The sequence below is a fragment of the Nocardioides pyridinolyticus genome, assembly GCF_054653575.1.
This window is the reverse complement of the sequence record NZ_BAAIFY010000015.1, coordinates 53,485-103,398: the sequence shown is the minus strand read 5'-3', so window position 1 is coordinate 103,398 and position 49,914 is coordinate 53,485. Positions and strand designations below refer to the sequence as shown.

The window sequence follows — 49,914 nt, the reverse complement described above, 5'->3', positions numbered from 1 at the left end:
CCGGCACCGCGGCGAGCGCGACGGTCGTGACCGGCGCGAAGCACTCCTGGAGCGGCGACGCCACCTTCGCCGGCACGAACGCGCCGTCGTGGTACGACGCGGAGCGCGGTACGTCGCAGCCGATCGCCACCACCTGGGCGGCCAGCACCTCGTCCGCGCCGACCTCGACCCGGCCGGCCTCCCGCTGCACCTTCCCGGCCAGGACGTCGTCGAACTGGGCGGCGTACTCCTGGACCGCGGCGGCGTCGGGCAGCTCGGTGGCCTCGGTGGCCGCCTCGCCCTCCCCGGCGGTCGCGTGCACGAGCACGGGCTCGGCCGGCGCCGGGTGGAGGACCTCCGGCTGGGGATCCTCCTCGCCGCAGGCGGCGAACGAGAGCAGGAGGGCGAGCGCGCCGAGCAGGTGTCGCATGGTGGTGGGACGGTGCCCGGCGGGCGCGGGTTCCGAACATGGCCGGGCCTCGTTGCAGGATGGGGCCGTGGCCCGCTTCACCCGCGCCGAGCTCGAGTCCTACCGTGACGCCGAGGTGCCCGACCTGCTCGGGCCCGACGTCCGGCTGCTGTTCGTCGGCATCAACCCCGGCCTCTGGACCGCGGCGACCCAGACCCACTTCGCGCACCCGGCGAACCGCTTCTACCCCGCGCTGCTGCTCGCCGGGATCATCACCGAGCCGATCAGCCCCTCGGACGGCATGACCGACGCCGACCGCGACCGGCTGCGGGCGCGCGGCATCGGCATCACCAACCTGGTACGCCGGGCCACGGCCCGCGCCTCGGAGCTCACCGACGAGGAGCTGCGCGCCGGCGGGCAGGAGCTGGTCGCGACGGTCGCCCGCGTGCGGCCGAAGGTCGTGGCCGTCGCCGGCATCACGGCGTACCGCGCCGCGTTCGGGGTGCGCAAGGCCGTGGCCGGCCGGCAGCCCGAGCTGCTGGAAGGGGCGAAGGTGTGGGTGGTGCCGAACCCGAGCGGGCTCAACGCCCACGAGACCGTGACAACCCTCGCGGCGGCGTACTCGCAGGCGGCGCGGGCAGCCGGAGTGGTGTAGCCGGGACCGTGGCGATGCCGGTCTCCAGCAGCGCGCGGAGCCGGCGGTCCGCGTCCACGCCCGGCCGGGCGTGGACGACGACGCCCTCCACCGCGCAGCGCACCATGGTGGGCGCGCAGCGCTCGGCGTAGGTGCGCTCGTCGATCCGGTCCTTCAGAGTGAACCGCTCCACCCAGCTCGCCGCTCCGGGCACCAGCTCGAGCGCGTAGCGAGCCTGCAGCCGGGTCGCGCCGTCGGGGGCCAGCTGCTCCGCGCGGAGCAGCCCCGCCGCGAGCACCCGCTGGGTCGTCTCGGGCACCTGGAGCAGCTGGCTGGTCGCGACGGCGACCGACAGCGTGAAGCAGGTGCCCTCCTCGCCCTGCCGACCGACCACGGACGGGATCAGCGGGGTGAGGGCCCGGCGGCCGTCGTCGGTCGTCAGGTCGTTGACGTGGCGGGCGAGCTGCGCGAGCAGCGGGTGGGTGCAAGCGGGATGGTCGCTCCACCGCTCACCGGCCAGCAGCGAGGCGAGCTCCATGAAGCAGGCGCCCCGCTTCGGCGTCCGGTGCTTGCCGCGGGAGAGGACCGGCATTCCGTCGGGAAGAGTCGAAGTGCGCATCGCGACCTCCTGGTTCGAGGATGCGCCCTCCGGTACCCGAGAATCAATGGGCCTGTCAGCCCGGGAAGAACTGGTCCTTCCCCAGCACGGTCAGGCCGTCCTCGACGACGAAGCCGCGTGCCCGGTCGGCCGCCGCGTCGACGCCGATCTCGGCGCCCGGCGGGATCACGACGTTCTTGTCGAGGATCGCGTTGCGGACGACCGCGCCCGCGCCGACGTGGACGCCGTTCATGAGGACCGCCCCGGTGACCTCCGCGCCGGCGTCGATGCGCACGGCGGGAGCGAGCACGGACCGGCGCACCTTGCCGCCGGTAACGACGACACCGGGCGAGAGCACCGCCTCGTCGACCCGGGCCTTCTCCCCCGCGTGGCCCTTCACGAGCTTGGCCGGCGGCTGCGGGCCGTAGGAGGTGTAGATCGGCCAGTCGAAGTTGTAGAGGTTGAAGACCGGCAGCGGCGACACGACGTCCATGTGGGCGGCGAAGTAGGAGCCGAGGGTCCCGACGTCGCGCCAGTAGTCGCGGTCACGGTCGGTCGAGCCGGCCACGTCGTTGTCCTTGAAGTCGTAGACGCCGGCCTGCTGGCGGCGCACGAACGCCGGCACGATGTCGCCGCCCATGTCGTGCTTGGAGCCGATCTCGGTGGCGTCGCGGGTGACCGCCTCGACCAGCGCGTCGGCGTCGAAGACGTAGTTGCCCATCGACGCGAGCACCTCGCCGGGGCTGTCGGGCAGGCCGACCGGGTCGGTCGGCTTCTCGAGGAACTCCCGGATGCGGCCCGGGTCGTCGGGGTGGACGTCGATGACGCCGAACTGGTCGGCGAGCTCGATCGGCTGCCGGATGGCGGCGACCGTGCACGCGGCGCCGCTCTCGACGTGCTGCCTGACCATCTGGGAGAAGTCCATCCGGTACACGTGGTCCGCACCCACGACGACGACGATGTCGGGCCTCTCGTCGCGGATCAGGTTGAGCGACTGGTAGATCGCGTCGGCGCTGCCGAGGTACCAGTTCTTGCCCAGGCGCTGCTGGGCCGGCACCGGCGTGACGTAGTTGCCGAGCATCGTCGACATCCGCCAGGTCTGGGTGACGTGCCGGTCGAGGCTGTGCGACTTGTACTGCGTCAGCACGACGACCTGGAGATAGCCGCTGTTGACCACGTTCGACAGCGCGAAGTCGATCAGGCGGTAGATGCCCGCGAACGGGACGGCCGGCTTCGCGCGGTCGGCCGTGAGCGGCATCAGGCGCTTGCCCTCGCCGCCCGCGAGGACGATCGCGAGGACCTTCTTCCGGGAGTTCGGCGGCATGTGCTCAACCTAGTGGTCGAGCGGTAGGTTCGGCACTGTGCGAGTCGACGTGCTGTCCCGCGAGTACCCACCCGAGGTGTACGGCGGCGCCGGCGTCCACGTCGCCGAGCTGGTCCGCGCGCTGCGCGCGAGGTCCGACGTCTCGGCCCACGTGCACGCGTTCGGAGCCCCCCGTCACGAGTTGGGCGGCGACGAGGAGCTGACGGCGTCGTACCCGGACCTGGCGGAGCTGGCCGGTGCCAACGCCGCGCTGCGCACCCTGGGCGTCGACCTCACGATCGCGTCGGGCTGCGCCGGGGCGGACCTCGTGCACTCGCACACCTGGTACGCCAACTTCGCCGGCCACCTCGCCTCGCTGCTGTACGGCGTCCCGCACGTCGTGTCCGCGCACTCGCTCGAGCCGCTGCGGCCGTGGAAGGCCGAGCAGCTCGGCGGCGGCTACGCGATCTCGTCGTGGGTGGAGCGGACGTCCTACGAGGCGGCCGCCGCGGTCATCGCGGTCTCGGCCGCGATGCGCGACGACGTGCTGGCGGCGTACCCCGCGATCGACCCCTCGCGCGTGCACGTCGTGCACAACGGGATCGACACCGCCGACTGGGCTCCCCGCGAAGACCCCTCCCGGGTGCGCGAGCTGGGGGTCGATCCGGACCGGCCCTCCGTGGTGTTCGTCGGGCGGATCACCCGGCAGAAGGGGCTGCCGCTGTTCCTGCGCGCCTGCGCCTCGCTGCCGCCGGACGTGCAGATCGTGCTGTGCGCGGGCGCCCCGGACACGCCCGAGATCATGGCCGAGGTGGAGGACCTGGTCGCCGGCCTGCGGTCCTCGCGCTCCGGTGTCGTCTGGATCCCCGAGATGCTGCCGCGCGCCGACGTCGTCGCACTGCTCACCGCCGCGACGGCGTTCGCGTGCCCCTCGATCTACGAGCCGCTCGGCATCGTCAACCTGGAGGCGATGGCCTGCGAGACCGCCGTCGTCGCCACCGCCACCGGCGGCATCCCCGAGGTCGTCGTCGACGGCTCGACCGGCGTGCTCGTGCCGATCTCGCAGGCGACGGACGGGACCGGCACCCCGCTCGATCCCGACCAGTACGTCGCCGACTTCGCCGCCGCCCTCACCTCGGTCGTCTCCGACCCCGCGCGTGCTGCCGCGATGGGCCGGGCGGGCCGCGAGCGCGCGATCGAGTCGTTCTCCTGGGACGCGATCGCCGAGCGGACCGTCGAGGTCTACCGCTCCGTCCTCGGCTGATCGCGTCGTCCTGCGGTCGCGGATGTCGGAGGGCTGCGGGTCCGTCCGGGCTGGCCGCCGTGAAGCAGCAAGGGCGGGTGAGGCGGGCTTCGGGTCGACGTTGCGTCCCGGCTTCCTGGCCGCGGATCGGAGCGCGAGATCTTCTTCTGAGAAAGTTCTCCAAAGCGCCCACATGCCGGTCAAAACAAGGGTTCTGAGCCTCTCGCTGTCGGTGGCTAGTGCTTGAGTGGATCCATGACGGCGATGGCGAACCCCCGGCACCGAGTGTCGGTGGCGGTCGCCCACGCGCGCGCCGAAGTGGGGTCGGTGCGGGACTCCTCGGTGTGGTCGATGGACCGCGAGGAGACCACCGCCACCCTGGTCGAGCTGACCCGGCTGCGCTCGGAGATCGACGAGCTGACGCTGCGGGTGGTCGAGCACGCCGACGACGTCGTCATCGACACCTGGACCCACGCCACGAAGCAGACCCGCGCCGCCGTGCGGGGGGCGGAGAAGCTCGCGTTCGCGCTCACCGAGCGCCACCACGTCCGCACCGCCCTCGCCGCCGGCGACCTCCTCACCGACCAGGCCCGCGTCATCGCCCATGCCCTGGACACGCTGCCGAGCGACCTCGACCCGGCCACCGTGGTCAAGGCCGAGCAGCACCTCGTGACCGCCGCCCGGGAGCACGACGCCAAGACCCTGCGGATCCTGGGCCGCCGGCTCCTGGAGGTCGTGGCCCCCGAGGTCGCCGACGCCCACGAAGCGGCGTTGTTGGTGAAGGAAGAGCGCGACGCGGTGGCCGGCACGAGGCTGACCCTGCGCGACAACGGGAAGGGCCGCTACGTCGGGACCTTCGACATCCCCACCTTCCACGGCGCCGCGCTGCTGAAGCTGCTGCTGGGCGACACCGCCAACCGCCAGCAGCACGGACCCTCACGCTTGGGTCGGGCGTTCTGTGAGCTGATCGAGGGCAAGGTCGAGACCACGCTGGTGGTGACCATGACGTATGAGTCCCTGATCGGGGACCTCGAGCAGGCCGGCCTGCTGGAGACCGGGGACAAGATCAGCCCGGCGATGGCCCGCCGGCTGGCCTGCGAGGCGAAGATCCGGCCCGCCGTCCTCGGCGGCAGGTCCGAGGTCCTCGACCTCGGCCGCTCGCGCCGCCTGCACTCCCAGGCCCAACGCATCGCCATCGGCATCCGCGACCGGCACTGCACCGAGCCCGGCTGCGACTGGCCACCCTCGATGTGCCACGTCCACCACGACCACCCATGGGCCCATGGCGGCAAGACGGACCTCGACAACGGACGGCTCCTCTGCCCGAGGCACCACGCGAGGCTCCACCGACGCCAATAGGCCCTCGCTTTTAACGAACGTACGACCACGACGCGGGTGGTGTTTCGAGACAGGCGCCAGGCGCCGCCGGAAGAACGACGCGACCGACCCTGTGGACAGGCGCGCCCGGACGTCGTGCGGCGGGAAGCGTCAACGCATGACCAGCTTCGAACCGACCCGACCGATCGAGACCCAGGCCGACCTGCACCAGGTATGGCCGTCGGCCTCGACGGCACCTCGTCGACGAGCGCGAATCGGGGCACAGCTTCGCGTTCCTGCGGTCGCGCCCCGGTCGCAGCGTCACCGCCGACGACCTCGCCTGGGCGGCGTTCCTGCACGATGCAGGTCGCGTGGCCGGCGTCGTTGTCGAGGTGGTGCACCTGGCGACGGACGAGGAGATCACCCCTTTGCCGCTCGACGCGATCGGGCTCAGCCGGACGGCCTAGGTCGCGGTCTGCCAGAGTGTCGGGTGTGACCACCGGCAGCACCACCGATGCGACGTCGTCGCGACGCGTCGCCGTGGTCGCGGTCGTCCTGGTGCTCGCCGCGGCCGTGCTCGGCTACCTGCTGGGTCGCCAGGACCCGCGCGAGCACGTCGAGGAGGTCTCCTGCCTGTCCACGGCGTGGGCGATCAGCTGTGAGCTCGAGGACGACTGGACGATCGGGTTCCCGGCCCGGGTGACGTGGACCGACGTCCACGGTGCCTGGCACGAGAACACGCGTCCGGAGTGCCTGCCGCCGACCGGCCGTGGCCTCGAGGGCCCCGTGCGGATCACGTGGGTCCCCGTCGACGTCGACGGGACGAGCTGGCGGCAGGTCGTCGCGGTGGCCTGCCTCGACTGAGCTCGACCGGCGGCTCAGATGAAGATGCCGAGGACCAGCACCACGACCAGGCCGGTCACCGACAGCACCGTCTCCATGAGCGACCAGGTCTTCACGGTCTGGCCCACGGTCATGCCGAAGTACTCCTTGACCAGCCAGAACCCCGCGTCGTTCACGTGCGAGAAGAACACCGAGCCGGCGCCGATGGCGAGCACGACCAGCGAGACCTCGCCCGTGGACATGCCCTCGACGAGCCCGATCATCAGCGAGGACGCGGTGATGGTCGCGACCGTCGCCGAGCCCGTCGCCAGGCGGATCAGCACCGCGAGGACCCAGGCGAGCAGCAGCACGGAGATGTCCGCGTCCTTGGCCCGGTCCGCCAGCAGCGTGCCGATGCCGGTGTCGACGAGCACCTGCTTGAATCCGCCACCGGCGGCGACGATGAGCAGGATGCCGGCGATCGGGCCGAGCGAGCTGCCGACCGTCTCGGAGATCTTCGCCCGGTCCATGCCGGTGCCGACGCCGAAGGTCAGCATCGCCACGAGGACGCTGATCAGCAGCGCGACGAACGGGTTGCCGAGGACGTCGCCGACCTGCTGGACGTCGTTCTTCGGGTCTTCGATGACGATGTCGAGGATCGCCTTGCCGAGCATGAGCACCACCGGCAGCAGCACGGTGGCGATGGTGACGCCGAACGACGGGCGGGTGGACTCGTCGCGGCGGTCCGGGGAGTCCCACGTGGCCGGCGCCTCGACCACCACCCAGCGGCCGGCGATGCTGCCGAACAGCGGGCCGGAGACGATGATCGTGGGGATCGCGACCACCAGGCCGAGGCCCAGCGTGACCCCGAGGTCGGCGCCGAGGTAGTCGATCGCGGTGACCGGACCGGGGTGCGGCGGCACGAAGCCGTGCATCGCGGAGAGGCCGGCGAGCGCCGGGATGCCGACGGTGATCAGCGAGACCCGAGCGCGGCGGGCGACCAGGTAGATGACCGGCATCAGCAGCACGAGCCCGATCTCGAAGAACATCGGCAGGCCGATGATCGCGCCGACCGCGGCCATCGCCCAGGGCAGCATGCGCGGCGACGCCCGGCCGACGATCGTGTCGACGATCTGGTCCGCTCCCCCGGAGTCCGCGAGCAGCTTGGCGAACATCGCGCCGAGCGCGATGAGTGCGCCCACTCCTGCCGTGGTGGTGCCGAACCCGGTCGCGAACGACACGAGCACGTCGTTGACGTTCTCCCCCGCGACGATGCCGACGGTGAGGCCGCCGAGGATCAGCGCGAGGAACGGGTGGAGCTTGACGAGCGTGATCAGCACGACGATCAGCGCGATCGCCGCCAGCGCCGCGACGATCAGCTGCCCGCCGGGGGCCACCGGTTCGACGACGTCCATCAGTCGTTCTCGAGTCGCATGGCGTCCACGTACCCCTGGACGATCGCGTCGACACTCTGGTCGACGTCGAGCACCATCCCGTCCTCGTCGGCGGCGAGCGGCTCGAGCGTCGCGAACTGCGACGCGAGCAGCGACGCCGGCATGAAGTGGCCGGGCCGGGCCGCCTGGCGGGCCGCGATCACCTCGGACGATCCCTCCAGCAGCAGGAATCGGGTGGTCGGGGCGAGCCCGCGGATCTGGTCGCGGTACTTCCGCTTGAGCGCCGAGCAGCCCATCACGCCGCCGTCCTCGTGCACCGCGAGCCACTCCCCGACCAGCTCGAGCCACGGGTAGCGGTCGCTGTCGTCGAGCGGCTCCCCGCGGCTCATCTTGGCGATGTTGGCCGAGGGGTGGAGGTCGTCGGCGTCCTCGAACGGCACCCGGAGCCGCTGCGCGATCGCGGCTCCCACCGTCGACTTGCCGGAGCCCGAGACACCCATCACCACGAGGGGACGCATGCCGCCACGCTAACCGAGGAGCGTCTCCACGCAGAACGACGCCGCAGCCCGCTCGAACACCGCGCCGTGGCGCAGCATCGCGTGCCTGCCGCCGGGCACCTCGCGGAGCTCGACGTCGGTACGCCGGCGCAGGTTGGCCACGACCGCACGGGCCCGGTCGAGGGAGGCGACGCGGTCGTCGGTGCCATGGACGACGAGGACCCCCCGGCCGGACAGGTCGGCGTCGTCGTACGGGTAGACCCACGGGTTCAGGGCCACCACGCTCCGCACCGGCTCCTGATCACCGGCGAGCAGCGCGGCCCGGCCGCCGAGCGAATGGCCGACGAGGCCGACCGGCAGGTCGCCGTACCGCTCCCGCACCGCCGCGAGCGCCCACCGGACGTCGTCGACCGGCGTGTGCCGGGTGTCCCAGCCGCGGGAGGAGTTGAGCAGCCGCAGCACCGCGAGGCGACGGTCGGCGCGGGCGATCCGGCCCGCGACCGGCACCATCCGCAGCACGGACAGCTGGGCGGGGTGCACGTCGGGCCGGTTGGCACGGCTGGCGCCGCCGTGGAGCACGAGGACGACCGCCTGTGGGCGCGCGGGCGCCCGGGTGATCACGAGGTGAGGCGAGCCCACGTCAGGGGACGAGGATCGTGAACGCGACGTTGTTGGAGGGCTTGTAGGGCCGCCCGGCCGTGAACGTGAACGTCCGCACCCCGATGTCGGCTCCCTGCGGGCACTCGTGGGCGGACTTGCTCAGGTAGGCCGTGAGGTTCGCACCCGTCGAGTCGTCCCAGTCGACGGTGACGACGGAGGAGATCTCGTCCGGGTCGACGTCCGGGTCGCTGAGCGTCAGGCAGTACACGCCGGTCTTGGGCCGGACCACCTTCGAGAAGCCCTCGGTGCGGGCGCTCTCCAGCGTCGGGCCCTGGCTGACGGCCACGCTGGCGTAGGCGCGGACGCCGAGGTCGGCGGCCACGGAGCCGCGCAGGTCCGCGAGCGCCACCGCCCCGTCGCGGATCTTGGCGCTCGTGATGGCGTCGTCCTTGATGTCACGGGTGCCGATCGTGGCAGCGGCGTAGCCCGCGCCGCTCGCCGCGAGGACGAGCGCCATCGAGGCCACGACGAGGGCCGGAGAGGGAAGGAGTCGCCGCATCGCGCCAGCGTAGGCAGCGCCGACGACGGTTCCGGGGAGCCACACGGGCGGGCCGTCGTACCGGCCGGTAAGTTGGCGGGGTACCCCACCATCCAGGGCGAACCAGGGAGGCCCGATGCAGCTGGCGCTGTCGGCGGAGGATGCCGAGTTCCGCGACGAGATGCGGGAGTTCTTCACCACGAAGATCCCCCAGGAGATCCGGGACGCGGTGCGTGACCGGCGTGAGCTCACCAAGGAGCAGCTCGTCTCGAGCATGCAGATCCTGAACGAGGCCGGCCTGGCCGTGCCCAACTGGCCCACCGAGTGGGGCGGCCAGGACTGGACACCGCTGCGCCGCCACATCTGGCACGAGGAGATGCAGCGGGCCTACGTGCCCGTGCCGCTGGCGTTCAACGCCTCGATGATCGGCCCGGTGATCGCGCAGTTCGGCTCGCAGGAGATGAAGGAGAAGTTCCTGCCGCCGACCGCGAACCTCGACATCTGGTGGTCGCAGGGCTTCTCCGAGCCCGACGCCGGCTCCGACCTGGCGTCGCTGAAGACCCGTGCGGTGCGCGACGGCGACGAGTACGTCGTCAACGGCCAGAAGACGTGGACCACGCTCGGCCAGTACGGCGACTGGATCTTCACGCTCGTCCGCACCAACCCCGACGTGAAGAAGCAGGCCGGCATCTCGATGCTGCTCATCGACATGCGCTCCGAGGGCGTCGAGGTGCGCCCGATCGAGCTCATCGACGGCGGCCACGAGGTCAACGAGGTCTGGTTCACCGACGTCCGGGTGCCGGTCGAGAACCTCGTCGGCGAGGAGGACCGCGCCTGGGACTACGCCAAGTTCCTGCTCGGCAACGAGCGCGTCGGCGTCGCCCCGGTGGGCGCCACGAAGCGGGTGCTCGCCGAGGCCAAGGAGTGGGCCGGTCCCCTGCTCGAGGACCCGCTGCTCGCGGCGCGGTTCGTCGAGCTCGAGAACGAGCTGCTCGCGCTCGAGCTCACCGCGCTGCGCGTGGTCGCGCACTCCGCCGACGGCAAGCCGCACCCGGCCTCGTCGGTGCTCAAGCTCAAGGGCACCGAGCTCCAGCAGGCGGTCACCGAGCTGGTCGTCGACCTGGCCGGACCGGCCTCGCTGGCCTCCGGCGCCGGGGACGACACGACCGACCTCCCGTGGTGGACGCGGCGCTCGACGCCGGTCTACCTCAACTTCCGCAAGGCCTCGATCTACGGCGGCTCCAACGAGGTGCAGCGCCAGATCATCGCCCGCACGATCCTGGGACTCTGAGGGGAACGCCATGGACTTCACGTACGACGAGGAGCAGCAGGCCCTGCGCGATGCCGTCCGCGGCCTGGCCCGCAAGGCGTACGCCGACTTCGAGGACCGGCGCAAGGCCGTCGCCGAGGACCCCGGCTTCAGCGAGAAGGTCTGGCAGCAGCTCGCCGAGATGGGCGTGCTGGGCCTGCCGTTCGCCGAGGAGTACGGCGGCATGGGGGCCGGCGCCATCGAGGTCGGCATCGTCGCCCAGGAGCTCGGCCGGGTGCTCGCGCCCGAGCCGTTCCTGACCTCCGTGGTGCTCGCCGGCGGCCTGGTCGCCGCGGCTGGGTCGGAGGAGCAGAAGGCCGAGCTGCTCGGGGCGCTGTCCTCGGGTGAGTCGGTCCTCGCCTTCGCCCACGCCGAGCCGGGGTCGCGCTGGTCGGCGTCGGCCTCCGGCGTGACCGCCACGTCCTCGGGCGGCTCCTGGACGCTGTCCGGCGTCAAGGAGCCGGTCGTCCAGGGCGCTCGCGCCGACGTGCTCGTCGTGAGCGCGGCCCTGCCCGACGGCGGCACCGGGCTGTTCGTGGTGGACCCCGCGGACCTGACGCGCGAGGGCTACGCCACCCACGACGGCGGCCGGGCCGCGCGGATCAGCTTCGACGGCACCGCCGCGACGCCGCTGGGCGCCGGTGGCGACGCGGAGGCCGTGATCGCCGGCGTGCTCGACATCGGGCGGATCGTCGCCCGCAACGAGGCGATCGGGCTGATGGAGGTCGCGCTCGAGCTGACCTCGGCGTACCTCAAGAGCCGCAAGCAGTTCGGCGTCACGCTCAACACCTTCCAGGCGCTCACCTTCCGCGCGGCCGACATGTACGTGTCGCTCGAGCTCACGAAGAGCATCGTCACCTGGGCGACCATGGTGCTCGCCGAGAACGGCTCCGACGTCGCCGCGGCGGCGGCGCGGGCCTCGCTGCAGGTGAGCCGGGCCGGGCGGCACATCGGCCAGGAGGCGATCCAACTGCACGGCGGCATCGGCATGACCGCGGAGTACGCCGTCGGCTCCTACACCAGCCGCCTCACCGCCCTCGACCACCTGCTCGGCGACGGTGGATTCCACCTGTCCGCGCTGGCGGCCGACGTGGCGTCGTACGACGAGGTCGACGCGCTGCCCTGAGCCGCCCGGGAGTTATCCACAGATGCGAGATGCCTGGTGTCGGACCCGTCCGGCACCGGGCATCGTCGCGTCATGGGCACCCTCACCGCCGACCGCGACGCGTTCCGGGACGCGGTCGCCGGCCTGCACGACGCCGCGGCCCGCCTGACCTCCTGCCGCGACCGGGCCGCGCGCTCGGTCGACGGGCTCCTCGGGTCCTGGCGCGGGCCCGCGTCGTCGGCGTACGCCGCCGGCTGGGACGAGTGGTCCGGCGGCGCCGCGCAGGTGCTCGACGGGCTCGCGACGATGGCCACCCTCCTCGACGCCGTCTCCGCCGACTACGTCGCGACCGACTCCTCGTCCGGGGACTCGCTCTCCCGGCTGACGGCGAGGCTGGGCTGATGGCTCCGCTCCTGTACGGCGTCGACCTCGACGACCTGCTGGCCACCGTCGACGACCTCGCCGACTGCGGCGCGGAGCTCGTCGACCTGCTCGCCGAGCTGTCCCGGCGGGTCGAGGCGCTCCACGTCACCTGGTCCGGCCGTGCCGCCCTCGCCCAGGCCGACGCGCAGGCCGACTGGGAGGCCGGGTTCCGCGCCATGCACGACGGGCTGGCGGCGATGCGGGCCGCGGCCACCACCGCGCACGGCAACTACGCCCATGCCGCCGGCGCGAACCTGCGGATGTGGGAGCAGCTGCGATGAGGCGGTTCCGATGAGGCGGTGCCGATGAGGTTGGCGGTCGAGGGAGCCGGCTACCGGTTCGCGTGCGACGCCTTCGTCGACGGCAACCAGGCGGCGGCGCGGGTCGGCGTCGACCTCTCGGGAGAGCTGGGCGCGTTCGCCGGGATGGCCGGGGACGACGCCACCGCGACCGACTTCGCGGCGTCGTACGACGACGCGGCGACCACCGCCGTCGAGGCGCTCGCCGAGCTCGTCGCCGGGTTCGCCTCGCTGGCGCGCCTCACCGACCGCTCGCTGCGCAACCACGCCGCGGCCGAGCGCGCGTCGGTGCTGCCGGGCTGGCCGGAGCAGGTCGTGGACCCGCCGGCGGGCGCCGATCTCTGCACCGTCGTCCACCTGCCGGGGCCGCCCTCGGCGCTCGGCCGCGACTCCTCCAGCCTGCCCGGCTGGGCGAACACCGTGCTCGACCTGCTCGAAGGCGTCTTCTGGCCCGACGCCGACACCGACCGGCTCCGCGCGGCGGCCGCGACCTGGCGGTCGGCCGGGGGCGCGGTCGGCCTGCTCACCGACGCCTGTGCCACGGCGCTCGCCGAGCTGTCGCTCGAGGTCTCGCCGGAGATCCCGCTCGCCATCGCCACCACCGAGGACCTCCGCGCCCGCATCGAGTCGCTCGCCGAGCAGCTCTCCGCGCTGGGAGCGGCCTGCGAGGAGTACGCCGCCCACGTCGACGCCAAGCGCGCCGAGATGCTCGACCTCCTCGAGCAGCTGGCCTGGGAGCTCGGCATCGGCGCCGTCGCCTCCGGCGCGCTCACGTTCCTGACCGCCGGCGCCGCGGCCCCCGCCGCCGGCGCCGCCGGCGCCGCCCGGCTCGCCGCCACCAGCCAGCGACTGCGCGGGATCCTCGAGTCGCTCGGCCTCCTCACCCGCGGCACGTCCAGCACGGTGCGCCCGGTCGGCGCCGCGCTCCGGGAGTCGCGGGCGTACCTCGCGCGGCTGTCGGCCGCCCGGACCGAGCGGGGCAGCGCGAACCTGGCGTCCTACTTCTCCCGCCGCCGATGGGAGCCGGGCTGGCTGGACGCGCACGAAGCCGGTCGCCGCGGTCACACCATCAGGGACCACGTCGGTAAGTCGGCCGAAGAGATGGCGGACCGACTGGCCCGGAAGCCGTCCCTGACGAGGACGTCGACCTTCCCCGACAAGGCGACCGCTGAGCGAGCGGCAGAGGCCGTGTTCAAGGCGAACGCGCGACAGATCCGTGCCTGGCTGGCATCTGGCACCGGCAAGGAGGACTTCGTCGCGAACGTCGGGGAGGATGTGGGGTATGTCCTCGTTCGCGGCGCAAGCGAGCGGGTCACCGCGCAGCACGCGAGGATCGTGTTGATTCGCGACGATTCGATGCCGGAAGGCTGGCGCTTGCTGACCAGCTTCCCCGAGATCGCAGGAGGCTGACGTGACCAGGAAGCCAGCGCTGGCGACGCTTGTCGGCGCCTACCTCAACCAAGACGTCTACGACTTCTACCCGGACGAGATGGCCGCTGTCGACGACTTCGTCAAGCTCGACCCGCAGGGTGCTAACGAGCTCCCGGGAGAGATCGATGAGGTCCTGGAAACGCGTTCCGACACACAGATCGACGCACTTCTCATCAGCTACGGCATCGGCTTCGTCCCCGGCGAGCTCGGCTACCGCGGATGGCTCGCGAAGATCGCGGACCGGGTCCGCGCCAGCTCTCCGACTCGCCCAGCCGCTCCCGAAGCCGGTCGCGGACCTGCTCGGGCGTGAGCTGCGCGCGTTGGCGCTGGTCACGCGCGATGATGGCCCCGGTGGCGGCCACTCCGGCCACCCCGGCGAGACCGAGCCACTTCCACAGCTTCACGAGGACTCCTCCCATGACTCCCACGACCGGCAGCCGACTGAGCCTCGACGAGGCGGTCGACCTGACCCGGACCGGCGACCTGTGGCTGTTCCGCGGCCGCTCGACCGCCGACCACGCTATCCGCGTTCTCACCAACGCGCCGGTCAACCACGTCGGCATGGCGGTCGTCCTCGACGACCTGCCCCCGCTGATGTGGCACGCCGAGCTCGGCAAGGGGCTCCTCGACGTGTGGACCAACAGCCACCACCGCGGCGTCCAGCTGCACGACCTGCGCGCGGCCGTCGAGCAGTGGACCGGCCGCTACGAGCAGCAGGCCTGGCTCCGGCAGCTCGACGGCGAGGTCACCCGCGAAATGGAGGACGCCGTCATGCAGACGATCGCGCGCCTCGACGGGACGCCCTTCCCCTCCACGGCCAAGCTCATCGGCCGCTGGGCGCGTGGGCGGGTCCGGCAGTCCGCGCCGGCGGAGCTGACCTACTGCGCGGAGGTCGTCGCGGCGACGTACGAGGCGATGGGGCTGCTCGACGGCGACCGCCCGACGAACTACTACGACCCGGGCAAGTTCTGGTCCGGCGACGACCTCGAGCTGCTCCGCGGCGCCCGGCTCGGCGACGAGATCCGGGTGGTCACCTGAGGTAGCGGTCCACCACGACCTGCGGCTGGTCCACCGGCGCGCCCCGCTCGATCGTCCATGCCAGCCGCACCAGCCCGGCGTGCGACCATGTCAGCGGCGTGGCCGCCCGGGTCCCCTCACCGGCCACGCAGCACGGGTTCCCGGTCGGCGGCCGCCCGTCCCAGACCTGCTCGGCGAGCATGTCCGCCGGACCGGCAGCCGCGGCCGAGGGTGGTGTGGGTGCCCGGCTCGGTGATCGTCCACTGGCCGCCGGTCCGCGTCTCGCCGTACCCGTCGCGGGTGAACCGCCGCCAGAAGGGGCCGTTCGGCGTGTCCACCTTCAGCTCCTCGTCGACGACGTCGAGGCTGTTGACGACCGCCGGGTCGTCGGCGGGCAGCACGCCGAGCCGCACCAGGTCGAGGAAGCTCGGGCCGACGACCGTGCGCTGGTCGATCGACTTCGGTCCGCCGTCGCCCATCGCGTAGGGGCTCGCGGTGTTCGGCTCGCGGTTCTTGGTGAGCCGCAGGAAGTACGGGTCGTCGGACAGCGGCCCGTTGGACGTCACCGTCCAGTCCTTCACCTTCGCCTGCCACCGGTCGGCGACCTCCAGCCACCGCTTCGCGAGCGCCGGCCTGCCGCGGTCGCGCGCCATGTCGGCGGCGCACACGAGCCCGACGATCTGCGTGGCGATCGAGTTCGGCGAGTAGCCCGCCTGGTTCTCCCACCGCTCCTGAGGTGAGTACGGCGCCCGCCGGCCCGTCTCCTCGTCGCGGAAGTCGACGAGGAAGTCCGCCGCCTTCCGCACGCCGCGCCAGGTCCGCTCGTCGTCGGTGCCGGTGAGGTGGGCCAGCGCGATCGGCAGGGCGACCTCGTCGAGCTGGAGCTCGCCCCACACGGGCTTGCCGGCGACGTCGGAGTTCTGTGGGAACGAGCCGTCGCTCCTCTGCTGGGTCCTGAACAGCCAGCGCACCGCACGCCGGGCGGCCGAGACGTTGCTGCCCGTCGTCCGGGCCGTGCCGAAGGCGGCCTTGTCGGCCTCGGTCCAGTGGTCCAGCGGTCGCGTCTCCGCCGCGACCTCAGCGGTGCTCTGGTCGGACAGGACGGCTCCGGTCACGGCGACGGCGAGTGCCGTGGCGCCGGCCACGAGTCTGAGGGCCATGGCCTCGACGTACCCCGTTCGTCCACACGCATGAACGGGTCGCGTCGACCGGCCCCCTGAAATGCCGAAGGACGTCATACGAGCTGGTCGCCGGAGCAACCACCTCGTATGACGTCCCGGCGAAGATCAGGCAGTCGCGCCCTGGGACTTCCAGTACTCGTTGAGCGCGCCGTTGGTCTTCACGAACCACACGATCGCGCCGACGAAGAACAGCCAGCCGAGGAGCAGGAACCACAGGCCGGTGGACGCGGAGACCGGGGCCTGGCGGCCGTCGCGCTGGTAGAGCTTCCCGACCTCGGAGGAGGAGAGGAACGGGCTCACGACGCCGGCGAAGATCGCGAGGATCAGCGCGACCGGGCCGCCGACGCCCTCGCCGGTGTGCTGCTTCATCTCGTCGTGGGTCTTGTAGTACCAGACCCAGCTGTAGACGCCCAGGGTCACGATCGTCAGCAGCACGCAGGTGCCGGTGCTGCGGACCTTGCCGACCGGCCCGGTGGACGGAATGGGGCCGGCGACAGGCGCTGCCGGGGCTGCCGGGGCGGGCACCGCGCTGGCAGCGTACGGCGGCGGGACGGACGAGGCGGTCTGCTCGGCCGGGACGGACTCGTTGGTGTCGGTCATCGGGATGTCACTCCTGGAGAAACGGAAAGGTCGCCCGAGGCTAGGTGCACCCCGCCCGCGGGGACGGAGGAATCGCCGCTGGACTGGACCGGAACCCGATTTCCTCAGCGTCGCCGCAGGAACCGCAGCTCGACCTCGATCTGTGCCTGCTGCCGGCGCCGGAGCTCGCCGAGCCGCAGCTGCTTCTCCTCGGGAGTCAGCGCGTGCCAGGTGCGGCGGCGCTCGAGCTGCTGGGTCATGGGCCCATCGTGCCCGCCGACCCTGAGCACGCCCTACCGATTAACTGTCAACCAGTTGTCAGCGTCGCAGGCGAGAATCTCGGCATGGACAGCCGCACCACCTACGACGCCGCCGCCACTGCCTTCCTCGCGCTGGTCGAGCAGATCCCGCCGGAGCGGTACGCCGGACCGGGGCTCGGATCGTGGGACCTGCGGGCCCTCGTCGGACACACCGGACGCTCGTTGGTGACGGTCGCGGAGTACCTCGCGCCCCGGGCCGAGCAGGTCGAGGCGGAGACGCCGGCGGCGTACTTCGCGCAGGTCAGCCGCATCGTCGGCCACGACGACGGCGCGATCGCGGCCCGCGGCGTGGCCGCGGGCGAGACCCTCGACGAAGACCCGGTGGCCGCGCTGCGGGCGTCGTACGCCGCCGCCGCGGCCGCCCTCGACGGGCTGGCCGGGACCGACCCGGTGGTCCGCACGATCTGCGGCGGCATGCGGGTCAGCGACTACCTGCCGACCCGGGCCTTCGAGCTGACCGTCCACAGCCTCGACATCGCCGCGACGACCGGGATCGCGTTCGCTCCCCCGCCGCCCGCGCTGGCCGAGGCACTCACCGTCGCCACCGCGAGCGCGCTCGACCTGGGCCTCGGCACCGACGTGCTCCTCGCGCTCACCGGCCGGCGGCCGCTGCCCGCGGGCTGCTCGGTCGTGCCGTGAGTGCGTGCCGCTACGCAAGGGACCAGACGCCCGGCTTGCCCTTCTCCATCTCGCCCTCGGCGATCAGCGCCTGGCGGGCCCGGCGGGCGGCGTACCGCCACCGCAGTTCGCCCTCGGGCGTGGTGCCGTGGTCGGCCTCGGTCAGCCGCTCGGCCATCCGCTCCTCGAGCCGGCGGAAGAGCTCCTCCTGCTCGAGCTCGCCGCCGGAGTCCTCCAGCACGGCCAGGATGTTCGGCATGAACGCCTCGGGCGGCGTCCACTTGCGCGGCACGCTCCGGGTCGGCGCGGCCTTCTTCACGACCGGCTTGCTGGCCCGCGGCGTCGAGGTGCGCGCGGTCGCCCGCGGCGGGGGCGGCGCGGGTGGGTTGCCGTGGATGCAGGTGGACTTCGGAAGGTCACACAGGTCGCAGTAGTCCTCGGCGCTCATCGAGACCAAGCCTAGGAGGTGTCCCCAGGCGTCCTCCAGGGAGGTCGCCTACCAGCGGTCGTGCACGGCCGCGCGGAAGTGGCGGTCGTAGAGATCGCGCACGCCGTCGAGGAACGCCGACGGGAGCGGGTCCGCGTCGCCGGCGGCGGCGTTGGCCCGGGCCTGCTCGGCGTTGCGGGCGCCCGGGATGACCGTGGTCACGCCCGGCTGCTGCCAGACCCACGCCAGGGCGACCTCGGCCGGGCTGAGGCCGGTCGGGCCGACGGTGTCGATGAGGTCCGCGAACTCCTGGGCGGCCCGCACGCCGGTGGCGAAGTCGACACCGGAGAACGTCTCCCCCACGTCGAACGCCTCGCCGTGGCGGTTGTAGGTGCGGTGGTCGTCGGCCGCGAACGTCGTCGACTCCGTGTAGCGCCCCGACAGCAGGCCGGAGGCCAGCGGCACCCGGGCGATGATCCCGACCCCGGCCTCCGCGGCGGCGGGCAGCACCTCGTCGAGCGGCTTGAGCCGGAACGCGTTGAGGATGATCTGCACCGAGGCGACGTTCGGTCGCGCGATCGCCGAGAGTGCCTGGTCGCACGTCTCGACGCTGACGCCGTACGCCGCGATGACCCCCTCGGACACGAGTGTGTCGAGGTCGTCGTAGGTGCGGTCGGCGTCGATCACCGCGGACGGCGGGCAGTGCAGCTGCACCAGGTCGAGCGTGTCCACGCCGAGGTTGCGGCGCGAGCGGTCGGTCCAGGCGCGGAAGTTCTCCAGCGAGTAGTTCTCCGGCACCTGGTCCATCCGGCGCCCCATCTTGGTCGCGACGGTGATGCCGGGGTGCGTCTTCACGAACGTGCCGATGACCTGCTCGCTGCGGCCGTCGCCGTACACGTCAGCGGTGTCGAAGAACGTCACGCCGGCCTCGACCGAGCTCTCGAGCACGGCCAGGGCGTCGGCCTCCGAGACGTCGCCCCAGTCGGCGCCGAGCTGCCAGGTGCCGAGCCCGACGACCGAGGCGGACGAGTGGGCCAGGGTGCGCTGCTCCATGGGCGCGAGTCTGACACGCAGCACCAGCGCCGAATTACCCGATGTTGGCGTCGCGGCGCCGGACGTGCGCCGACTTGGCTGGTGCCACCCATCACACGGGAGGAATCACATGGGACATCTTCGTCACCTCGGGGCCGCCCTGGCGTCGGCCACCCTCGCCCTCGGCACGGTCGCCGCCTTCGGCCCGACCGCGACCGCGGGCGGGTCGCACCATGACCTCGACGACCTCGACTCGGTGCTCGAGGGCCTGGACGGCCCGCGCGGCGTCGACGCCCTCGGCCACGGCTGGACCGTCGTCACCGAGACCGACGGCACCTTCAGCCTCGTGATCGAGCGCCGCAAGCACCACCACCACCGCGGCCACGGCACCGAGCCCAGGGTCATCGATCTCGGCCAGGTCCCTGCAGGCTTCGTCGCCCCCGCGGTGTCGGTCGGCAAGCACCACACCGTCTGGGTGCTCACCGTCGGCGGGGAGGACGAGGGCGCGGCGACGCTCTACCGCTGGCGCCGCGGCTGGGACGCCCCGGAGGCCTTCGTCGACATCGCGGCCTACCAGGCCACCGACCACGACCCGTACGACCTCGAGGACAGCCCCGCGGAGAGCAACCCGTTCGGCGTCGCGGCGCTGCGCAACGGCTCGGTCCTGGTCGCGGACGCGGCCGGCAACGACCTGCTCCGCGTGATGCCGGACAGGTCGATCCACACGGTCGCCCGGCTCAAGCCGCGCACCGTCGAGATCCCCGAGGACCTGCCGGGAGCCGGGACGACCATGCCGGCCGAGGCGGTCGCCACATCGGTCACCGTCGGCAAGGACGGCTACTGGTACGTCGGCGAGCTGCGTGGCTACCCGGCCACGGCGGGCACCTCGGAGATCTGGCGGATCAAGCCCGGCACGCGCGACGCGGTCTGCGACCCGGAGAAGCCCTGGAGGGGTGCCTGCAAGCGGTTCGCCGACGGCCTGACGTCGATCGTCGACCTCGGTGCCGGCCGACGCGGGATCTACGCGGTCACGCTCTCGAAGATGACCTGGCTCGCCATCGAGGCCCCGGAGCCGGTGCCCGGCTCCGACATCGGCGGCCTGTTCCTCGTGAAGCGGCACCATCGCATCACCGAGCTGGTCCCCGACCAGCTGATCCTGCCGGGCGGCGTCGACGTCGCCGACGGGACGCCGTACGTCGTCGGTCCTGTCTTCGGACCCGGGTCGCTGGCCAGGATCGACTGATATGTGGGGCATTCCTGTCAAGGGCAGGGTGAGGCGCCGTCGGGTCGGTTGACCTGACGGCGCCTCGCTTGGTCTGGGTGCCGGTGGCTGCGCAGCGTGTCTGTGCGACGCGCGGTCGAGACTGATATGCGCGGGTTGGTTACCGCAGGACGGCGTTCGGCAGGAGCGCTCCGCTTCTCTGAGGTCGAGCGTCACGAGCCGGGCTCGTGGCTCACAGTCGAATCGCGGGTCGGCTCCTCGCGCTGCACGCAGGGACCGGTTCCAGACCAAGTCAGGGTCGGCTCACTCCAAGGTGGCCAGGGACCAGCACCAGCCGGCGAGCTCGCGGGCGATCGCGGTGTTGGCCACGGTGTGCTTCTTGCGGCGGGCGACGTACTTGGTCCACTGGTGGTGCAGTCGTTGGTTGCCGAGATGGCCACGGGCTCGAGCCGACGGTGTGGCCTGGTCCCAGCGGGCCCTCATGGTCGGCCCGACGGTATAGCGGGCCTTGTGGTGCCAGGCCGCCTCGACGAGCAGGCGACGGGCGTGGGAGTTGCCGGTCTTGGTGATCGCGCCTTGGCGTCGGGAGTCACCGCTGGAGTGCTCAGATGGCACCAGACCGAGGTAGGCGCCGATGCTGGCCCCGGTGAACCGGTCCCAGTCGCCCAGCTCGACCGCGAGCGCGAACCCGGTCAGCGTGGAGATACCTCGCAGGCAGCACAGCCGGCGCGTCACGGCGGTGAACTCGCTGTCCGCAGCCATCGCCGCGATCGCGGCATCGAGGCGGGCACGTCGCGCCACAGCGAAGTCGACGGCTTCCCGGTCGGCCTCGTAGGCGGCCTGGGTGGCTGTCTGGTCGAACCGGATCGAGTTCAGCCACGTCGTGTGCTTCCCAGTCCAGGCGTTCCCGCCGTAGTACACGTGACCGTGGCGCAACAGCAGCTTGGACACCCGATGCCGGGCACGCATCAGATCGCCGCGGACGTCCTCACGGGCCCGGACCAGGTCCCGGGCGGACTCCTCGCTGACGCTCGGGACCCGCACCGGCACGATCTGCCCGACCTGAAGCAGCTGGGCCAGCAGCAGGGCGTCCTTCGCGTCGGTCTTGACTCGATCGCCGGGCGGCCGGGTCAGCTTGGACGGTGCGGCCACCTCGCAGCGGATCCCGGCTGCGGTGATGGCTCGGTACAGCCCGAACCCGGTCGGCCCGGCCTCGTAGGTCACCGCCACCGGGCCAGGCATGCTGCGCAGCCACTCCACAACCACCGCGCTGCTCGGAACCAGCCGCTGCTTGAAGACCTCACCGGTCACGGCGTCCAGACCGGCCGCCACGACCGACCTTGCGTGCACATCCAGCCCGACACTCGTACGCTCAGAAAACACCGGGGCCTCCTATGCCTGTGGATAGGTCGAGCAGGCTGCTCCTGCCCGACAACCCACGTACATGCATGTGAGAGGCCCCGGCCTGCAACCCCTCAACCCGAGGCGGTCACCTCATACCGTCTGACGGGCGAGCCGGTCTGGTGTCAGTCCCGGTCTCGACACCGGACCGGCTCGTCAGGGCACGGGCCCTCCAGCGTCACCACCGCCACCGATCAGCCCGCGGAGGACAGGACCCTCTTGGTCAGCCGGTCCGGCCCGGGCACGTTGTCGACGGTGCGCCTGGGCTGGTCGTGGACGAACGACCGGACGGAGACCGAGAAGGTCTCCGACGGCGCCAGACAGCCCGGGTCGAGGCGGACGACCGACCTCTTGCCGGTCATCCGCAGCTGCACGCATCCGCGGTCGCTGATGTCGCGGCCGTGGCCGTCGAAGCCGCGGGCCTTGTAGACGGCGTACTCCGAGAACGCGTAGCCCGTCAGGTAGATGTCGGGGCTGCGGTCGCCGTCGGTGTCGAACCACATGTCGATCCCGTCGCCGGAGTCGACCCGGCGGTGGTGCCGCACGACGACCGAGGCCTTCTTGCCCTCGGCGGCCGCGGCCGTCAGCGTCACCGACACGACGTCGTACGCCTTGCCGGGCTCGACCGCGTCGGCGATCGTCCGCTCGGACGGCACGGCCGCCGCGGCCGGTGCGGTGGATGCGGCGGCGGCGAGCAGGGCGACCGCCAGGGCGGGGAGGAGCACTGGGCGCATGCCTCGATTGTGCTCCCCCGGCAAGCGACGGGCCGACATCGGCGGCGGCTAGGCGCACCCCACGCACGTGGCGGCCGCCGGCCGCACCTCCAGCCGCTCGGGCGGGATCGCTCGGCCGCACACCGCGCAGACGCCGTACGTCCCGGCGTCGAGGCGCCCCAGCGCCGCGTCGACCTGCTCGAGGTGCTCCTCGGCCTGCCACACCAGCGCGCCGACCTGGGAACGCTCGAAGGCGATCGTCGCGCCCTCGGGGTCGTGCTCGTCGTCGGCGTTGCTGTCCTTGGACGCCTCCACGAAGCCGCGGTAGTCGCCGCGCAGCGCCGCCAGCCGGGCCGACGTACGCCGCCGGTCCTCCTCGAGCAGCGCGCGGTGATCCGTCACGCCCGCTCCAGCAGCACGAGCACCTCGTAGTGCAAGGTGTTCGGGAACATGTCGAGCAGCCGGCCGCGTACCGGCCGCAGCGACGGCATCGCGGCCAGGTCCTTGGCCAGCGTCTGGGCATTGCAGCTCGAGTAAAGGACGTGGCGCACGCCCGAGGACTCCAACCACCCGCTCAGCTCCTCGCCGATCCCGCGTCGTGGTGGGTTCACGACGACCAGGTCGGGCGGCGCGCCCGCCCCCGCGGCGTACGCCGTCGCGTCGCCGGCCTCGAACCTGGCCCTCCCCGCGGCCGAGAGCGTCGCCGACGCCACGGCCTCGGTGCTGATCTCGATGCCGGTCACGTCGACGCCGGTTCCCGCCACCGCGAGCGCGAACCCCCCCACGCCGCAGTAGAGGTCCCACACCGTGCGCGGCGCGACGTCGCCTACCCAGGCGCGCGCCAGCCGGTAGAGCTCGCCGGCCATCGCGGTGTTGGTCTGGAAGAAGCTCTGCGGCCGCAGGTGCAGGTCGAGGCCGGCGACCCGCATGGTCAGCGTCTCCTGCTCGGTCAGCGGCAGCTCGCGGTCGCCCTCGAGGACGGCCTTGTGCTCGGGCTGGAGGTTCACCGAGGCCACGACCATGGCCGGCAGCGACTCCCGCAGCCACGGCAGGTGCTTGCGGATCCGCGCGACCGGCTCCTGCGAGCGCAGGACGAAGCGCACCATCAGCTCGCCGTCCGGCGACTCGGTCACCAGCAGGTGCTTGAGCTCACCGCGGCGGGTCGGCACGTCGTAGGGCTCGATCGCGGCTCGCGTCACGAACCTCGCGAGCACCGGCAGCGCCGCCCGGATGCCCGCGGTGTGCAGCGGGCAGTCGCGCAGATCCACGCCGGAGCCGGCTGGGTTCAAGATGCCGAGCGTCGGCGACTCCGCGGTCCCGTGCACGACCATCTTGGCCTTGTTGCGGAAGCCGAGCTGCGCGCTCGCCACCGCCGGCTCCCACGGCAGTGGCGGCAGCAGCTCCTCGACCTGGCGCTGCTTGGCGACCAGTTGGGCGTCGTACGGCGTACCGAGCCAGGTGCACGACCGGCACCGGCCGGCCTCGAAGTGGTGACACAGGCTCTGCTGACTTCTGGGCATGACCTGACCAGGCTACGGAATGTACCTGCAGGCGATCGAGTTGTGGCCGTACGTGACCGCTCCCCTCGACCGCCGCACCGACTACCGGATCACGTTCGTCGTGCTGTGCCTCGGGGTGGCGACGTTCGCGCTGCTCCAGTCGATGGTCAACCCGGTGCTCCCCACGATCGCGGCGGCGCTCGACACCGACCAGGCGACGGTCACGTGGGTCCTGACGGCGTACCTCGTCTCGGCCTCGGTCTTCACCCCGATCGTGGGCCGCGTCGGCGACAAGGTCGGCAAGGAGCGGATGCTGGTCGTCGCGCTGGCCGCGCTCGCCGTCGGCTCGCTGCTCGCCGCGGTCGCGACCAGCATCGGCGTGATGATCGCCGCGCGCGTGATCCAGGGCATCGGCGGCGGCGTGCTGCCGCTGACCTTCGGGATCATCCGCGACGAGTTCCCGCGCGAGAAGGTCGCCGGCGCCATCGGTACGGCGGCCGCGCTGCTCGCCGTCGGCGGCGGCGTCGGCCTGGTGATCGCGGGGCCGGTGGTCGACGCGCTCAGCTACCACTGGCTGTTCTGGATCCCGATGGCCATGACCGTGGTGGCCGCCGTCGCGGCCGCGCTCTGGGTACCCGAGTCCCCGGAGCGCGCCCCGGGCCGGATCAACGGCGGCACCGCGCTCCTGCTGTCGGCCTGGCTGGTCGCGCTGCTGCTGGGCGTCAGCCAGGGCCACGTCTGGGGCTGGGACTCCGCGCGCGTCATCGGCCTGTTCGTCGCGGCTGCGGTGCTGCTGCCGACCTGGGTGGTCGCCGAGGCACGCAGCAGCGAGCCGCTGGTCGACATGCGGATGATGCGGATCCCCACCGTGTGGACCGCGAACCTGGTCGCGCTGCTCTTCGGCTTCGGCATGTACTCCTCGTTCGTGTTCCTCCCCCAGTTCCTCCAGACCCCCGAGGCCGCGGGGTACGGCTTCGGCGCCAGCGTCACCGAGTCCGGCCTGCTCCTGCTGCCGCAGACGGCGGCGACGTTCGTGGCCGGTGTGTTCGCCGGAGCCCTCGCCCGCCGCTACGGCTCGAAGGCGATGCTGGTCCTCGGCGCCGCCCTCACCTCCGGTGGCACGCTCGCCCTCACCCTCGCGCGCGACGAGCTCTGGATGTTCGTCGTGGAGACGACCGTTCTCGGCTTCGCCTTCGGCCTCGCCTTCGCCGCGATCTCCAACATCGTCGTCGACGCGGTGCCGCAGTCCCAGACCGGCGTCGCCAGCGGCATGAACGCCAACATCCGTACCGTCGGCGGGGCCATCGGCTCGGCCGTGGTCGCCAGCGTGGTGACCGCCCAGGTCCAGCCGAGCGGCTTCCCGGTGGAGTCCGGCTACACCCACGGCTTCCTGGTCCTCACGCTCACCGGCGCCGCGGCCGCCCTCGTCGCGGTCTTCGTCCCGGTCGCCCGCGCCCGGACCCACCTCGTCCCCGGCCCGCAGGCCGAGGCCGAGGCGGAGTCCGCCGCGCCGGTCAGCCGAGCCTGAGGATCGCCAGGATCCGGTTGAGCAGCACGATCAGCCGGCCCAGCAGCCCGGGCAGCCCGCCGTCCAGCAGGTGCGTGACCGCGCACAGCAGGTTGCCGAGCAGGTTGCCGGCGCCGGGGACCGCGTCGATGTCCAGCACCACCCGGTCCAGGTGCACCCGCAGGCCGAGCAGGTCCAGGTCGAGCGGTGCGAGCACGAGGTGCAGGATGTCGCAGGAGAGGCCACCGGCGGCCTGACGGCCCCGCACCGGCTCCCCGTTGATCGACTTCACCCGCACGGTCTTCATCTGCGCGAACGTCGTGCGCTCGCCGGCCCGCTGGTGCACGACGCCCTGCACGAGCCCGCGCACGAGCACCCGGCCGTTGCGCTCGAGGAACTTCAGCGGCACGAACGAGCCGGTGACGTCGCGCCCGGCGGCGGTCGATCCGACGAGCCGCGACCTCAGGTCGCCAGCCTTGGTGTGTGCCACCGGGGACCGCGTCTGGTCCGACGGCCGGGACGCGTCCGCCGCCTGGGCTCCCACCAGGCAGAGACTCGTCACGACGAGCATTGCGAGAAGCTTCTTCATGTTCCCTCCCGAGAGTTGCTGATGACCTCACATGGCGGCGGGAGGGCGCAGCGTTACATCTCCAGCAGTTCTCGCAGCCGACGCAGCCCGCGGTGGTGAGCGACGCGTACGGCGGTGGGGCTGATCCCCAGAGCGCGGCTGGTCGACGCGACGTCGAGGCCGACCACGTCGAGGCACGCCACGACCTGCGCCTCGCGCTCCGGCAGCGCCGCGACGAGCCTCCGGGCCAGGTCGGCCCCGGCCACGGTGCGCTCCGGGTCGGCGCGATCCACCCAACGCTCGGCCGTCTCCGGCCCGAGCCGCGTCGTCGCATGGGTCCGCCGGGCGCGGTAGTGGCTGCGAGCGACGTTGCGGGCGATGCCGAACAGCCAGCCGGCGAAGTCGCCCCGGTCCCCGCGGAAGTCACCGACCCGGCGCGCCGCGGTCAGCCAGGCCTCCGCGGCGATGTCCTCGGCGTCGGCCGCCGGGTCGGGGTGGGCCCAGTGCCGCAGCCACACGACGAGCCGCTCGGCGTGGTCGGCGTACAGCTCCGCCCACGCCGCCTGCTCGCCTCGTTGCGCGCGCAGGACGAGCTCGTCTCCCTCGCCGTGCATCATCAGCGTCCCTCCCGGACGGACCCCGCAAGCGTGTCCGTACCCGAAAGGCGTGGCAAGGTCGTACCCATGGCCCGGGAACGGTCTCGCCGCCGCCTGCGCGAGCTGCTCCACGCGGACACCTCCCGTCGACGCGTGGATCCCGCCTTCACCGACCGGCTGGCCGCCGAGGCGGGCAGCTCCCCCGCGCCCGTGCGGCGTCCGCGACGGCGGGCCGCGCTCGTCGCCGCGCTGGTCGTGCTCCTGCTGCTGGCCGCCGCCGTCGGCCTCGCGTCCGCGACCGGCGCCTCCTGGACGCCGTGGTCGCCGGATCACCCGGCTCCCACGCCCACGCCCACGCGCACGCCGACCCCGACACCGACCGCGAAACCGAATCCGACGCAGCCCACGGACACGCCGCAGGAGCCGGGGACGCCGGCGAGCCCGACGAACCCGACGTCGTCGACGACGTCGCAGCCCTCCGCGCCGCCGACCTCGACACCGGAGTCCCTGCTGCCGTCGGTCGACGTCTCGCTCGGCGCGACCGTGTCGCTGCCGTCGGCGCCCTGAGCGCTCGCCGGCTGGTCGGGATCAGGCGGCCAGGACGATGTCGAGGCGCGGGAAGACCTTCGGCCGCACCGGTGCCGCCGGTGCCCGGGATCGATGTCGGTGGCCGGTGGGCGTCTCGACCTCGGTCGTATGTCGCTCGGGCCACTGCGAGGTGACCCGGTGGACCCAGCCGGGGTCCTCCTTGGCGTAGTTGCACGCCTCGCAGAGGCCCTGCCCCTGGTCGAGGTCGGTGGCGCCGCCGCGGCGACGCGGGTGGACGTGGTCGGCGTGCCGGACCGGCGCATCGCACCACCGGGTGCGGCAGGTCTCGCCGTCACGCAGGAAGATCAGGCGCCGCAGCGATGGAGGGAACGCCGTCGCCCGACTGTCCATCGCCACGAGACCGCCATCGGTGGGGTTCGCGAACACCCGGCGGACGAAGACCTCGGCCGCCGGGTCGTCCAGGAGCCGCTCGACCTCGCGGCGCGCCACCGGTCCGTAGCCGGCGAGGTGCGCCGGCGTGGTGACATCGCAGCCGAGCAGGATCTCGGCGCTCATGACGACCTGGATCTCGGTGCGCCGGGAGCCCACGACCGCCGGCTGGTTCAGCCGGTCGACGAGCTCGTCAGCCATCAGCTGCGCATGGGTGCGCGGATCACCGGACGCTCGCAGCACCGTCGCGCGCTCGTCGAGCGAGCGGACGGCCAGCACGGCGTCGGACGCGGAGAGCTCGGCGGTCACCCGCGCCATGCCGTCGGACAGCCGGCGCAACGTCACGCGCCGGCGGGCGCGGGCGCGGCGCCCCCGCGCCTCGGCCACCTCGGGGTCGACCTCGAACACGCGCCGCCGGACGGCGACCAGGACCTCGCGGTCGCCGAGGCCGGCCAGCGGCCCGAGCGTCGCGTCGACGAGCTCCCGGTCCTCGCGCAGCAGATGCGCCGACTCGCGGGCGATGATCAACGCGCGCCGCTCGCTGATCTCGCCGCGATCGAGCGCGGCGAGCGTCTCGGGCAGGTCGTGGACGAGGGCCAGGGCGAGCGCGAGATGCTCCCGTCCGGCGTACGGCGACTCCTGCCGCGCCAGCGCCACCTCGTGCGCCACGGCCCGGCCTCCCGAACGACGCTCGTGGAGCTCGGCGGCCAGCCGCGCCTGCTCGGCAGCGGCCGCGGACTTGAGACGTTCGAGCTCGGTCAGGCGGTCGACGATCTGAGCGTCGGCAGCCTCGCGGAGTTCGAACATATGTTCGATTATACGCTGCTTCGACCGCCTTGGGAAGTGTGATGTCTCGGGACATGGGTGACAGTTCTGTGTCAGGACATCGGTGACAGTTGGTGTCTCAAGACATCGGTGACGCTGAGAGGTTCTTGGGGCGTGGTCCGGGCCGTCGGCCGTTGCCGACGTAGGTGATGCCGGACGCCGGTCGAGTGTGCTCGGCAAGCACCTCGCCGTTGAGGTCGGTGATGGTGAGCTTGTCGCCGTCGGCGATGACGAGGACCTGTTTGAACCGGTGCTCGACGTCGATCTTGTAGAAGACCTTGTCGACATGGACGGCGCCGACGCTGCTGACCTTCCGCACGCGGGTGTCGGGTGGCAGGTCTGCCGGTGGTGGCGGCTGCGGGGGCAGGTATCGGGTTGGCATTGGCCGGTCGAACCATGGCCGCTGCTCGGCCTTCGGTCGCGGTGGTTCGGCCTTCGCAGTCGCTTCCCAGGCCGTCAGCGGGGTGACCCGGCCCGGCAGTCCCTGGTGGGGACGTTGGGTGTTGTAGATGTGGTCGAACGCGTCGACCTGGGCCCGCAACTCGGGGATCGACTCGGCGAGTGGCTGCTTGTCGAGGCACCGGAACAGTGTCTGGTGGAAGCGTTCGTTCTTGCCCTGGGTGGTCGGCTTGTAGGGCTTGCCGGTGATCGCCTCGACCCCGAGCCGCGACACGTGGTCGACGAGCTGGCCGAGCAGGCCACGCCGCGACGGGTTCAGCTGGTCGTCGATGAGCTGGAAGATGACGCACTTGCGGCCACCGGTCAGCACGTACTCGGCGGCGTCGAGCTGCCAGCAGGCATTCGGCGCCGGATAGACGAAGCGTCGCCATGCCGAACGCGGCCGCTTCCTCGGCTCCAGTCGCGCGACCCCTGCCTCGCGGAAGATCCGAGCCAGCGACGCGACCGAGGGCACTACGTCCAGGCCCATCGCCTTCATCTTGTCGTGCACGCTGATCGGGCCGTGGCCCAGCCCGGAGGCCTCCAGGGCCGCACGTACCTGGATCGCTTGTGCCTTGACCTCATCGCTCAGCTTCGTCGGGCTCGACGCCGGACGTCTGGATCGGGGCTCGAGCACCGCCGCCGGCCCCTCGAGCATCGTGCGCTTGCGCAGCTCGTAGAACGACTTGCGCGAAATGCCGTGCTCGGCACAGAACGTCGAGACGGAGCCCCGTGGAGCATCCTCGGGCCACTGCGAGATCGCGAGACCGACACGGGGATCAATGGGTTCGTCGGCAGCCACCGCCGCAGACTCGCGGTCGAAGTGTCACCACCAAGAGCACCAGAAGTATCACCGATGTCCTGATGCAGAACTGTCACCGATGTCCTGCGACATGGCAACCGCCTTGGGAAGGGGAACGAGCCGCCTCCCCGTCAGTAGGACACGTCGACGCCCGGGAAGACCACGTCGCGGGCGCCGCTGACCTCGGCCACCTGCTCGCACGTCCCCGAGGCGAGGTCACAGGAGAGCAGGTAGCCCGGCGTAATGTCGGGCCGGCCCGGGTTGTAGCCGAGCTCGCGCGCGTCCTGGCCGACGGCCAGCATCTGGTGCGGCCCGAGCCAGCCGCCCTGGCGCACCCAGCGGTGCCCGAAGTCGGGCTGCTCGGGGCGCACCCGCATCCGGTAGGCCGCCCGCGCGTCGACGCGGTACTCGCCGTCGGGGGACCAGAACCGGTAGCCGCTGGTCGGCCGGAGCCGCGGCATCCGCTCCGACAGAGTGCTCTCCCCGGACGCCAGGTCGGTGGTGACATAGGAGCCCGCGCCCTCGGAGTTCACCCACACCAGCCGGTCGGCGGTGAGGTCGACGACGCGCGGCGGCAGCTCCTCGTAGCGGTCGCCGAGGTCGTCGCCCTCCTCGCCGCCCATCCCGTCCGCGGTGCTGAAGACGGTCTCGCCGGTCTCGGTCCGCACCACGACGACCTGCGCGACCTGCCCCGCCGGGCGCTCCGGGCCGGTCCGGTCGATCCAGGCGGCGAGCTCGCCGTCGGGCGAGGTGACGAGGTCGCCGTCCACCTCGTCGATCGGCGTCCTGGTCTCGCCGTCGAAGAACACGGTCCGGAACGGGCCGTTGGCCGGGTGCGCGGTCGTGCGGAGGTAGAGCCCGTACGGCGTCCGGTCCATCTCCTGCACGACCTGCTTGCCGAGGTCGTACGTCGCGTCGCCGACGTGCACGGTGGACCACTCGGCCCACACGAGCGCGTCGGCCCCGATCACCACCGGGCGCGGCTCGGGCGGTGACGCGTCCTCGCCACACCCCGCGGTGAGACCGGCGACCAGGACCAGCCCGAGGAGGGTCCGCCGCATCAGCGCGCCGGCTGGAGCGCCTGGCGCGCGAGGACCTTGAGCTGGGGCACGAGGTTGCGGCGGTTCGTCTCGGCCAGCCAGCCGTTCGGCAGCGAGAGCCGGACGACCTTGTGCCACGCGCTGCCGACCTGCCGGACCATCGACCGCGCGTTGTAGGGCAGCTCGAAGCGGTTGAACACCTCACGCACGCGCGGGGCGATCTCGGCGTACCGGTTGCTGGGGAGGTCCGGGAAGATGTGGTGCTCGATCTGGTGGGACAGGTTGCCGGTCATCAGGTGCAGGGCCTTGGAGCCGGAGATGTTGGCCGACCCGAGCATCTGCCGCAGGTACCAGCTGCCGCGGCTCTCGTTCTCGTCGAGCTGGTCCTGCTCGAACGTCGCGACGCCCTCCGGGAAGTGGCCGCACATGATCACCGAGTGCGACCACAGGTTCCGCGCGAGGTTGGCGGTCGCGTTCGCCGCGAGCGTGGACTTCCACGACCGGCCGGACAGCATCGGGTAGACGACGAAGTCCTTGCCGAGCTGGCGCTGCGCCTTGGCGAGCGCCACCTTCACCTCGGCGCGCTTCTCGGGCGACATGTCCCGCTTGTCGCGGATGTGGTCGCCGAGGTCGAGGTCGAACATCGCGATGCCGTACTCGAAGATGCACGCGGTCACGAAGTTCCACGCCGGCTGGACGAGGTAGCGCGGCTTCCACTCCTGCGCCTCGTCGACGCGCATGATGCCGTAGCCGAGGTCGTTGTCCTTGCCGAGGATGTTCGTGAAGCGGTGGTGGGTGTCGTTGTGCGCCTTCTTCCACTGCGCCGCCGGGGTCACGTGGTCCCACTCCCAGGTGCTCGAGTGGATCTTCGGGTCGCGCATCCAATCCCACTGCCCGTGCAGGACGTTGTGGCCGATCTCCATGTTGTCGAGGATCTTCGCGACGGCCAGCCCCGCGGTCCCCAGCAGCCACGCACCGCGGTGGGCGCTGCGCAGCAGCACCGCCCGGCTGCCGAGCTCGATCAGCCGTTGCGCCCTCACCAGGCGCCGGATGTACGCCGCGTCGCGCTCGCCGCGTGAGTCGAGCACGTCCTGGCGGATCGCGTCGAGCTCCATGCCCAGGAGGTGCACGTCCTCGGCGGAGAGGCGCGCGATGGTGGTCGTCATTCGTCAAGCCTGCCCCATGGAGGGGAATCGACGCATCTCGGCAACGCAGAAACCGGCCCCGCCGGGGCTGCGTGAGCGTGGCGGGGCCGGCCTCGGGTGGACGTCGGGTCAGGCCTCGATGGCGGTGCGCTCGGAGTCGGTGGAGCCGGCGCCGATCTCGATCTTGCGCGGCTTCGCCCGCTCGGCGACCGGGACGACGAGGCGCAGCACGCCGTCGGCGTACGCCGCCTCGATGCGGTCGAGGTCGAGGTTGTCGCCCAGCACGAGCTGGCGGCTGAACTGGCCCTTGGGCCGCTCGGAGGCCAACGCCTCCCAGTCGCCGTTGCGGGCGACGCGCTCGGCGCGGACGGTCAGCACGTTGCGCTCGACGTCGAGGTCGATGCTCTCCTTCGCCACGCCCGGCAGGTCGAACTCGATCACGAACCGGTCACCCTCGCGCCACGCGTCCATCGGCATCACCGCGGGACGGTTGGTGGTGCCGAGCAGCTGCTGGGTCAGCCGGTCGAAGTCACGGAACGGGTCGGTGGTGCGCAGCAACATCGCATGTCCTCCTGGTTCTCTGTCGATGGACCAAGTCCATACCTGTACTTGTCGTTACAGGTTTTATATAGCGCTTCCATCAGGCAGAATCAAGCCCGTGCCGCAGAACAGCCAGGGCGTCTTCGCGATCTCCGTCGCCGCCGAGATGGTGTCGATGGAGATCCAGAACCTCCGCGTCTACGAGCGCCGCGGGCTGCTCGAGCCCGACCGCACCGCCGGCGGCACCCGCCTCTACAGCGCCGACGACATCGACCGGCTGCACCGCATCCGCGACCTGCTCGCCGAGGGCCTCAACCTCGCCGGCATCGCGCACGTCCTCACGCTCGAGGAGCGCCTCCGCGCCCTGGAGGCGGAGAACGCGCGATTGCGCGGCAGGTAACGTGCCAGCGTGCCCGACGTCGCCATCGCCGCGCCCAACGAGGCCGCCGCCGACGCCGGGGAGGCCGTGGCTCGTGCCGGCGGCAACGCCATCGACGCAGCCCTCGCGGCCGCGCTGGTCACGATGGTCAACGAGGTCGGCCTGGTGTCGCTCAGCTCGGGCGGGTTCGTCACCGTGCAGCCGGCCGGCGGCGCGACGCCGTACACCGTCGACGGGTGGATGGACATGCCCGGCCGCGGCCGTCAGCTCGGCGGCGGCACCTGGGACATCCACACCGAGTACGGCGGTGGCGTGGACATCACCATCGGGCCCGGCTCGGTCGCGACACACGGGTCGGTGGCCGCGCTGGAGGACGCCCACCGGCGCGACGGGCGGCTGCCGTGGCGCGAGGTGGTGGCGCCCGCGATCGACGTGGCGCGCGGCGGCTTCCGGCTCGGCGCGGCGTCGCGCTACTACCTGGAGTACGTCCACGAGTCGATCTTCGGCTGGGACGACGCCAGCCGGGCGGCCGTGCACGACGACCACGGCGAGCTCGTCACCGACCGGGTGCGGCTGCCCGACCTCGCCCGCTCGCTCGAGCTGATCGCCGCCGAGGGGTCGGCCACGCTGCACACCGGCGAGCTGGCCGCGCTGATCACCGCCGACGTGCTGGACCGCGGCGGGGTGCTCGGGCCCGAGGACCTGGCGGCGTACGAGCCGGTCGTGCGCGCATCCCTCGCCACCAGCACCGGCGGCTGGACGCTCGCCACCACGCCGCCGCCCTCGGTCGGCGGCCTCAGCGTCATCGCCATGCTCCGTCTCCTCGATGCGTGGGACCCCGGCGACACCGATCGGATGATCGGGGTCCAGCGCGAGGTGCTCGGCCAGGGCCCCGCGTCGCTGCTCGAGTCGGGCTCCACCGCGCACTGCTCGGCCACCGACACCGACGGCCGCGCCTGCGCGGTCACGGTCTCGTCGGGCTACTTCTCCGGGATGATCGCGCGGGGCACCGGCATCTGGCTGAACAACACCCTCGGCGAGCAGGAGCTCAACCCCGGCGGCCTGCACGCGCTCGCTCCCGGCTCCCGCCTGCTGTCGAACATGGCGCCGACCGTCGGCCGCCACCCCGACGGCTCGGTGCTGGCGCTCGGCTCCCCCGGTGCCGGCCGGATCGCCACCGCGATCGCCCAGGTGCTCGCCCGGTTCGTCGGCGGCCTCGGCCTCCAGGAGGCCATCCACCACCCGCGCGTGCACGTCCACGACGCCGGGCGGTCCACCGAGGTCGTCAAGCGCGAGACCGAGGAGGGCCTGACCATGTACTACGGCGGCGTCGCCGCCACCCTGCTGCGCCCCGACGGGCGCCTGGTCGCCGCCGCCGACCCGCGGCGGGAGGGCGCGGTCCGGATCGTCCGGTCATGAGGACGGGTACCAGGCCCGCGTGAGCACCAGCACCGCCGTCCAGCGCGTCCGGAGCCGGGCGCGCACCCACCCGCAGCTGTTCCTGGCCGTGAAGGCCGCGATCGCCGCGATGCTCGCGTGGCTGGTGGTGCAGCCGCTCGGCGGGTTCGCGACGGAGTACGCCTACTACGCCCCACTGGGCGCCCTGTCGGTCGTCTCCACCGCGGTCGTACGGTCGGCGCGGAGCGCGGTCGAGGTCGTGGTGGCCATCCTGCTCGGTGCCGCGATCGCCCTCGCCGCCCAGTCGCTCCCGCTGCCCGAGCCCATCCCCCTGGGCCTGGCCGTGGTCGCCGGCGCCGTCGTCGGCGCGACCGGCCTGGCCGGCGGGATGGGCAGCTGGGTGCCGCTCGCCGCGATGTTCGTGCTCATCGCCGGCAAGGGCAACCCGGTCGAGTACACCGCGGCGTACGGCGGCCTCACCGCCGTCGGCGCCGTGGTCGGCGTCGGCGTCTACCTCGCCTTCCCCCAGCTGCCGCTCACCCCTGCCGCGCTCGCCCAGGACCGCCTGCGCGCCCAGCTCGCCGACCAGCTCGACGAGCTCGCCGCCGCGCTGGACCAGGAGATCCTCGCCGAGAAGGACTGGAACTCACTGCGCGCCTCGCTCGGCCGCACCGCCCGCGACGCCGACGTCCTCATGGACGAGGCCCGCGAGGCCCGCCGCGCGAACTGGAAGGCTGGCCGGTGGGCGGAGACCACCGAACGCCACGACGCCCGCGCCCAGGCCCTCCAGCGGCTCACCGGATGCGTCGACGAGGTCATCGCCCTCGTCTCCGACCAGCGCGCCGAGATCCGCAACGACGACCCCGCCGCCGCCGAGCTCCGCGCCACCACCGCCGAGGCGTTCCGCTGCGTCGCCGCGCTCCTGCGTGACTCGGGCGACCTCGACGACGCCCGGTCCGCCGTCTCCGACCTGGGATCGCGCGTCGCGTCGGCGCAGGTGTCGACCGGGAGCCACCACTTCGCGGCCGCCGCGATCGTGCTGAACCTCGAGCAGGCCGTGGAGGCGTGGACGCCACCCGATCGTGCAGCTCGCTGACCAGGCCCGCGACGCCGTCAGCCGGCGGGGAACCGGGCCGAGCCGGCCACGATCGCGAGGGCGACGAGCAGCCCGATCCCTGCGGCGAGCAGCAGCGCCTGCCCGATGTGGCGAGCCTGTCGCGGGAGCAGCAGCACGGCGCCGGCCACCGCGACGAGGAACGGCAGCACGAGGATCCACACGACCGGGTCCGCGACGTAGGCGATGCCGCCGAGCACGAGCCCCGCGACCACCGCGCGCCGTACGGCGACCGGCCGGCCACCGCGGGCCAGCCCGACCACGACGACCTGCCCCTGGTCGGCCAGCTGGTCCGGCGCCAGCACGCGCAGCAGCAGGGTCGCGCTCGCGCGGTCCGTCACGACGACGACGTCGCGGAACCGGTCGCGCAATGCATGGCGCCGTACCAGCTCGTCCAGCCGGTGCCCGCGGTCGACGTGCGGGTGGCTCACCGGCGCGAGCAGCGCGTCGACGTGCGGCTCCGCCGCCAGCGCGCGCACCACGCGGGCGGCCTCGGGGGTGGGCGCGGTGAGGACGACGGGGTCGCGACCCAGGCCGCGGAGGCGGGCCAGGCCGGCGTCGTCGAGCGGGGCGCTGACGACGAAGATGCGCTGGCGGTCGGGCATCGACTCAGCGCAGGCCGTCGAGGAGCCGGTCGACGTCGTCGTCGTTGGAGTACGCGGCCAGGCCGGCCCGGACGGCGCCGGCGTCGCCGAGGCCCAGCCAGCGGGACGCCTCGATCGCGTAGAAGTTGCTCGCCGGCGCGTTGACGCCGAGCGACGCGAGGTGCGCATGGACCTCACACGGCTCCCTGCCCTCCACGGTGAAGAACACGGTCGGCGTACGACGGGCCGGGGCGCCGTACGTCCGCACGCCGGGGATCTCGGCGAGGCCGTCGAGCAGCCGGTGGAGCAGCCGCGCCTCGTGCTGCTCGACCGCCCGCATCGACTCCTGGACCCGCGTCCGCCGGTCGCCGGCGTCCGAGGCCAGGCCGGCGAGGTGGTCGACGGCCGCGGTCGTGCCGGCCAGCAGCTCGTAGGGCAGCGTGCCCAGCTCGAACCGCTCCGGGACGGCCTCGCTCGACGGCACCAGCTTGTCCGGGTGCAGCCGCTCCCACAGCTCCGGCGCCGCGACGACCAGCCCGTGGTGCGGACCGTGGAACTTGTACGGCGAGCAGGCGAAGAAGTCGGCGCCCAGGGCGCTCACGTCCACCGGCACGTGCGCCGCGAGGTGCACGCCGTCGACGTAGAGAAGCGCTCCTGCCTCGTGCACGGCCGCCGCGATCGCCGGGATGTCCGGCCGGGTGCCGAGGACGTTGGAGGCGGCGGTGACGGCGACCAGCCGGGTGCGCTCGGAGAGCTCCGCGCGGACGTCGGCGACGTCGAGCTCGCCGGTCTCCGGATCGAAGCCGACCCACCGGACCGTCGCTCCGGCCCGCTCGGCGGCCTGGACCCACGGGCGGATGTTCGCGTCGTGGTCGAGCCGGGTCACCACGACCTCGTCGCCCGGCTTCCAGTCCTGGGCGAGCGTCCGCGCGACGTCGTACGTCGCCTGCGTCATCGACCGGGCGAAGACCACCCCGTCCGCCGCGCAGCCGAGGAGGTCCGCCACCGCGCGCCGCGCGCCGAGCACGACCTCGTCCGCCCGCCGCTCGGCGACGGTGACCGATCCGCGGTTGGAGATACCGGCCGTCATCGCGTCCGCGACCGCGGCCGCGACCTGGCGCGGCACCTGCGTGCCGCCGGGGTTGTCGAAGTGCGCGACGCCCTGGGACAGGGCCGGGAAGTCGGCGCGGACGCGGTCGACGTCGTAGGTCATGGGGCCATCATTGCGGCACCGCCACGCTGGTCCTCTTCGCCACTGTCAACCGGGCCGGCACCGCCACCACCCCTGCCGGGTGGACCCTGCGCGGCACGGTGTCCGACGGCACCGACGTGCGGTCCTGGGTATTCACGAAGACGGCCACGCCCGCGGACCCCGGCGCGACGGTCCGCGTCCGGCTCGACGCATCGTCGAAGACCGCCCTGGCGCTGCTGGCGTACGCCGGCGCAGGGGCTCCCACCGCGGTCGCCTCCGCGTCCGAGACCGGGTCCGGCGCCAGCCACCTGGCACCCGCCACGACCGTCGCCGCCGAGAGCTCCACTGTCGTGCGGTACTGGGTCGACAAGTCCTCCACGCCGCACGGGTGGACGCTGCCGGCCGGGATCACCGGTCGGGCGGCGACGACCGGCAGCGGCGGCGGCCTGCTCACCGCGGCGGCCGGCGACACCGGCGGCGCCGGCCCCGGCACCATCCCCGCGCTCGCCGCCACCGCGGGACTTCCGTCGAGCAAGGCGGTCGCCTGGACGCTGGTGCTGCCGCCGGCATGAGCCGGCGACCCCTGACGCCCAAACCCCACCGGCGGCTGCAAGCGCAAGAACAGGGCCCGGCCGCATGGGCCGGGCCCTGTAACTCAACCTCGTTGAGCGCTCCCGTTAGGCGTTGAGTTCTCGGTTGACGAGAACGCTTCGGGGAATCAGCTGCAGCCGCTGGTGCTGCCGCAGCCCTCGCAGACGTAGCAGGAGCCGGCGGGGCGCATCTTGGTGCCGCAGGTGAAGCAGAGCGGGCTGTCGACCGCGTGGCCGGTGATCTGCTCGAGGAGCTCGGCCGAGGTGTGGGCGGTCTTGGAGGGCTGGGCGGGAACCTCGCGGGCCTCGGCGCCGTGGGTGTCCTTGGTCTCGACCTCAGGGGCCGGGGCGGCGTCCACGAACTCGATGACCGGCGCCTCGATGAGCTCGGCGGCGGAGCCGGTCTCCTCCACGGGCTCGTACGAGCCGGTCTCGAGGTAGCGCTGGCGCTCCTCGGCGGAGTAGATGCCCAGGGCGGAGCGCTTGTCGAAGTCGAGGTAGTCCAGCGCCAGGCGGCGGAAGATGTAGTCCATGATCGACTGCGACATCCGGACGTCCGGGTCGTCGGTGAGGCCGGCCGGCTCGAAGCGCAGGTTGGTGAACTTCGAGACGTAGGTCTCCAGCGGCACACCGTACTGGAGGCCGATGCTGACCGCGATCGAGAACGCGTCCATCACGCCGGCCAGGGTCGAGCCCTGCTTGCCCAGCTTGAGGAAGACCTCGCCGAGCTCGCCGTCGTCGTGCGCACCCGAGGTCATGTAGCCCTCGGCGCCACCCACCGTGAAGGAGGTGGTGCGCGAGGTCCGCGACTTCGGGAGACGCTTGCGGGTCGGGGCGTAGACGATCTTCTCGACCACCTTGGTCGGCTCGTCGGCCGCGGCCGCCGCGTCGGCGGCGTCCTGGGCGTCCTTCTTGGCCTTGCCGCCACCGTCGGCGAGCGGCTGGCCCACCTTGCAGTTGTCGCGGTAGATCGCGGTGGCCTTGAGGCCGAGCTTCCACGACTGGAGGTAGACCTCCTCGATCTCCTCGACGGTCGCCGTCTCCGGCAGGTTGACCGTCTTGGAGATCGCGCCCGACAGGAACGGCTGCGCCGCCGCCATCATCCGCACGTGGCCCATCGGCTTGAGCGCGCGGGCGCCCATCGCGGTGTCGAAGACCTCGTAGTGCTCGGTCTTCAGGCCCGGCGCGTCGACGACGTGGCCGTGCTCGGCGATGTAGTCGACGATCGCCTCGATCTTCTCCTCGTCGTAGCCCAGCTTCTTCAGGGCCCGCGGGATGGTCTGGTTGACGATCTGCATCGAGCCGCCGCCGACCAGCTTCTTGAACTTGACCAGCGAGAAGTCCGGCTCGATGCCGGTCGTGTCGCAGTCCATCATGAAGCCGATGGTGCCGGTCGGCGCGAGCACCGAGGCCTGGGCGTTGCGGAAGCCGTTCTGCTCGCCGAGCGCGACCACGTCGGCCCACGCCTGGGTGGCCAGCTTGTGGACCTGGCTGTCGGCGATCGAGAGGGTGCGGACGGTGTCGTTCGCGGCCTGGTGCTTGCGCATGACGCGCTTGTGCGCCTCGGCGTTGCGGGCGTAGCCGGCGTAGGGCCCGACGACGCCGGCCAGCTCGGCCGAGCGCTTGTACGACGTACCGGTCATCAGCGAGGTGATGGTGGCCGCCATCGCGCGACCGCCGTCGCTGTCGTAGCCGAGGCCCATCGCCATCAGCAGCGCGCCGAGGTTGGCGTAGCCGATGCCGAGCTGGCGGTAGTCGACGGTGGTCTTGCCGATCGCCTCGGTCGGGAAGTCCGCGAAGCAGATCGAGATGTCCATCGCGGTGATGATCAGCTCGACGGCCTGGGCGAACAGCTCGGCGTCGAAGGTGTCGTCGTCCTTGAGGAACTTGAGCAGGTTCAGCGACGCCAGGTTGCACGAGGAGTTGTCGAGCGACATGTACTCCGAGCACGGGTTGGACGCGGTGATCCGCCCGGTCTCGGGGTTGGTGTGCCAGTCGTTGATCGTGTCGTCGTACTGGAGGCCCGGGTCGGCGCACTCCCACGCGGCGGTGGCGATCTTGCGGAACAGGTCGCGGGCGTCGACGCGCTCGATGACCTCGCCGGTCTTGCGGGCGCGCAGACCGAAGTCGGTGCCGTCCTCGACGGCGCGCATGAACTCGTCGCTGACGCGGACCGAGTTGTTGGCGTTCTGGTACTGGACCGAGGTGATGTCCGCCCCGCCGAGGTCCATGTCGAAGCCCGCGTCGCGCAGCGCGCGGATCTTGTCCTCCTCGCGCGCCTTGGTCGCCACGAACTCCTCGATGTCGGGGTGGTCGACGTCGAGCACGACCATCTTCGCGGCGCGGCGGGTGGCGCCACCGGACTTGATGGTGCCGGCCGAGGCGTCGGCGCCGCGCATGAAGGAGACCGGGCCGCTGGCGGTGCCGCCCGAGGAGAGCAGCTCCTTGGAGGAGCGGATGCGGGAGAGGTTCAGGCCGGCGCCGGAGCCGCCCTTGAAGATGAAGCCCTCCTCCTTGTACCAGTTCAGGATCGAGTCCATCGAGTCGTCGACGGAGAGGATGAAGCAGGCCGAGACCTGCTGCGGCGACGGGGTGCCGACGTTGAACCAGACCGGGGAGTTGAAGGAGAAGTACTGGTGCGCGAGCAGCCAGGTGAGCTCGTGCTCGAAGGTCTCCGCGTCGGCCGGGGTCGCGAAGTAGCCGTGCTCGACGCCCGCCTTGGTGTAGGTCTTCACGACCCGGTCGATGATCTGCTTGAGGCTCCACTCGCGCTGGTCGCTGCCGACCGCGCCGCGGAAGTACTTCGTGGTGACGATGGTCGAGGCGTTGACCGACCAGAAGTCGGGGTACTCCACGCCGCGCTGCTCGAAGACCGTCTCACCGGTCTTCCAGTTGGTCTGCACGACGTCGCGGCGCTCCCACGTGATCTCGTCGTACGGGTGCACCCCCTCGGTGCTGAAGACCCGCTGGATCTTCAGCCCGGCGCCCGTCCGCTTGGTCTGAGCCGTGGCCTTGCCGCTCACCGTCTCGGTCATCCCTCTGTGTCCCGTCTCTCGAGGTTGGTGTTGCTCGATCAAAGCTGTTGCCACCGACAGTGGCCTCGTACGTGGGGGAAGAGGTGGTGCGCCCGGCGCGTGCAGCTTCCCCACTACACACGCCGGGCGGTCTGGTCAGCCCGTCGGAACGGGCTCGGTCGCGGTGACGCGCTCCGCGCGGAGGAGGGAGATCTCCTCCTCGAAGTCGTCGGCCGACTCGAAGGCGCGGTAGACGGACGCGAACCGCAGGTAGGCGACCTCGTCGAGCCGGCGCAGCGGGCCCAGGATGGCCAGGCCGACCTCGTGGGCCGGGATCTCGGCGGCACCGGAGAGCCGGAGCGCGTCCTCGACCTCCTGGCCCAGGCAGGCCAGCTGGTCCTCGGTGACCGGACGGCCCTTGCAGGCCTTCCGGACGCCGGAGATCGCCTTGTCGCGGGTGAACGGCTCGGTCGCGCCGGAGCGCTTCAGGACCGTCAGCTGCATCATCTCGACGGTGGTGAACCGACGCTCGCAGGCCGAGCAGGTACGCCGGCGGCGGATCGACCCGCCGTCGTCGGCGACCCGGGAGTCCAGCACCCGGGTGTCGGTGTTCCGGCAGTACGGACAGTGCATCGCGGGCCTCCCTCCCTCGGTCATGTCGTGCTGGCAACGGCCCCGGTGCCCGGACATGCCTCGGAAGCCCCTTCTCGGGGGCTCGCGGCTGTGGATATCGAGGGTTTCGTTGTGTACAACAAGCAGTCCGGCTGTGTGCTTCCAGATCCAGGCTGTGCACTAGATGTGGATAACTACATCCGTGTAACTACTAGATGTAGGGGTAACCGTACGCCCGGACCCCCCGGCATGCAAGTAGCTCCGAGAAGTTCCTCCAGCCGATCGTCTGCCGAGCGGAAATGCGCAGGTCAGAGGCCCGGCGGCAGCCAGGAGCGGCCCCCGCGGAGGGCGTGTCGGCGGACGTCGGGGGGCGTCAGCTCGCCGGGCTGGAGGCGTGCCAGGTGAGCCGGCGGACGGCGCCGGTCTCGAGGTTGCGGCCGACGTAGGTCATCGCCACGGGCGCACCCGCGGGATCGTGAGGACCGGGCCCGAGAGGCTTTCCATGGGGTGCACTGCGTCACAGCAATTCACCCCCGTGGGTGGTTTGTCTCTCCACCACCGACGGAAGGTAGTGGGGGCGTCAAGAAGTGGCGCCCACAACCGGATAGGGAGGCTCGACAGTTGTCCACGATGTCAGAGAGTCGTTCCGAGATCACTGCCCAGCTCTTCGCCGAGCACGCCGCCTCCGAGGGCGAGCGCGCCCGGATCGAGGAGGAGATCATCCGAGTCAACATGCCGCTCGCCCGGGAACTGTCCCGCCGCTTCCGGAACCGCGGCATCGCCGACGACGACCTCGAGCAGGTGGCGTACGTCGGACTGGTCAAGGCCGTGAAGGGCTTCCGGCCCGATCGCGGCGAGTTCCTCAGCTTCGCCGTCCCCACCATCCGTGGCGAGATCCGTCGCCACTTCCGCGACCTGGGCTGGACCGTGCGCCCGCCCCGGTCGATCCAGGAGACCCAACAGAAGATCGCGGGCTGCGAGACCGAGCTCTACCAGAGCCTCGGCCGCGCGCCGCGTCCCAGCGAGATCGCCGAGCACCTCGGCCTGGAGCTCGAGCAGGTCATCGACGCGCTCGGCGCCCAGGGCTGCTTCGCTCCCGCCTCCCTCGACGCGCCCGTCGGCGAGGAGGGGGACGAGACCACCGGCCAGCGGCTCGGCGAGCTCGACCACGGCTTCGACCTGGCCGAGGCCCGCGCGATGCTGGCGCCGCTGCTCGACAAGCTCTCGCGTCGCGAGCGGCTGATCGTCGAGATGCGCTTCTTCCGTGGCTGCACCCAGGCCGAGATCGGCGCGGAGATCGGGGTCAGCCAGATGCACGTGTCCCGGCTGCTGTCGCGCCTGGTCGCCCGCTTCCGCGAGGAGCTGACGATCGCGGCGTAGCCGGCGGGTGCGTCGGACGTCGGACCAGCCATCGGGGACAATGGTCCCCGTGGCGGGTTCGACGGGAGGCAAGCGCGCTGGGTCGAGACGTGGACCCCGCCGCAAGAAGCGGTTCCAGCCCGCGCTGCTGCTCCTGGCGCTGGGCATCACCGCCTGCGTCGTCGCCTGGGGCTACCTCGTGTACGCCGCCATCGACTTCGGCTCGACCGCGCGCAGCGGCAACGACGCGGCGTGGTGGTTCCTGGCGCTGGCCTCCGCCGGCGCGGTGGCCTGCCTCTTCGTCGGGCTGATGCTCGTGGCCCGGGTGACCCGCCGCCTCGGCATCACCCAGGCGCCGAGCAGCCCCAGCGACGAGCCGCGGCCGGTCGGTGGCCGTCGCGCCTCCCACTAGCGGCCCGTGAGACGCCGCGAGGGGCGGGACTCGCGCAGAGTCCCGCCCCTCGTCTTCCCCGGTTTCGCCCGGCCGGGGTCGAGGCGGCCGGGCGAAGTCTGTAGTTGTGCGGTGGCCTTCGACCACCGGCGTCAGTCGACCGGGACGACCAGCTTCTGACCGGCGACGACCATGCCGGAGTCGAGCGCGTTGAGCTTCGAGATCCGGTCGATCATCGCGCGCACGTCGCCGTCGTCGGCCAGGTCCGAGGCGATCCCCCACAGGGTGTCTCCGGCACCGACCAGCACCACCCGAGTGGGCTCGGGCGTGCCCGGCTCGTCGGTCGCGACGGAGCCGGAGGCGAGGAGGAACCCGACGGCGAGCACCGCGATCAGGGCGGCCGCGAGGACCACCAGTCGTCCGCGGCGGGTCAGCCGGACGGCGGGGGTGTGGTTGGTCGCATAGCCGGGGTTGACGGTCGACATCGTCATCGTGGTGCTCATCGTGGGCTCCTGGGGAAGTAGGTGGCCGGTCGTTCGTCCTGCGACCTTTCTAGAGGCGGCCACCGACAGTCCCGCGGGACCGGTCTGGACCGGGCTCTCGATCAGGTGTTCGATTCGAACGTGTGTACGACGGTAGAGCAGGTGTTCGAACGACGCAAGCAGCGACACGAACATTTGTTCGAACCGTCTCCCGACGCGTTCGCACGACACGCCGTTCGAACAGATGTTTGAACCCGGGCGGTCTGGAGGACTACCGTCACCCCATGGCCACCCAGAAGTCCACGAGCAAGAAGGTCTCGGAGCTCCCCGACGGCCCCCCGGACGCCACGGGGCTCACCCCGCGCCAGCAGCGGATCCTCGCGCACCTCAAGGACTGCATCGAGAAGCGCGGCTACCCGCCCTCGATGCGCGAGATCGGCGAGGCGGTCGGGCTGACCAGCTCCTCGAGCGTGGCCCACCAGCTCAAGGTGCTCGAGGAGAAGGGCTTCCTCAAGCGCGACCCCAACCGGCCCCGCGCCCTCGAGGTCTTCCTGCCCGAGGTGATGGCGGCCCGCCGTGCGATCTCGAGCGCGGAGGAGAGCACGGTCGACGAGACCGGCATCGGCGACGCCCGGCCCTCGGCGCAGTACGTCCCCCTCCTGGGCCGGATCGCGGCCGGCGGCCCGATCCTCGCCGAGGAGACCTACGACGAGGTGTTCCCCCTCCCCAAGCAGCTGGTCGGCGACGGCGAGCTGTTCCTGCTCGAGGTGCGCGGCGACTCGATGATCGACGCGGCGATCTGCGACGGTGACTACGTCGTGGTCCGCCGCGAGCAGACGGCGTCCAACGGCGACATCGTCGCCGCGCTCCTCGACGACGAGGCCACGGTCAAGACCTTCCAGCGCAAGGACGGAAATGTGTGGCTGCTGCCGCACAACCCTGCCTACGATCCGATCGACGGCACGCACGCCACGATTCTCGGTAAAGTGACGGCTGTGCTGCGCCGGGTCTGACCTTTCCCGTGCGATCGGGGAGACACCTGAGCAGACCCTGGTGTCGATTCCGGGTGCTTCCCGGATTCCTCGGGGAGGGTGCATGAACGAGGCTGGTGCTGTGAGCACAGCGCCGGCCCCCGTGCGGCCCCGGGCCCTCCCGGGATGGGCGCGCGCCGGCCTGGAGGCACTCCTGATCCTCGTGCTGTGGATCCTCTACAGCCTGGCCCGCTTGGTCGCCGACACGAGCATGGGCCCGGCCCTGGGCCGCTCGCGTGAGCTGCTCCATCTGGAGCAGGGACTCGGCATCCACTGGGAGATCCCACTCAACAACATCTTCGTGCACCACCCCCCGATCGGCCTGATCGCCAGCTACTGGTACGCCAGCCTCCACTACGTCGTCACGCTGGCGATCCTGGTCTGGCTCTGGCGCCTCGGCGCCGACCGCTACGGACCGGCCCGTCGCGCGCTGGTGATCGGCACCTTCATCGGGCTGCTGTGCTACATCGCGATGCCGACCGCTCCCCCGCGGTTCATCACCGGGTACGTCGACGTGCTCAGCCTGCACTCCGCCGACGGCTGGTGGGGAGCCGACGCCAGCGCCCCGCGCGGACTCGGCGGGCTGACCAACGAGCTGGCGGCGTTCCCCTCCCTGCACGCCGGCTGGGCGCTGTGGGTGGCGCTCGCCCTCCAGCTCTACGCCACCCGCCACGGGGTGCGCGTGCTCGGCTGGGTCTACGCGGTGGGCACGACCGTCGTCATCATCGGCACCGGCAACCACTGGGTGATCGACGCGGTCGTCGGCTGGCTGGTCATCCTCGCCGCCTGGGTGATCGCCCAGGCACTGGACCGCGTCCCGTTGGGCCGGGTCCCGCTCGACCGCCTCCGGCGCAGAAGAACACCGCGTGAACGAGCAGAACCCCAGGAGACCGTCGTCGTTGAGTGAGGCGTGACGACCCCTTTTCCCGTACGCCGCCGCACCGTCCTCGGCACCACTGCCGCCGGGACCGCGGTCCTCGCCGTCCCCTCGACGCCCGAGTCCTTCGCCGCGGCCGCCCGCAGGCGGATCTTCGCCCACGGCGTCGCGTCCGGTGACCCGCTGCCGGACGCCGTGCTCATCTGGACCCGCGTCAGCGCGATCACGGCGAAGGTCGACGTCACGTGGGAGGTCGCGCGCGACCCGGAGTTCCGCGACGTCGTCCGCCGCGGCACGTTCGTGACCGGCCCGCGGCGCGACCACACCGTCAAGGTCGACGTGACCGGGCTGTCGCCGGCGACGTGGTACCACTACCGCTTCCGCTGCGCCGGCGTGACCAGCCCGGTCGGGCGCACCCGCACCGCCCCCGCGGTGCACGCCGAGCCCGACCACCTGCGCTTCGGCGTCGTCTCCTGCGCGAACCTCCAGGCCGGCTGGTTCAGCGCCTACCGCGGCCTGGCCGCGCGCGACGACCTGCACGCGGTCCTGCACCTGGGCGACTACCTCTACGAGTACGGCCCCGGCGGGTACGGCTACGGCTTCGACAACGAGGACATCCGCAGCCACGTGCCCGCCCGCGAGATGGTGTCGCTCGACGACTACCGGCAGCGGCACGCGCAGTACAAGGCCGACCCGGACCTCCAGGCGCTGCACGCGAAGTACCCGTGGATCATCACGTGGGACGACCACGAGGTCACCAACGACCAGTACAAGGACGGCGCCGAGAACCACAACCCGGACCAGGGCGAGGGCCCCTACAGCCTGCGCCGGGCCCGGGCGCACCGGGCGTACGACGAGTGGATGCCGGTGCGCATGGACGGCACCGCGCGGCTGCGCGACGGCGACCGGCTCTTCCGGCGGCTGCGGTTCGGCCGGCTCGCCGAGATCAGCATGCTCGACCTGCGCAGCTACCGCGACGCCCAGGTCAGCAGCCCCGCCCCCCAGCCGGCGCCGGTGCCCGACGGCGATGTGAGCGACCCGGGCCGCACGATCACCGGCCGCCAGCAGATGAGGTGGCTCAAGGACTCCCTGACCCGTGGCCGGGCGCAGTGGAAGGTCATCGGCAACCCCGTCATGATCGCTCCCGTCGACTTCGGCACCCTCCCCGACGTGGTCCTCGACCCGATCAACGACGTGACCGGCCTCCTCCCCAAGGACGGCCTGCCCTACAACGTCGACCAGTGGGACGGCTACACCGACGACCGGCGCGAGGTGTTCCAGCACATCCGCGACCACCAGATCACCGACGCGCTGTTCGTCACCGGCGACATCCACTCCGGGTGGGCCTGCGAGCTCCCGTACGACGCGTCGACCTATCCGGCCGGCGCGTCCGCCGGCGTCGAGTTCGTGTGCTCGTCGGTCACGTCGAACAACCTCAAGGACATCACCGGCAACCCGCCCCGGACCACGAGCGTCGCGGTGGAGGAGATGATCAAGGCGAACAACCGCCACATCAAGTACCTCGACTTCGACAGTCACGGCTTCTCGGTCCTCGACCTGACGCCGGAGCGCGCGCAGATGGACTGGTACGTCATCGGCGACCGCGCGGTCCGCGACACCGAGATCACCTGGTCGGTCTCCTACGCGACCGAGACCGGCACCGGCCGGGTCGAGCAGGTCCAGGAGCCGGTGTGAGCCGGTCCTGGCGGACCGACCGCCGCACGTTCCTCACCGCCGGCGCCACCGGGCTGGTCTTCTCCACCGTCGCCGGCGCTCCGGCGTACGCCGCGCAGCGCAGCCGCAAGCGGGCCTACGTGCTCGTGATCGACGGCTGCCGCCCGGACGAGATCGACAGCGTGCTGACGCCCAACCTCGCGGCGCTGCGCGACGGCGGGCTGCGCTTCGCGCAGGCGTCGTCGATGCCGGTGATGGAGACCATCCCCAACCACGTGATGATGATGACCGGCGTCCGCCCGGACCGCAGCGGCGTGCCGGCGAACGCGATCTTCGACCGCGAGCTGGGCGAGGTGCGCGACATGGACCGCGCCTCCGACATCCGCAGCGACACCGTGATCGAGCGGCTCAACCGACACGGCCTGACCACCGGCACCGTGCTGAGCAAGTCCTACCTCTACGGCGTGTTCGGCGGCCGGGCGACCCACCGCTGGGAGCCGGCGCCGATCGTCCCGGTCAGCGGCCACGCGCCCGACGCCTTCACGGTCGAGGCGGCGCTGGCCATGCTCGACGAGTTCGACCCCAACCTGATGTTCGTGAACTTCGGCGACATCGACCGGATGGGCCACGCCGACCTCACCGGCACCTCGCTCCAGGTCGCGCGGCAGAGCGCGCTCGCCGACACCGACCGCGAGGTGCAGCGGTTCATCGACGCCCTGAAGGCCGGCGGCCAGTGGGACGACGCGATCGTCGTCGTGCTCGCCGACCACTCGATGGACTGGTCCACGCCGGACCGGGTGATCAGCCTGTCCGCCTCGCTCGAGGCCGACCCGCTGCTCGCCGGCCACGTGCAGATCGCCGACAACGGCGGCGCCGACCTCCTCTACTGGACCGGTCCCGCGCGCCAGCGGACGAAGGCGGTCGCGCGGATGCGCGAGATCGCCCGCGGCACCGAGGGCGTGCTCGCCGCCTGGGACCGGCGCACCGACTGGCTGCGGCTCGGGCCCGAGGCGGGCGACGTCGTGGTGTTCTGCCAGGCCGGCTGGCGGTTCAGCGACCCCGACCCGGTGACCGCGAACCCGATCCCCGGCAACCACGGGCACCCGGCCACCCGCTCCATCCCGTTCTTCATCGGCGGCGGCCACCGCGCCGTACCCAAGCAGACGGTGTCGTCGCGGGTCGTGCGCACCGTCGACGTCGCTCCGACGGTGGCGTCGTTCTTCCGGGTGGGGGCGCCTCGACAGGGGTTCGACGGGCGCTCCCTGCTCTAATGGCCGGGTGCGTCGCTCCCTCCTCGTCCTGGTCGGCCTGCTCGCCGTGGCCGTCCTCGCCCCTGTCATGGCGCACAGCGCCGTGCCGGCGCAGGCCGACGTCGTCCGCGGCAGCACCGGTCCGGGGCTCGACACCATGGAGCGCCGCGAGCTCCGCCTCGAGCTGAGCGACCTCGACGGCGCCCAGCGCTCCCGCACGGCCGCGCTGCTCGCCCGACCCGGCCAGAACCGTCAGCAGTGCTTCACCACGGTGTGCGTGCACTGGTTCACCACCGGCGCCGGCCGCGCGACCCAGGCGTACGTCGAGCAGGTGGCCGCGACCGCGGAGCAGGTGCTCGAGATCTACGCCGCCGCCGGCTACCGCGCGCCGAAGTCCGACGGCACCCGCGGCGGCAACGACCTGCTGGACATCTACCTGCAGAACCTCGGCGGCCAGGGCCTCTACGGCTACTGCGACACGGACTCCGCGCCGACCGGCGACGGCCCGTGGGACGCGCCGGCGTACTGCGCCTTCGACAACGACTACCGCGAGTTCACGAGCCACACCCCGCTGGAGAACCTCCAGGTCACCGCCGCGCACGAGCTGTTCCACGCCGTGCAGTTCGCCTACGACTACCTCGAGGACGTCTGGTTCATGGAGAGCACGGCGACGTGGGCCGAGGACGAGGTCTTCGACGACGTCGACGACAACGTGCAGTACCTCCGCTCCAGCCCGCTCAAGCAGCCGGCCGTGCCGCTCGACAAGGACGCCGGCCTGCGGGTCTACGGCGGCTGGATCTTCTTCCGCTACCTCACCGAGCGCCACCCCGACGCCGAGGGCGACCTGCCGGTCCTCGTGCGCGAGATGTGGGAGCGGGCGGACGGCTCCGCCGACGGGCCGGACGACTACTCGATCCGGGCGGTCAAGCACGTGCTCGCCGCGCACGGCGGCGGCCTGCGCGGGACCTGGGCCCGCTTCGCCGCGGCGAACCGCCAGCCCGGCGTCTCGTACGACGAGGGGCGGGCGTCCCGCTACCCGACCGCGCGGCTCGCCGGCACCGTCGACCTCTCGGCCGCCCGGCGCGCGTCGGGCCCGATCACCAAGGTGGTCGACCACCTCAGCGCGGCGACCATCCGGTTCAACCGGGCGCCCGGCCTCGCCGCGCGCACCCTGCGGCTCACGCTCGATCTGCCGCCCACCACCCGCGGCTCCGGCGCGGTCGCCACGGTCCACCCGGCCTCGGGCCGGGCGACGACGATCTCGCTCACCCCGTCGCTCAAGGCGAACGGGAACGCCGTCGTGAAGGTGCCCTTCGACCGCGGCGTCGCCCGCGTCGAGGTCACGCTGGCCAACGCGGGCGTGCGCTACCGCAGCTGCGGGCAGGGCACCTCGTGGTCGTGCCAGGGCCGTCCCGCCGACGACGACCTGCCGTTCCGGGTGCGCGCAATCGCCCTCCGCTAGTTCCACGGAAACCAGGGCACGGCCGATCGGCGGCCGGTTGGATGTTGCCATGACTCTACGCACCCGCCTCGTGCCCGTGCTGGCCTCGCTGACCGTCGTGGTCGGCCTCGCCGCCGGCACGGCCTCGGCCCTGCCTGCCGCCCCCGAGGGTAAGGC

The 49,914-nt window shown here is 72.1% G+C and carries 55 protein-coding genes and 2 pseudogenes (1 of these 57 only partly in view); 27 read left to right on the top strand and 30 right to left on the bottom strand.

Going from position 1 to position 49,914, the window contains the following annotated elements:
• On the bottom strand, nucleotides 1-409 hold a 409-nt coding region (locus ACYQ0U_RS14370), incomplete at its 3' end, for a hypothetical protein (RefSeq protein WP_459974020.1).
• A 67-nt stretch (nucleotides 410-476) separates the two neighbouring features.
• On the opposite strand from ACYQ0U_RS14370, the gene ACYQ0U_RS14365 reads away from it, so the two are divergent.
• The gene (locus ACYQ0U_RS14365) at nucleotides 477-1,043 is read left to right on the top strand and encodes a mismatch-specific DNA-glycosylase (RefSeq protein ID WP_459974018.1); all 567 of its coding nucleotides are present in this window, start codon (nucleotides 477-479) and stop codon (nucleotides 1,041-1,043) included.
• Here ACYQ0U_RS14365 and ACYQ0U_RS14360 read toward each other — a convergent pair.
• Both ACYQ0U_RS14360 and glgC read right to left on the bottom strand, forming a co-directional pair.
• On the bottom strand, nucleotides 970-1,641 hold the full coding sequence (locus ACYQ0U_RS14360) for a hypothetical protein (RefSeq protein WP_459974016.1): 672 nt from the start codon (nucleotides 1,639-1,641) through the stop codon (nucleotides 970-972). The two genes, ACYQ0U_RS14365 and ACYQ0U_RS14360, sit on opposite strands and share 74 nt — an antisense overlap.
• Before the next feature lie 55 nt (nucleotides 1,642-1,696).
• Nucleotides 1,697-2,944 carry a glucose-1-phosphate adenylyltransferase gene (gene glgC, locus ACYQ0U_RS14355; RefSeq protein ID WP_459974014.1) on the bottom strand — a complete coding sequence of 416 codons (1,248 nt, stop codon included), beginning with the start codon at nucleotides 2,942-2,944 and terminating at the stop codon, nucleotides 1,697-1,699.
• Nucleotides 2,945-2,981: 37 nt separating this feature from the next.
• On the opposite strand from glgC, the gene glgA reads away from it, so the two are divergent.
• The 3 genes from glgA (at nucleotide 2,982) to ACYQ0U_RS14340 (ending at nucleotide 6,347) form a co-directional block, all read left to right on the top strand.
• On the top strand, nucleotides 2,982-4,187 hold the full coding sequence (glgA, locus tag ACYQ0U_RS14350) for a glycogen synthase (protein WP_459974011.1): 1,206 nt from the start codon (nucleotides 2,982-2,984) through the stop codon (nucleotides 4,185-4,187).
• A 234-nt stretch (nucleotides 4,188-4,421) separates the two neighbouring features.
• Entirely contained in the window at nucleotides 4,422-5,525 is a 1,104-nt protein-coding gene (locus ACYQ0U_RS14345) for an HNH endonuclease signature motif containing protein (protein WP_459974009.1), read from the top strand.
• A gap of 450 nt (nucleotides 5,526-5,975) precedes the next feature.
• Entirely contained in the window at nucleotides 5,976-6,347 is a 372-nt protein-coding gene (locus ACYQ0U_RS14340; RefSeq protein ID WP_459974007.1) for a hypothetical protein, read from the top strand.
• 14 nt (nucleotides 6,348-6,361) lie between these two features.
• Here ACYQ0U_RS14340 and ACYQ0U_RS14335 read toward each other — a convergent pair whose 3' ends face one another.
• Genes ACYQ0U_RS14335 through ACYQ0U_RS14320 form a run of 4 tightly spaced genes read right to left on the bottom strand, consistent with a single transcriptional unit; the run spans nucleotide 6,362 to nucleotide 9,355 of the window.
• Nucleotides 6,362-7,720 (bottom strand): GntP family permease, encoded by a 1,359-nt coding sequence (locus tag ACYQ0U_RS14335; protein ID WP_459974005.1) that lies wholly within the window; start codon nucleotides 7,718-7,720, stop codon nucleotides 6,362-6,364.
• On the bottom strand, nucleotides 7,720-8,217 hold the full coding sequence (locus ACYQ0U_RS14330; RefSeq protein WP_459974003.1) for a gluconokinase: 498 nt from the start codon (nucleotides 8,215-8,217) through the stop codon (nucleotides 7,720-7,722). Before ACYQ0U_RS14330 ends, ACYQ0U_RS14335 begins: the two co-directional genes overlap by 1 nt.
• A 9-nt stretch (nucleotides 8,218-8,226) precedes the next feature.
• Nucleotides 8,227-8,817, bottom strand: a complete 591-nt coding sequence (locus ACYQ0U_RS14325; RefSeq protein WP_459974001.1) for an alpha/beta hydrolase — start codon at nucleotides 8,815-8,817, stop codon at nucleotides 8,227-8,229.
• Nucleotides 8,818-8,836: 19 nt separating this feature from the next.
• Nucleotides 8,837-9,355: a hypothetical protein gene (locus ACYQ0U_RS14320; protein WP_459973999.1), complete on the bottom strand. Its 519-nt coding sequence runs from the start codon at nucleotides 9,353-9,355 to the stop codon at nucleotides 8,837-8,839.
• Nucleotides 9,356-9,470: 115 nt separating this feature from the next.
• Here ACYQ0U_RS14320 and ACYQ0U_RS14315 point away from each other — a divergent pair, with 115 nt between their 5' ends.
• The 7 genes from ACYQ0U_RS14315 to ACYQ0U_RS14285 all read left to right on the top strand — a co-directional run bounded on the left by ACYQ0U_RS14315 (nucleotide 9,471) and on the right by ACYQ0U_RS14285 (nucleotide 14,939).
• Nucleotides 9,471-10,625 carry an acyl-CoA dehydrogenase family protein gene (locus tag ACYQ0U_RS14315; protein WP_459973997.1) on the top strand — a complete coding sequence of 385 codons (1,155 nt, stop codon included), beginning with the start codon at nucleotides 9,471-9,473 and terminating at the stop codon, nucleotides 10,623-10,625.
• Between the two features lie 10 nt (nucleotides 10,626-10,635).
• Nucleotides 10,636-11,769 carry an acyl-CoA dehydrogenase family protein gene (locus tag ACYQ0U_RS14310; RefSeq protein WP_459973995.1) on the top strand — a complete coding sequence of 378 codons (1,134 nt, stop codon included), beginning with the start codon at nucleotides 10,636-10,638 and terminating at the stop codon, nucleotides 11,767-11,769.
• Between the two features lie 72 nt (nucleotides 11,770-11,841).
• A complete protein-coding gene (locus ACYQ0U_RS14305; RefSeq protein WP_459973993.1) occupies nucleotides 11,842-12,150 on the top strand; it encodes a WXG100 family type VII secretion target in 309 nt (102 codons plus the stop codon).
• Nucleotides 12,150-12,452 carry a WXG100 family type VII secretion target gene (locus tag ACYQ0U_RS14300; RefSeq protein ID WP_459973991.1) on the top strand — a complete coding sequence of 101 codons (303 nt, stop codon included), beginning with the start codon at nucleotides 12,150-12,152 and terminating at the stop codon, nucleotides 12,450-12,452. Before ACYQ0U_RS14305 ends, ACYQ0U_RS14300 begins: the two co-directional genes overlap by 1 nt.
• Before the next feature lie 24 nt (nucleotides 12,453-12,476).
• Nucleotides 12,477-13,880 (top strand): RNase A-like domain-containing protein, encoded by a 1,404-nt coding sequence (locus ACYQ0U_RS14295; protein WP_459973989.1) that lies wholly within the window; start codon nucleotides 12,477-12,479, stop codon nucleotides 13,878-13,880.
• A 1-nt stretch (nucleotide 13,881) separates the two neighbouring features.
• Complete coding sequence (locus ACYQ0U_RS14290; RefSeq protein ID WP_459973986.1) at nucleotides 13,882-14,211, top strand: contact-dependent growth inhibition system immunity protein; 330 nt, start codon at nucleotides 13,882-13,884, stop codon at nucleotides 14,209-14,211.
• A gap of 107 nt (nucleotides 14,212-14,318) precedes the next feature.
• Complete coding sequence (locus ACYQ0U_RS14285) at nucleotides 14,319-14,939, top strand: hypothetical protein (protein WP_459973984.1); 621 nt, start codon at nucleotides 14,319-14,321, stop codon at nucleotides 14,937-14,939.
• Here ACYQ0U_RS14285 and ACYQ0U_RS14280 read toward each other — a convergent pair.
• From ACYQ0U_RS14280 to ACYQ0U_RS14265, 4 genes are all read right to left on the bottom strand, one after another.
• The gene (locus ACYQ0U_RS14280) at nucleotides 14,932-15,066 is read right to left on the bottom strand and encodes a hypothetical protein (protein WP_459973982.1); all 135 of its coding nucleotides are present in this window, start codon (nucleotides 15,064-15,066) and stop codon (nucleotides 14,932-14,934) included. The genes ACYQ0U_RS14285 and ACYQ0U_RS14280 overlap by 8 nt on opposite strands.
• A complete protein-coding gene (locus ACYQ0U_RS14275; RefSeq protein WP_459973980.1) occupies nucleotides 15,056-16,078 on the bottom strand; it encodes a glycoside hydrolase family 15 protein in 1,023 nt (340 codons plus the stop codon). The genes ACYQ0U_RS14280 and ACYQ0U_RS14275 overlap by 11 nt, the downstream gene beginning before the upstream one ends.
• 126 nt (nucleotides 16,079-16,204) lie before the next feature.
• Nucleotides 16,205-16,699 carry a DUF4234 domain-containing protein gene (locus ACYQ0U_RS14270; RefSeq protein ID WP_459973978.1) on the bottom strand — a complete coding sequence of 165 codons (495 nt, stop codon included), beginning with the start codon at nucleotides 16,697-16,699 and terminating at the stop codon, nucleotides 16,205-16,207.
• Nucleotides 16,700-16,803: 104 nt separating this feature from the next.
• The gene (locus tag ACYQ0U_RS14265) at nucleotides 16,804-16,938 is read right to left on the bottom strand and encodes a hypothetical protein (RefSeq protein WP_459973976.1); all 135 of its coding nucleotides are present in this window, start codon (nucleotides 16,936-16,938) and stop codon (nucleotides 16,804-16,806) included.
• Nucleotides 16,939-17,022: 84 nt separating this feature from the next.
• Between ACYQ0U_RS14265 and ACYQ0U_RS14260 the strand changes: the two genes are divergently transcribed.
• Nucleotides 17,023-17,637, top strand: a complete 615-nt coding sequence (locus ACYQ0U_RS14260) for a maleylpyruvate isomerase N-terminal domain-containing protein (RefSeq protein ID WP_459973974.1) — start codon at nucleotides 17,023-17,025, stop codon at nucleotides 17,635-17,637.
• A gap of 10 nt (nucleotides 17,638-17,647) precedes the next feature.
• Here ACYQ0U_RS14260 and ACYQ0U_RS14255 read toward each other — a convergent pair whose 3' ends face one another.
• Nucleotides 17,648-18,064, bottom strand: coding sequence for a hypothetical protein (locus tag ACYQ0U_RS14255; protein ID WP_459973972.1), 417 nt, complete (start codon nucleotides 18,062-18,064; stop codon nucleotides 17,648-17,650).
• A 48-nt stretch (nucleotides 18,065-18,112) separates the two neighbouring features.
• Complete coding sequence (locus tag ACYQ0U_RS14250; protein WP_459973970.1) at nucleotides 18,113-19,096, bottom strand: aldo/keto reductase; 984 nt, start codon at nucleotides 19,094-19,096, stop codon at nucleotides 18,113-18,115.
• Between the two features lie 109 nt (nucleotides 19,097-19,205).
• On the opposite strand from ACYQ0U_RS14250, the gene ACYQ0U_RS14245 reads away from it, so the two are divergent.
• Nucleotides 19,206-20,318: a ScyD/ScyE family protein gene (locus ACYQ0U_RS14245; RefSeq protein ID WP_459973968.1), complete on the top strand. Its 1,113-nt coding sequence runs from the start codon at nucleotides 19,206-19,208 to the stop codon at nucleotides 20,316-20,318.
• 282 nt (nucleotides 20,319-20,600) lie between these two features.
• Here the strand turns inward: ACYQ0U_RS14245 and ACYQ0U_RS14240 are convergent, their stop codons facing one another.
• From ACYQ0U_RS14240 to rlmC, 4 genes are all read right to left on the bottom strand, one after another.
• On the bottom strand, nucleotides 20,601-21,680 hold the full coding sequence (locus tag ACYQ0U_RS14240) for an IS110 family RNA-guided transposase (RefSeq protein ID WP_459973965.1): 1,080 nt from the start codon (nucleotides 21,678-21,680) through the stop codon (nucleotides 20,601-20,603).
• Nucleotides 21,681-21,892: 212 nt separating this feature from the next.
• Nucleotides 21,893-22,432 (bottom strand): hypothetical protein, encoded by a 540-nt coding sequence (locus ACYQ0U_RS14235; RefSeq protein WP_459973963.1) that lies wholly within the window; start codon nucleotides 22,430-22,432, stop codon nucleotides 21,893-21,895.
• Between the two features lie 48 nt (nucleotides 22,433-22,480).
• Nucleotides 22,481-22,813 (bottom strand): TraR/DksA family transcriptional regulator, encoded by a 333-nt coding sequence (locus ACYQ0U_RS14230; protein ID WP_459973961.1) that lies wholly within the window; start codon nucleotides 22,811-22,813, stop codon nucleotides 22,481-22,483.
• Entirely contained in the window at nucleotides 22,810-23,931 is a 1,122-nt protein-coding gene (gene rlmC / locus ACYQ0U_RS14225) for a 23S rRNA (uracil(747)-C(5))-methyltransferase RlmC (RefSeq protein ID WP_459973960.1), read from the bottom strand. The genes ACYQ0U_RS14230 and rlmC overlap by 4 nt, the downstream gene beginning before the upstream one ends.
• A 19-nt stretch (nucleotides 23,932-23,950) precedes the next feature.
• On the opposite strand from rlmC, the gene ACYQ0U_RS14220 reads away from it, so the two are divergent.
• Nucleotides 23,951-25,438, top strand: coding sequence for an MFS transporter (locus ACYQ0U_RS14220; RefSeq protein ID WP_459973958.1), 1,488 nt, complete (start codon nucleotides 23,951-23,953; stop codon nucleotides 25,436-25,438).
• Here ACYQ0U_RS14220 and ACYQ0U_RS14215 read toward each other — a convergent pair.
• Both ACYQ0U_RS14215 and ACYQ0U_RS14210 read right to left on the bottom strand, forming a co-directional pair.
• On the bottom strand, nucleotides 25,425-26,006 hold the full coding sequence (locus tag ACYQ0U_RS14215; RefSeq protein ID WP_459973956.1) for a hypothetical protein: 582 nt from the start codon (nucleotides 26,004-26,006) through the stop codon (nucleotides 25,425-25,427). The genes ACYQ0U_RS14220 and ACYQ0U_RS14215 overlap by 14 nt on opposite strands.
• Before the next feature lie 53 nt (nucleotides 26,007-26,059).
• Complete coding sequence (locus ACYQ0U_RS14210) at nucleotides 26,060-26,602, bottom strand: RNA polymerase sigma factor (RefSeq protein ID WP_459973954.1); 543 nt, start codon at nucleotides 26,600-26,602, stop codon at nucleotides 26,060-26,062.
• A gap of 66 nt (nucleotides 26,603-26,668) precedes the next feature.
• Between ACYQ0U_RS14210 and ACYQ0U_RS14205 the strand changes: the two genes are divergently transcribed.
• Complete coding sequence (locus tag ACYQ0U_RS14205; RefSeq protein ID WP_459973952.1) at nucleotides 26,669-27,148, top strand: hypothetical protein; 480 nt, start codon at nucleotides 26,669-26,671, stop codon at nucleotides 27,146-27,148.
• Nucleotides 27,149-27,169: 21 nt separating this feature from the next.
• On the opposite strand, the gene ACYQ0U_RS14200 is transcribed toward ACYQ0U_RS14205, so the two are convergent.
• From ACYQ0U_RS14200 to ACYQ0U_RS14175, 6 genes and pseudogenes are all read right to left on the bottom strand, one after another.
• Nucleotides 27,170-28,366 (bottom strand): HNH endonuclease, encoded by a 1,197-nt coding sequence (locus ACYQ0U_RS14200; RefSeq protein ID WP_459973950.1) that lies wholly within the window; start codon nucleotides 28,364-28,366, stop codon nucleotides 27,170-27,172.
• 97 nt (nucleotides 28,367-28,463) lie between these two features.
• Nucleotides 28,464-28,736: pseudogene (locus tag ACYQ0U_RS14195) on the bottom strand (Mu transposase domain-containing protein); the annotation flags it as partial.
• 72 nt (nucleotides 28,737-28,808) lie between these two features.
• Nucleotides 28,809-29,624, bottom strand: a pseudogene (locus tag ACYQ0U_RS14190) (integrase core domain-containing protein); the annotation flags it as partial.
• Between the two features lie 131 nt (nucleotides 29,625-29,755).
• A complete protein-coding gene (locus ACYQ0U_RS14185) occupies nucleotides 29,756-30,685 on the bottom strand; it encodes a hypothetical protein (protein WP_459973948.1) in 930 nt (309 codons plus the stop codon).
• Entirely contained in the window at nucleotides 30,685-31,830 is a 1,146-nt protein-coding gene (locus tag ACYQ0U_RS14180; RefSeq protein WP_459973946.1) for a fatty acid desaturase family protein, read from the bottom strand. The genes ACYQ0U_RS14185 and ACYQ0U_RS14180 overlap by 1 nt, the downstream gene beginning before the upstream one ends.
• Before the next feature lie 108 nt (nucleotides 31,831-31,938).
• A complete protein-coding gene (locus ACYQ0U_RS14175; protein ID WP_459973945.1) occupies nucleotides 31,939-32,370 on the bottom strand; it encodes an Hsp20/alpha crystallin family protein in 432 nt (143 codons plus the stop codon).
• A 97-nt stretch (nucleotides 32,371-32,467) separates the two neighbouring features.
• Here ACYQ0U_RS14175 and ACYQ0U_RS14170 point away from each other — a divergent pair, with 97 nt between their 5' ends.
• The 3 genes from ACYQ0U_RS14170 to ACYQ0U_RS14160 are packed head-to-tail and all read left to right on the top strand — an operon-like array spanning nucleotide 32,468 to nucleotide 35,222.
• On the top strand, nucleotides 32,468-32,749 hold the full coding sequence (locus ACYQ0U_RS14170) for a MerR family transcriptional regulator (RefSeq protein ID WP_459973943.1): 282 nt from the start codon (nucleotides 32,468-32,470) through the stop codon (nucleotides 32,747-32,749).
• 9 nt (nucleotides 32,750-32,758) lie between these two features.
• Nucleotides 32,759-34,147 (top strand): gamma-glutamyltransferase, encoded by a 1,389-nt coding sequence (locus ACYQ0U_RS14165; protein ID WP_459973941.1) that lies wholly within the window; start codon nucleotides 32,759-32,761, stop codon nucleotides 34,145-34,147.
• Nucleotides 34,148-34,166: 19 nt separating this feature from the next.
• Nucleotides 34,167-35,222: an aromatic acid exporter family protein gene (locus ACYQ0U_RS14160; RefSeq protein WP_459973939.1), complete on the top strand. Its 1,056-nt coding sequence runs from the start codon at nucleotides 34,167-34,169 to the stop codon at nucleotides 35,220-35,222.
• A 17-nt stretch (nucleotides 35,223-35,239) separates the two neighbouring features.
• On the opposite strand, the gene ACYQ0U_RS14155 is transcribed toward ACYQ0U_RS14160, so the two are convergent.
• Complete coding sequence (locus ACYQ0U_RS14155) at nucleotides 35,240-35,845, bottom strand: hypothetical protein (protein WP_459973937.1); 606 nt, start codon at nucleotides 35,843-35,845, stop codon at nucleotides 35,240-35,242.
• A 4-nt stretch (nucleotides 35,846-35,849) separates the two neighbouring features.
• Nucleotides 35,850-37,037, bottom strand: coding sequence for a cysteine desulfurase-like protein (locus ACYQ0U_RS14150; RefSeq protein WP_459973935.1), 1,188 nt, complete (start codon nucleotides 37,035-37,037; stop codon nucleotides 35,850-35,852).
• A gap of 98 nt (nucleotides 37,038-37,135) precedes the next feature.
• On the opposite strand from ACYQ0U_RS14150, the gene ACYQ0U_RS14145 reads away from it, so the two are divergent.
• Nucleotides 37,136-37,588 carry a hypothetical protein gene (locus ACYQ0U_RS14145; protein ID WP_459973933.1) on the top strand — a complete coding sequence of 151 codons (453 nt, stop codon included), beginning with the start codon at nucleotides 37,136-37,138 and terminating at the stop codon, nucleotides 37,586-37,588.
• A gap of 146 nt (nucleotides 37,589-37,734) precedes the next feature.
• Here the strand turns inward: ACYQ0U_RS14145 and ACYQ0U_RS14140 are convergent, their stop codons facing one another.
• Together ACYQ0U_RS14140 and nrdR are read right to left on the bottom strand one after the other, a co-directional pair.
• Complete coding sequence (locus tag ACYQ0U_RS14140; protein WP_459973931.1) at nucleotides 37,735-40,641, bottom strand: vitamin B12-dependent ribonucleotide reductase; 2,907 nt, start codon at nucleotides 40,639-40,641, stop codon at nucleotides 37,735-37,737.
• A gap of 135 nt (nucleotides 40,642-40,776) precedes the next feature.
• On the bottom strand, nucleotides 40,777-41,253 hold the full coding sequence (nrdR, locus tag ACYQ0U_RS14135) for a transcriptional regulator NrdR (RefSeq protein ID WP_459973930.1): 477 nt from the start codon (nucleotides 41,251-41,253) through the stop codon (nucleotides 40,777-40,779).
• 609 nt (nucleotides 41,254-41,862) lie between these two features.
• Between nrdR and ACYQ0U_RS14130 the strand changes: the two genes are divergently transcribed.
• Nucleotides 41,863-42,612: a sigma-70 family RNA polymerase sigma factor gene (locus ACYQ0U_RS14130; RefSeq protein ID WP_459973928.1), complete on the top strand. Its 750-nt coding sequence runs from the start codon at nucleotides 41,863-41,865 to the stop codon at nucleotides 42,610-42,612.
• Nucleotides 42,613-42,661: 49 nt separating this feature from the next.
• The gene (locus ACYQ0U_RS14125; protein WP_459973927.1) at nucleotides 42,662-43,003 is read left to right on the top strand and encodes a hypothetical protein; all 342 of its coding nucleotides are present in this window, start codon (nucleotides 42,662-42,664) and stop codon (nucleotides 43,001-43,003) included.
• Nucleotides 43,004-43,134: 131 nt separating this feature from the next.
• On the opposite strand, the gene ACYQ0U_RS14120 is transcribed toward ACYQ0U_RS14125, so the two are convergent.
• The gene (locus ACYQ0U_RS14120; RefSeq protein WP_459973926.1) at nucleotides 43,135-43,485 is read right to left on the bottom strand and encodes a LysM peptidoglycan-binding domain-containing protein; all 351 of its coding nucleotides are present in this window, start codon (nucleotides 43,483-43,485) and stop codon (nucleotides 43,135-43,137) included.
• Between the two features lie 263 nt (nucleotides 43,486-43,748).
• Between ACYQ0U_RS14120 and lexA the strand changes: the two genes are divergently transcribed.
• The 6 genes from lexA to ACYQ0U_RS14090 all read left to right on the top strand — a co-directional run.
• Nucleotides 43,749-44,477, top strand: a complete 729-nt coding sequence (gene lexA / locus ACYQ0U_RS14115) for a transcriptional repressor LexA (protein WP_459973925.1) — start codon at nucleotides 43,749-43,751, stop codon at nucleotides 44,475-44,477.
• A 100-nt stretch (nucleotides 44,478-44,577) separates the two neighbouring features.
• Nucleotides 44,578-45,402, top strand: a complete 825-nt coding sequence (locus tag ACYQ0U_RS14110) for a phosphatase PAP2 family protein (protein WP_459973924.1) — start codon at nucleotides 44,578-44,580, stop codon at nucleotides 45,400-45,402.
• Between the two features lie 3 nt (nucleotides 45,403-45,405).
• Nucleotides 45,406-47,067 carry an alkaline phosphatase D family protein gene (locus ACYQ0U_RS14105; protein ID WP_459973923.1) on the top strand — a complete coding sequence of 554 codons (1,662 nt, stop codon included), beginning with the start codon at nucleotides 45,406-45,408 and terminating at the stop codon, nucleotides 47,065-47,067.
• The gene (locus ACYQ0U_RS14100) at nucleotides 47,064-48,317 is read left to right on the top strand and encodes an alkaline phosphatase family protein (protein WP_459973922.1); all 1,254 of its coding nucleotides are present in this window, start codon (nucleotides 47,064-47,066) and stop codon (nucleotides 48,315-48,317) included. The genes ACYQ0U_RS14105 and ACYQ0U_RS14100 overlap by 4 nt, the downstream gene beginning before the upstream one ends.
• 7 nt (nucleotides 48,318-48,324) lie before the next feature.
• Nucleotides 48,325-49,758, top strand: coding sequence for an MXAN_6640 family putative metalloprotease (locus ACYQ0U_RS14095; protein WP_459973920.1), 1,434 nt, complete (start codon nucleotides 48,325-48,327; stop codon nucleotides 49,756-49,758).
• Nucleotides 49,759-49,807: 49 nt separating this feature from the next.
• Nucleotides 49,808-49,914 carry the 5' end (the start) of an MXAN_6640 family putative metalloprotease gene (locus ACYQ0U_RS14090; RefSeq protein WP_459973918.1) on the top strand. Its footprint extends 1,396 nt past the window's final position, so 107 of the gene's 1,503 nt are visible here — the first part of the coding sequence; the start codon lies at nucleotides 49,808-49,810; its stop codon lies beyond the right edge, outside the window.

Excerpts from the sequence above, each read along its gene's own strand:
- ACYQ0U_RS14360 (WP_459974016.1), bottom strand. The coding sequence starts at position 1,641 with ATGCGCACTTCGACTCTTCCCGACGGAATGCCGGTCCTCTCCCGCGGC.
- glgC (WP_459974014.1), bottom strand. The coding sequence starts at position 2,944 with ATGCCGCCGAACTCCCGGAAGAAGGTCCTCGCGATCGTCCTCGCGGGC.
- ACYQ0U_RS14345 (WP_459974009.1), top strand. The coding sequence starts at position 4,422 with ATGACGGCGATGGCGAACCCCCGGCACCGAGTGTCGGTGGCGGTCGCC.
- ACYQ0U_RS14335 (WP_459974005.1), bottom strand. The coding sequence starts at position 7,720 with ATGGACGTCGTCGAACCGGTGGCCCCCGGCGGGCAGCTGATCGTCGCG.
- ACYQ0U_RS14330 (WP_459974003.1), bottom strand. The coding sequence starts at position 8,217 with ATGCGTCCCCTCGTGGTGATGGGTGTCTCGGGCTCCGGCAAGTCGACG.
- ACYQ0U_RS14320 (WP_459973999.1), bottom strand. The coding sequence starts at position 9,355 with ATGCGGCGACTCCTTCCCTCTCCGGCCCTCGTCGTGGCCTCGATGGCG.
- ACYQ0U_RS14315 (WP_459973997.1), top strand. The coding sequence starts at position 9,471 with ATGCAGCTGGCGCTGTCGGCGGAGGATGCCGAGTTCCGCGACGAGATG.
- ACYQ0U_RS14310 (WP_459973995.1), top strand. The coding sequence starts at position 10,636 with ATGGACTTCACGTACGACGAGGAGCAGCAGGCCCTGCGCGATGCCGTC.
- ACYQ0U_RS14305 (WP_459973993.1), top strand. The coding sequence starts at position 11,842 with ATGGGCACCCTCACCGCCGACCGCGACGCGTTCCGGGACGCGGTCGCC.
- ACYQ0U_RS14300 (WP_459973991.1), top strand. The coding sequence starts at position 12,150 with ATGGCTCCGCTCCTGTACGGCGTCGACCTCGACGACCTGCTGGCCACC.
- ACYQ0U_RS14295 (WP_459973989.1), top strand. The coding sequence starts at position 12,477 with ATGAGGTTGGCGGTCGAGGGAGCCGGCTACCGGTTCGCGTGCGACGCC.
- ACYQ0U_RS14285 (WP_459973984.1), top strand. The coding sequence starts at position 14,319 with ATGACTCCCACGACCGGCAGCCGACTGAGCCTCGACGAGGCGGTCGAC.
- ACYQ0U_RS14275 (WP_459973980.1), bottom strand. The coding sequence starts at position 16,078 with ATGGCCCTCAGACTCGTGGCCGGCGCCACGGCACTCGCCGTCGCCGTG.
- ACYQ0U_RS14270 (WP_459973978.1), bottom strand. The coding sequence starts at position 16,699 with ATGACCGACACCAACGAGTCCGTCCCGGCCGAGCAGACCGCCTCGTCC.
- ACYQ0U_RS14265 (WP_459973976.1), bottom strand. The coding sequence starts at position 16,938 with ATGACCCAGCAGCTCGAGCGCCGCCGCACCTGGCACGCGCTGACTCCC.
- ACYQ0U_RS14260 (WP_459973974.1), top strand. The coding sequence starts at position 17,023 with ATGGACAGCCGCACCACCTACGACGCCGCCGCCACTGCCTTCCTCGCG.
- ACYQ0U_RS14255 (WP_459973972.1), bottom strand. The coding sequence starts at position 18,064 with ATGAGCGCCGAGGACTACTGCGACCTGTGTGACCTTCCGAAGTCCACC.
- ACYQ0U_RS14250 (WP_459973970.1), bottom strand. The coding sequence starts at position 19,096 with ATGGAGCAGCGCACCCTGGCCCACTCGTCCGCCTCGGTCGTCGGGCTC.
- ACYQ0U_RS14245 (WP_459973968.1), top strand. The coding sequence starts at position 19,206 with ATGGGACATCTTCGTCACCTCGGGGCCGCCCTGGCGTCGGCCACCCTC.
- ACYQ0U_RS14235 (WP_459973963.1), bottom strand. The coding sequence starts at position 22,432 with ATGCGCCCAGTGCTCCTCCCCGCCCTGGCGGTCGCCCTGCTCGCCGCC.
- rlmC (WP_459973960.1), bottom strand. The coding sequence starts at position 23,931 with ATGCCCAGAAGTCAGCAGAGCCTGTGTCACCACTTCGAGGCCGGCCGG.
- ACYQ0U_RS14220 (WP_459973958.1), top strand. The coding sequence starts at position 23,951 with ATGTACCTGCAGGCGATCGAGTTGTGGCCGTACGTGACCGCTCCCCTC.
- ACYQ0U_RS14215 (WP_459973956.1), bottom strand. The coding sequence starts at position 26,006 with ATGAAGAAGCTTCTCGCAATGCTCGTCGTGACGAGTCTCTGCCTGGTG.
- ACYQ0U_RS14210 (WP_459973954.1), bottom strand. The coding sequence starts at position 26,602 with ATGATGCACGGCGAGGGAGACGAGCTCGTCCTGCGCGCGCAACGAGGC.
- ACYQ0U_RS14205 (WP_459973952.1), top strand. The coding sequence starts at position 26,669 with ATGGCCCGGGAACGGTCTCGCCGCCGCCTGCGCGAGCTGCTCCACGCG.
- ACYQ0U_RS14200 (WP_459973950.1), bottom strand. The coding sequence starts at position 28,366 with ATGTTCGAACTCCGCGAGGCTGCCGACGCTCAGATCGTCGACCGCCTG.
- ACYQ0U_RS14185 (WP_459973948.1), bottom strand. The coding sequence starts at position 30,685 with ATGCGGCGGACCCTCCTCGGGCTGGTCCTGGTCGCCGGTCTCACCGCG.
- ACYQ0U_RS14180 (WP_459973946.1), bottom strand. The coding sequence starts at position 31,830 with ATGACGACCACCATCGCGCGCCTCTCCGCCGAGGACGTGCACCTCCTG.
- ACYQ0U_RS14175 (WP_459973945.1), bottom strand. The coding sequence starts at position 32,370 with ATGTTGCTGCGCACCACCGACCCGTTCCGTGACTTCGACCGGCTGACC.
- ACYQ0U_RS14155 (WP_459973937.1), bottom strand. The coding sequence starts at position 35,845 with ATGCCCGACCGCCAGCGCATCTTCGTCGTCAGCGCCCCGCTCGACGAC.
- ACYQ0U_RS14150 (WP_459973935.1), bottom strand. The coding sequence starts at position 37,037 with ATGACCTACGACGTCGACCGCGTCCGCGCCGACTTCCCGGCCCTGTCC.
- ACYQ0U_RS14140 (WP_459973931.1), bottom strand. The coding sequence starts at position 40,641 with ATGACCGAGACGGTGAGCGGCAAGGCCACGGCTCAGACCAAGCGGACG.
- nrdR (WP_459973930.1), bottom strand. The coding sequence starts at position 41,253 with ATGCACTGTCCGTACTGCCGGAACACCGACACCCGGGTGCTGGACTCC.
- ACYQ0U_RS14130 (WP_459973928.1), top strand. The coding sequence starts at position 41,863 with ATGTCAGAGAGTCGTTCCGAGATCACTGCCCAGCTCTTCGCCGAGCAC.
- ACYQ0U_RS14120 (WP_459973926.1), bottom strand. The coding sequence starts at position 43,485 with ATGAGCACCACGATGACGATGTCGACCGTCAACCCCGGCTATGCGACC.
- lexA (WP_459973925.1), top strand. The coding sequence starts at position 43,749 with ATGGCCACCCAGAAGTCCACGAGCAAGAAGGTCTCGGAGCTCCCCGAC.